This is a genomic window from Cellvibrio sp. OA-2007 (assembly GCF_000953825.1).
Taxonomy (GTDB): domain Bacteria; phylum Pseudomonadota; class Gammaproteobacteria; order Pseudomonadales; family Cellvibrionaceae; genus Cellvibrio.
In genome coordinates, this window is the sequence record NZ_BBUL01000020.1 from 115,344 (window position 1) to 173,014 (window position 57,671).

48 protein-coding genes (2 of these 48 cut by a window edge) are annotated in these 57,671 nt (G+C 44.1%); 20 read left to right on the top strand and 28 right to left on the bottom strand.

The window, feature by feature from the left end; all coding sequences use genetic code 11:
* The 7 genes from AWU77_RS00765 to AWU77_RS00795 form a co-directional block, all read right to left on the bottom strand.
* Positions 1-616, bottom strand: the 5' portion of a protein-coding gene (locus AWU77_RS00765; protein WP_062057741.1) for a hypothetical protein. Its footprint begins 194 nt before the window's first position; only the first 616 of its 810 coding nucleotides appear in the window; it begins with the start codon at positions 614-616; its stop codon lies off the left edge, out of view.
* 15 nt (positions 617-631) lie between these two features.
* The gene (locus AWU77_RS00770) at positions 632-1,192 is read right to left on the bottom strand and encodes a DUF4255 domain-containing protein (RefSeq protein ID WP_238582280.1); all 561 of its coding nucleotides are present in this window, start codon (positions 1,190-1,192) and stop codon (positions 632-634) included.
* A 288-nt stretch (positions 1,193-1,480) separates the two neighbouring features.
* Entirely contained in the window at positions 1,481-4,057 is a 2,577-nt protein-coding gene (locus AWU77_RS20870; protein ID WP_062057746.1) for an EAL domain-containing protein, read from the bottom strand.
* A 241-nt stretch (positions 4,058-4,298) separates the two neighbouring features.
* Positions 4,299-4,520, bottom strand: a complete 222-nt coding sequence (locus AWU77_RS00780; RefSeq protein WP_062057749.1) for an RES family NAD+ phosphorylase — start codon at positions 4,518-4,520, stop codon at positions 4,299-4,301.
* Positions 4,521-4,783: 263 nt separating this feature from the next.
* Positions 4,784-7,159: a S8 family peptidase gene (locus AWU77_RS00785; protein WP_062057752.1), complete on the bottom strand. Its 2,376-nt coding sequence runs from the start codon at positions 7,157-7,159 to the stop codon at positions 4,784-4,786.
* A 23-nt stretch (positions 7,160-7,182) separates the two neighbouring features.
* Complete coding sequence (locus AWU77_RS00790; RefSeq protein ID WP_062057755.1) at positions 7,183-8,154, bottom strand: AAA family ATPase; 972 nt, start codon at positions 8,152-8,154, stop codon at positions 7,183-7,185.
* Positions 8,155-8,227: 73 nt separating this feature from the next.
* On the bottom strand, positions 8,228-8,659 hold the full coding sequence (locus AWU77_RS00795) for a type II toxin-antitoxin system HigA family antitoxin (protein ID WP_202966597.1): 432 nt from the start codon (positions 8,657-8,659) through the stop codon (positions 8,228-8,230).
* Between the two features lie 872 nt (positions 8,660-9,531).
* On the opposite strand from AWU77_RS00795, the gene AWU77_RS00800 reads away from it, so the two are divergent.
* The 4 genes from AWU77_RS00800 (at position 9,532) to AWU77_RS00815 (ending at position 11,804) form a co-directional block, all read left to right on the top strand.
* Positions 9,532-9,750, top strand: a complete 219-nt coding sequence (locus AWU77_RS00800) for a hypothetical protein (RefSeq protein ID WP_062057759.1) — start codon at positions 9,532-9,534, stop codon at positions 9,748-9,750.
* Positions 9,737-9,991 carry a hypothetical protein gene (locus tag AWU77_RS00805; protein ID WP_062057762.1) on the top strand — a complete coding sequence of 85 codons (255 nt, stop codon included), beginning with the start codon at positions 9,737-9,739 and terminating at the stop codon, positions 9,989-9,991. Before AWU77_RS00800 ends, AWU77_RS00805 begins: the two co-directional genes overlap by 14 nt.
* Positions 9,992-10,279: 288 nt before the next feature.
* The gene (locus AWU77_RS00810; RefSeq protein WP_202966598.1) at positions 10,280-10,666 is read left to right on the top strand and encodes an MbcA/ParS/Xre antitoxin family protein; all 387 of its coding nucleotides are present in this window, start codon (positions 10,280-10,282) and stop codon (positions 10,664-10,666) included.
* A gap of 796 nt (positions 10,667-11,462) precedes the next feature.
* Positions 11,463-11,804, top strand: a complete 342-nt coding sequence (locus AWU77_RS00815; RefSeq protein ID WP_062057767.1) for a hypothetical protein — start codon at positions 11,463-11,465, stop codon at positions 11,802-11,804.
* Positions 11,805-11,914: 110 nt separating this feature from the next.
* On the opposite strand, the gene AWU77_RS00820 is transcribed toward AWU77_RS00815, so the two are convergent.
* The gene (locus AWU77_RS00820) at positions 11,915-13,294 is read right to left on the bottom strand and encodes a hypothetical protein (RefSeq protein WP_062057770.1); all 1,380 of its coding nucleotides are present in this window, start codon (positions 13,292-13,294) and stop codon (positions 11,915-11,917) included.
* Between the two features lie 614 nt (positions 13,295-13,908).
* On the opposite strand from AWU77_RS00820, the gene AWU77_RS00825 reads away from it, so the two are divergent.
* Both AWU77_RS00825 and AWU77_RS00830 read left to right on the top strand, forming a co-directional pair.
* Positions 13,909-14,481 carry a hypothetical protein gene (locus AWU77_RS00825; protein WP_062057773.1) on the top strand — a complete coding sequence of 191 codons (573 nt, stop codon included), beginning with the start codon at positions 13,909-13,911 and terminating at the stop codon, positions 14,479-14,481.
* Between the two features lie 142 nt (positions 14,482-14,623).
* A complete protein-coding gene (locus tag AWU77_RS00830) occupies positions 14,624-15,400 on the top strand; it encodes a hypothetical protein (RefSeq protein WP_062057776.1) in 777 nt (258 codons plus the stop codon).
* Between the two features lie 154 nt (positions 15,401-15,554).
* Here the strand turns inward: AWU77_RS00830 and AWU77_RS00835 are convergent, their stop codons facing one another.
* From AWU77_RS00835 to AWU77_RS00855, 5 genes are read right to left on the bottom strand one after another with little or no spacing between them, the layout of a single operon-like run.
* A complete protein-coding gene (locus tag AWU77_RS00835) occupies positions 15,555-16,451 on the bottom strand; it encodes a hypothetical protein (RefSeq protein WP_062057779.1) in 897 nt (298 codons plus the stop codon).
* Positions 16,451-18,247, bottom strand: coding sequence for a hypothetical protein (locus tag AWU77_RS00840; RefSeq protein ID WP_062057782.1), 1,797 nt, complete (start codon positions 18,245-18,247; stop codon positions 16,451-16,453). The genes AWU77_RS00835 and AWU77_RS00840 overlap by 1 nt, the downstream gene beginning before the upstream one ends.
* Positions 18,237-19,493: a metallophosphoesterase gene (locus AWU77_RS00845; RefSeq protein WP_062057785.1), complete on the bottom strand. Its 1,257-nt coding sequence runs from the start codon at positions 19,491-19,493 to the stop codon at positions 18,237-18,239. Before AWU77_RS00845 ends, AWU77_RS00840 begins: the two co-directional genes overlap by 11 nt.
* Positions 19,494-19,508: 15 nt before the next feature.
* On the bottom strand, positions 19,509-20,390 hold the full coding sequence (locus tag AWU77_RS00850; protein ID WP_062057788.1) for a Dam family site-specific DNA-(adenine-N6)-methyltransferase: 882 nt from the start codon (positions 20,388-20,390) through the stop codon (positions 19,509-19,511).
* The gene (locus AWU77_RS00855) at positions 20,391-20,708 is read right to left on the bottom strand and encodes a helix-turn-helix domain-containing protein (protein ID WP_062057790.1); all 318 of its coding nucleotides are present in this window, start codon (positions 20,706-20,708) and stop codon (positions 20,391-20,393) included. It abuts the gene before it with no gap.
* Positions 20,709-21,843: 1,135 nt separating this feature from the next.
* Here AWU77_RS00855 and AWU77_RS00860 point away from each other — a divergent pair.
* Positions 21,844-22,041 (top strand): hypothetical protein, encoded by a 198-nt coding sequence (locus AWU77_RS00860; protein WP_062057794.1) that lies wholly within the window; start codon positions 21,844-21,846, stop codon positions 22,039-22,041.
* A gap of 174 nt (positions 22,042-22,215) precedes the next feature.
* Positions 22,216-22,743: a hypothetical protein gene (locus AWU77_RS00865; RefSeq protein ID WP_152625213.1), complete on the top strand. Its 528-nt coding sequence runs from the start codon at positions 22,216-22,218 to the stop codon at positions 22,741-22,743.
* Positions 22,744-22,865: 122 nt separating this feature from the next.
* On the opposite strand, the gene AWU77_RS00870 is transcribed toward AWU77_RS00865, so the two are convergent.
* Genes AWU77_RS00870 through AWU77_RS00885 form a run of 4 tightly spaced genes read right to left on the bottom strand, consistent with a single transcriptional unit; the run spans position 22,866 to position 28,422 of the window.
* Positions 22,866-23,999, bottom strand: a complete 1,134-nt coding sequence (locus tag AWU77_RS00870; RefSeq protein ID WP_062057799.1) for a cysteine desulfurase family protein — start codon at positions 23,997-23,999, stop codon at positions 22,866-22,868.
* Positions 24,000-24,020: 21 nt separating this feature from the next.
* Positions 24,021-25,265: a hypothetical protein gene (locus AWU77_RS00875; protein WP_062057802.1), complete on the bottom strand. Its 1,245-nt coding sequence runs from the start codon at positions 25,263-25,265 to the stop codon at positions 24,021-24,023.
* On the bottom strand, positions 25,262-26,065 hold the full coding sequence (locus tag AWU77_RS00880; protein WP_062057805.1) for an outer membrane lipoprotein-sorting protein: 804 nt from the start codon (positions 26,063-26,065) through the stop codon (positions 25,262-25,264). The genes AWU77_RS00875 and AWU77_RS00880 overlap by 4 nt, the downstream gene beginning before the upstream one ends.
* Complete coding sequence (locus AWU77_RS00885; protein ID WP_062057808.1) at positions 26,062-28,422, bottom strand: RND family transporter; 2,361 nt, start codon at positions 28,420-28,422, stop codon at positions 26,062-26,064. Before AWU77_RS00885 ends, AWU77_RS00880 begins: the two co-directional genes overlap by 4 nt.
* A 289-nt stretch (positions 28,423-28,711) precedes the next feature.
* Here AWU77_RS00885 and AWU77_RS00890 point away from each other — a divergent pair, with 289 nt between their 5' ends.
* The 12 genes from AWU77_RS00890 (at position 28,712) to AWU77_RS00945 (ending at position 41,960) form a co-directional block, all read left to right on the top strand.
* A complete protein-coding gene (locus AWU77_RS00890; RefSeq protein WP_062057811.1) occupies positions 28,712-29,386 on the top strand; it encodes a metalloregulator ArsR/SmtB family transcription factor in 675 nt (224 codons plus the stop codon).
* Positions 29,387-29,466: 80 nt separating this feature from the next.
* Positions 29,467-29,820 carry a DsrE/DsrF/TusD sulfur relay family protein gene (locus AWU77_RS00895; RefSeq protein ID WP_062057814.1) on the top strand — a complete coding sequence of 118 codons (354 nt, stop codon included), beginning with the start codon at positions 29,467-29,469 and terminating at the stop codon, positions 29,818-29,820.
* Between the two features lie 216 nt (positions 29,821-30,036).
* Positions 30,037-30,855, top strand: a complete 819-nt coding sequence (locus AWU77_RS00900; protein ID WP_062057818.1) for a phosphonate ABC transporter ATP-binding protein — start codon at positions 30,037-30,039, stop codon at positions 30,853-30,855.
* Positions 30,842-32,956 (top strand): ABC transporter permease, encoded by a 2,115-nt coding sequence (locus AWU77_RS00905; RefSeq protein ID WP_062057821.1) that lies wholly within the window; start codon positions 30,842-30,844, stop codon positions 32,954-32,956. Before AWU77_RS00900 ends, AWU77_RS00905 begins: the two co-directional genes overlap by 14 nt.
* 49 nt (positions 32,957-33,005) lie before the next feature.
* Positions 33,006-33,893, top strand: coding sequence for a putative selenate ABC transporter substrate-binding protein (locus tag AWU77_RS00910; RefSeq protein WP_202966599.1), 888 nt, complete (start codon positions 33,006-33,008; stop codon positions 33,891-33,893).
* A gap of 80 nt (positions 33,894-33,973) precedes the next feature.
* Positions 33,974-34,894, top strand: a complete 921-nt coding sequence (locus tag AWU77_RS00915) for a transglutaminase-like domain-containing protein (RefSeq protein ID WP_062057824.1) — start codon at positions 33,974-33,976, stop codon at positions 34,892-34,894.
* Positions 34,895-34,927: 33 nt separating this feature from the next.
* Complete coding sequence (locus AWU77_RS00920) at positions 34,928-36,082, top strand: NAD(P)/FAD-dependent oxidoreductase (protein WP_062057827.1); 1,155 nt, start codon at positions 34,928-34,930, stop codon at positions 36,080-36,082.
* Between the two features lie 49 nt (positions 36,083-36,131).
* Positions 36,132-36,497 (top strand): rhodanese-like domain-containing protein, encoded by a 366-nt coding sequence (locus tag AWU77_RS19980; RefSeq protein ID WP_084617887.1) that lies wholly within the window; start codon positions 36,132-36,134, stop codon positions 36,495-36,497.
* Between the two features lie 545 nt (positions 36,498-37,042).
* Entirely contained in the window at positions 37,043-37,669 is a 627-nt protein-coding gene (locus tag AWU77_RS00930; RefSeq protein WP_062057833.1) for an HAD family hydrolase, read from the top strand.
* A 400-nt stretch (positions 37,670-38,069) separates the two neighbouring features.
* Positions 38,070-38,552 carry a hypothetical protein gene (locus AWU77_RS00935; protein WP_062057836.1) on the top strand — a complete coding sequence of 161 codons (483 nt, stop codon included), beginning with the start codon at positions 38,070-38,072 and terminating at the stop codon, positions 38,550-38,552.
* The gene (locus AWU77_RS00940; RefSeq protein ID WP_062057840.1) at positions 38,536-41,301 is read left to right on the top strand and encodes a class I SAM-dependent DNA methyltransferase; all 2,766 of its coding nucleotides are present in this window, start codon (positions 38,536-38,538) and stop codon (positions 41,299-41,301) included. The genes AWU77_RS00935 and AWU77_RS00940 overlap by 17 nt, the downstream gene beginning before the upstream one ends.
* A 2-nt stretch (positions 41,302-41,303) precedes the next feature.
* Entirely contained in the window at positions 41,304-41,960 is a 657-nt protein-coding gene (locus AWU77_RS00945) for a hypothetical protein (RefSeq protein ID WP_062057843.1), read from the top strand.
* Between the two features lie 132 nt (positions 41,961-42,092).
* On the opposite strand, the gene AWU77_RS00950 is transcribed toward AWU77_RS00945, so the two are convergent.
* The 11 genes from AWU77_RS00950 to atpD form a co-directional block, all read right to left on the bottom strand.
* Positions 42,093-43,682 (bottom strand): Tn7-like element transposition protein TnsE, encoded by a 1,590-nt coding sequence (locus tag AWU77_RS00950; protein WP_062057846.1) that lies wholly within the window; start codon positions 43,680-43,682, stop codon positions 42,093-42,095.
* Positions 43,645-45,213, bottom strand: coding sequence for a TnsD family Tn7-like transposition protein (locus AWU77_RS00955; RefSeq protein WP_062057849.1), 1,569 nt, complete (start codon positions 45,211-45,213; stop codon positions 43,645-43,647). Before AWU77_RS00955 ends, AWU77_RS00950 begins: the two co-directional genes overlap by 38 nt.
* A 2-nt stretch (positions 45,214-45,215) precedes the next feature.
* Entirely contained in the window at positions 45,216-46,838 is a 1,623-nt protein-coding gene (locus AWU77_RS00960) for an AAA family ATPase (protein ID WP_062057852.1), read from the bottom strand.
* Positions 46,839-46,841: 3 nt separating this feature from the next.
* Complete coding sequence (locus AWU77_RS00965; RefSeq protein WP_062057855.1) at positions 46,842-48,941, bottom strand: Mu transposase C-terminal domain-containing protein; 2,100 nt, start codon at positions 48,939-48,941, stop codon at positions 46,842-46,844.
* Complete coding sequence (locus tag AWU77_RS00970; RefSeq protein WP_062057858.1) at positions 48,925-49,776, bottom strand: heteromeric transposase endonuclease subunit TnsA; 852 nt, start codon at positions 49,774-49,776, stop codon at positions 48,925-48,927. Before AWU77_RS00970 ends, AWU77_RS00965 begins: the two co-directional genes overlap by 17 nt.
* 142 nt (positions 49,777-49,918) lie before the next feature.
* Entirely contained in the window at positions 49,919-51,751 is a 1,833-nt protein-coding gene (glmS, locus tag AWU77_RS00975; protein WP_062057860.1) for a glutamine--fructose-6-phosphate transaminase (isomerizing), read from the bottom strand.
* A 112-nt stretch (positions 51,752-51,863) separates the two neighbouring features.
* Positions 51,864-52,625 carry a DeoR/GlpR family DNA-binding transcription regulator gene (locus tag AWU77_RS00980; RefSeq protein ID WP_062057863.1) on the bottom strand — a complete coding sequence of 254 codons (762 nt, stop codon included), beginning with the start codon at positions 52,623-52,625 and terminating at the stop codon, positions 51,864-51,866.
* Positions 52,626-52,760: 135 nt separating this feature from the next.
* Entirely contained in the window at positions 52,761-54,815 is a 2,055-nt protein-coding gene (locus AWU77_RS00985) for a glycoside hydrolase family 9 protein (RefSeq protein WP_062057866.1), read from the bottom strand.
* Between the two features lie 170 nt (positions 54,816-54,985).
* Positions 54,986-56,344, bottom strand: a complete 1,359-nt coding sequence (gene glmU / locus AWU77_RS00990) for a bifunctional UDP-N-acetylglucosamine diphosphorylase/glucosamine-1-phosphate N-acetyltransferase GlmU (protein WP_062057869.1) — start codon at positions 56,342-56,344, stop codon at positions 54,986-54,988.
* A gap of 171 nt (positions 56,345-56,515) precedes the next feature.
* Complete coding sequence (locus AWU77_RS00995) at positions 56,516-56,941, bottom strand: F0F1 ATP synthase subunit epsilon (protein ID WP_062057872.1); 426 nt, start codon at positions 56,939-56,941, stop codon at positions 56,516-56,518.
* 81 nt (positions 56,942-57,022) lie between these two features.
* On the bottom strand, positions 57,023-57,671 hold the final stretch of the coding sequence (atpD, locus tag AWU77_RS01000) for a F0F1 ATP synthase subunit beta (RefSeq protein WP_062057875.1). Its footprint extends 731 nt past the window's final position; only the last 649 of its 1,380 coding nucleotides appear in the window; its start codon lies beyond the right edge, outside the window; its stop codon occupies positions 57,023-57,025.

The following is a 57,671-nucleotide window of genomic DNA, read 5'->3' on the forward strand; positions in this document are numbered from 1 at the left end:
CATTTTTGACGACAACTTCATCACTAGGATCAAATGCCACCGCCAATTGCGAACTTAAATCATGGATCTCCAATTCCAATTTCGCAAGTTCACCAAAAAAATAGTACTTCCAATAGATATCGCGTGTGTTGAATTTAATATTGCGCAAAACCGGTGCGATCGATTCGCGTACTTGCGCAAATTCAGTGCTACTTAAATCTATATCCACAATTAACAGCGGTGTTTTATCGCCAGGTTTTGCGCGTACAGGTCGCGTGTCTTGCGATTCTGCCGGTTGCGTATCAAGTAATACAAGGCTGGTGTTATCTGCTGTAATATTTTTACTGTGGTAATACAAAGGCAATTTTCTATTTTGTGTTTCCAGTGTATAGAAACCAAAATAAGGATCTTGCGCAAACACTTCAAACCGCAGTACTGCTTCTTCATCAAATGCAAGCAAACATTCTTGATCCGCGATCAATGAAAATCCTGTCGCTTCAATGCGCATTAATAATTGATATTGCTGCATTACTCGCCGCGTTGCGGGCGTGGGTGAAAAAATTAAATTAGTGCAACGACCATCGGCAAAAAAAAGGTGCTCAACCGTCAGAGTCAATATGGGTTTGAAATGTGCCATGAAGATTGACCCGCATTAACCACGCAAATCGCCTTGCGGTTTGCTAACCAGAGGCAACTGAGCAATTACGTTATCAGGATTGATGGTTACCATGCGCACACGGTAATACACGGAGGGAAGGTATTTCCCGCCCAACAAACCCCAAAGATTACTTAAATCCTGAATGTTCAGGTTCTCGATATCCAATACGAGTTTATCGATGCGAGAGTCCAGATCCGGTGTTGAATGTTTATCAAATACCGGCTGCATCTGAAAAAATGCGATAGCTTTGGAAATAAATTTCAGCGCTTCGGCATAGTTGCTACCACTGAAATTCGCCGCCAACATCACATACAAATTTAAATAGACCGAGCGACTGCCAACTAGAGCGCGACCATCAAAACCGGCAGTGCGCGCTGCGCCAGATTGCGGCACAGTATCTTTTTCAATATTGGTCAGCAGTAAAATTAATTTATTGTTGGTGTGTGGTGCCGCGCTGCCATCGCTCTCCACCAAACTGGATACCACGACGATATCTTCAGTGAGATTATTGGTGCGCTTGAGATAAGCATTCAGCTGCGTCGCTAAATGATTCATGGCAGCCTGGATCAATCCACACCCCTAATGACGATTTCTAAATTTATGATTTTGGGGATGGTAGCACAAAATATTTTTGCGTCTTGTTCTTTTTTAAATACCGACCAGTTCACAAATCAAATTTGATGATTGATGCGCCAATAAATATTGGCCTCCCTGTTTAAGTATAAAAATCAAACAAAATGGCACGCAAATCACTTTATTCTTTTCGCGGATGTATTTGAATACTTCATTCTTATCGTTATGTTTTTAAAATAACCTGCGTTAAGGTTGATAATAGTTAGGCATTCAAGCCGACATATTAAATTTATCTACCGGCACCGGGCGGCCAAAATAATAGCCTTGGTATTTTAAACAGCCTTCTTTTTCTAACCAATCGCGCTGCTCTTTAGTCTCTACACCTTCGGCAATTACCGTGAGTTCCATGCTCTGCGCGAGGCGAATAATCATGCGCGCGATGGCGGCGTCATTGGGGTCGATGAGGATATCCTTAACAAAAGATTTATCGATTTTTAATTCGCTGATTGGCAGGCGTTTTAAATAGGAGAGTGATGAATAACCTGTGCCGAAATCGTCGAGGGAAAATTTAATCCCGTGGCTTTTTAGGGCATCCATTTTAGTGATAATTTCCTGCTGGTTAGCAACCAACATACTCTCAGTGAGTTCGAGTTTTAATTTATAGGGCGCCGCACCGCTCTGTTCAATGATGCCCAGCAATTGCGCAACAAAATCCGGGTGCTGGAATTGGCGTGCGCTGACATTGATCGAAAGAATAATATCGGCTGTTTGTGCTGATTTACTCCATTCCACTAATTGCGCGCAAGCGGTGGCAAAAATCCAATTGCCCATGGGCAGGATCAAACCGGATTCTTCGGCGATGGGAATAAAATCCAACGGCGGGATCATTCCGCGCTGTGGGTGTATCCAACGAATCAACGCTTCTGCACCCACTAGTGTGCCGGTGTGATTAATTTGCGGTTGATAATAGAGTTGGAATTGATGCTGTTGCAATGCATCACGAATTTCATTTTGCAACGCAAATCGCTGTGCCGTTAAAGTTTGCATTTCCGGATCAAAAAAGCGCAAGGTATTACGCCCTGCCGCTTTGGCGTGATACATGGCTTGATCAGCTTGTTTTAATAATTCTTCTATCTGTACCGGTTTATCACCAAACAAACAAATACCAATACTAGGTGAATTAAAATATTCCTGTCCCTCTAATTGATAAGCACAATTTAGACTGGCCAGAATTTTTTCTGCAATTTGTTGTACATGCAATGCCGCTTTATCGTGATCTTCATCAAGCCCTTCAAATACCACTAGAAACTCGTCGCCGCCCAGACGCGCGACGGTATCCTGCGTGCGCACCGCAAGCCGCAACCGTTCAGCAACGGCAATTAGTAAAAGATCGCCTATATGATGGCCACGATTATCATTGAGCGTTTTAAAATCATCGAGGTCGATAAACAAGAGTGCACCGAGTTTTCCTTGCCGCAAGCTTGTCGCAATCGCATGTTCCAGCCGGTCTTGCAGCAGGCGACGATTCGGTAGTTGTGTGAGGGGATCAAAAAATGCCAGTTTATTGATCCGCTCTTCACTTTCTTTGCGCTGGGTGATATCGCGGCTCAGCACTACAAAACGTGCAATTCCATCTTGCTCATCAGCTTTGCGCGAAACCGATAATTCAAAGGTGGCAAAACCGCGCGGTAACATCAGCGAATAACATTTACCAGAAGACATGCCTTTTTCAGCAGCTTCATCGAGCGCGGCATGAACGATAGTGCAGGCGTCTTCTGGTAAAAATAAATGAAAACTTTTGCCCAAAAATTTTATCGGCGCTACGGTGAGTAGTTCAGGTTGATTAGTGTGGTAATTGTGAATAATGCCGTTGATATCAATTTCAAATAACAAGTCGGGAATCGCATCTAGTGTTGCCTGCAAATGCGCGCGCGCATGCAGCAGTTCGCGAGTCTGTTCGGCAACTGCTTCTTGTAGATGTAATCGCCGCCGCTGCAACATCACCATCAACCAGCTCTGATAAGCCAACAAAAAACTCAATACCAAGGCAATAAGTATTTCGCCAATTAATTGCCAGCGTTTAGTCCAACCTGCGATGGGTGTAACACTGAGCGTCCAACTGCCGTTGGGCACTTCGAAGGATTTATCAACCGGGTCGATCAAATACTCAGGCGAGTTCACTGCAATAATATCTTGCTCACCAGTTTCTGGATTTATTCGCCAGAGCTTATAAGCCATACCCTGCGTATCCAACTGAGAGAGATTAGCCGCCTTCAATAATCGATCTATGCGAATGGTGACATTGCTGAAGCCCCAGAACTTCGTTTCACTTTGATCAACCAAATAAATCGGCAAGCGCGCAATGGCACCTACACCACCTTGCACCAATTGCACCGGCCCAGCGAGAGTTAACTTGCCGGAGTCGCGGGCACGAATCGCTTCTTTATTTTGTATGGTATCCGCAAGCTGATTAAAACCGAGGGATTTTTCGTTACCGGCTAGAGGATAAACCTGAGTGATGATGCCATTTGGCGACAAGCTGATATGAGAGACGCTATCGAAGTAGGGTAGTAGCTCGCGCGCTGCGTCATCAAAACGGCTTGTTGAACCATGCCCCAAGCGGATCATGGCGGCAAAAGAATAATTGAGTGTAAGCGCCTGATTGAGGCTATCGCGCACCAAAAAAGCATGATTCTGCGCAATATTTTCCACATCCGCACGGGTTGCATGGCGCTGATTTTGCTCAAACTGCCAAATTATAAGCGCCGAAAGACTGAGGCAGACTAAGAATACTGCCAACGCCATGGCTTTAGGTCTGCGCAGTAAAAAAGGAATGACCTCAGGCATAACAGCGAAAACACCCACAATTGCTAGATAAATTTAGTGCTCACTATAGCATCGTCGATGAGAAGTGCGTCCTGTGATTATTACCACTGGCATCTATCACTTCCAACGCCACCTCAGATATCCAACCCATCTCGGTTTCCGCTTCGCACAATTGCCATGGATTAGAGCGGCCGCTACTGGGGATTAACAACAATGGTTTTTTAATGCCGCCGAGATTGATGGGGGTAAGACTGAAAAAGGTCTACAGCAAAAACCGCGTATCAAACGGATACTGCCTGACACTAATAATTTCTGCATTGGCAGCAGCGACATGACGTGGGTTAAACAAATAGTTGAAGCTGTGCGGCACTACCGCACTGGGTACACGCATGAAGAGTGAGCTGCCGCTGATTAACCATTCATCACCTATGGCGCGGGTGAATTCGAGATCGTTTTGCCGCACGTAACCAGCGCTCTGTTTCATCGGTAGTCTGTTTTTGGCCTTTTTCACGGCAATGGGTGAGCCTACGCAGCGGAATGATCCAATCCAGATCGCGCCGGTTAAACCCCTGATCCACCAACAAGTCCACCGCCGAGGTAACAATGCCTTCGCGGCTGACTCGCACTACATCACCGTGATGCTCTAGCAGTTCTATTAGCCGCGCATTTTCAATACTAAGCCTTTCAAGATCTGTAACCACAGGAGTTTATTCGCCATTTAAAAGATGATTTTGAACCGACCAGTTGTCATTGCACTCTAGCCCGAGCTCTAATTTGCTGCTCTATACGTTGTGATATTTGGGTATACAACTGTGCATTTTCATTTTCACGATCAGTTACCGTAACAACAAGGGCATAATCTTCTTGCTCGAAGCTCATCGACTGTCCCCACTCTTTGTCTTGGCGAGTAACTACCACAAACCATTTTTCTGTAGGATTTGGCTGTCGAATACGCCAAGTTGAAGATTGAACAGTACCTTTACCTCTCAACTCTTCACTGATATCTCTGTTGCTTATTGCGCTTTCTTTTCTGGTCGAAGTTTCAGCTTGAGTATCATGATTGAAATGGCGCTCAACGGCTTCAAGAGAACTATCCTTGATTAATTTGAAGTGAATTTTTGTTGCAATGTAATCAATTCTTGTAGTTCTTACCGCCGGACAATAAGCCAACGTTACCCTGATCTCCCGAGCTGCGCGCTGTGATCTCAAAAATTCTACGGGCAATGGTAGTTCGAAGAAGTGATGTGAATTATTTTCAATTTTTTCTTCAGCCATGAGGACAACGGCATTCTGTGATGACCGAAATAACTCTCCTTCATCAATAACACCGTAACCTGCAACATCTCTACTCGCTTCACGATCAGTCTCAGATTTATATATTTCCTTCATTTCATAAGGAAAGCTATTTTCAATTTCAGGAAGCATATTTGCATGATTGACTAACAATGCTCGAAGTAAATTAGCCGATGCTTTAGGGTAATTATTAAGAACGCGACCAGCAAGATGGGTAATATAAGGTGCGGCAAAGCTAGTGCCGCTGATTTCACTGAATAATGTATTGCCAATAAATTTATTATTGCAGGTAAGCACACCCAACCCACGCATCACAGCACGATGCCCATCACCCGTTCTCATTGCAACAGCGAGATTACCGCCGACAGCAACCAACTCAGGTTTGATTGCACCTTTGATGGAAGGACCATGGCGACTAAATGGAGATGGTTGATTTTCGGTAGCTGGCGCTAACTGCCCGATTTCAGGATATCTTTGTGCATCAAAGGTAGCATTGTGACGAGCCAAGCTACCTACTGTCAGTACATTGAGTGCGGGAGCAGGGTCTATTATAACGCTTGCATCGGCCAACAAATATTCCGGGTATTCATCTCTCCAACTATTCGTTGGCACATTAGGGTCTGTAGAGCCAGAAAAATTTCCTGCCGATACAACAAATAAAATATTTAAATCTCTCGCCAATTTATCCAATACATAAGCGATACCTCGAATATGACGGTTGTCATAAGGAGCATTTGCATTACCTATAGATAAATTGAAAATTCGACATTGGTGCTCTTCAACAAAATAAGTTACCGCGTCCACCAATGTTTTTTCGATGGATGCTTCATCAAACTCGGCATTATCGTCCATAATTTTGCCATTGAAGATTAAAAGCTCTGGCCTCCAAAAATTGGTTGTATTACAAGCTTCAAGATCACCGTAAAGTACAATTCCTGCAACGGCAGTTCCATGGCCGTTTAAATCACCGCCATCTTCACCTCCTATGAAATTAACACTTTCAGCGATCGCTGGCGCTAACAATGGGTGGTTAGTTGCAACTCCACTATCAAGAACACAAACCCTAGCCGCTTCCGGCGAAGGAGATGAAATACCTTCCGGTAAATTTTCAATATCGCAATTTAATTGGCTATAGCGGATACCACTTTCAGGCGGTATATCTACCAGTCTTACGTCTGTGTGATTTAAAAGTGCGTCAGCCTGTGCAGAGTTAACCGACACTCGATACATAATTAAACTATCAAGATTTACTTTATCCTTGCGGCTGATATTGTTCTGAGTTAACCAACGCTCGAAGGCCTCGCAAACACTCAATCGTTTTGGGTGATGAGTAACTTCAACAGGCCAGAGCTCAACATCTAATAAATATTGCTCACTCTCCGGCAAGCCCTTTTTCTTGATGGCCCAGCTTTTACGATCTTCACTTGTCCAGTTATCGATGCCATCTATCGCTTCAAGAATTTGCCTGTATGTCAGTTCAGCATTGTCTAGTCCCAAACGTTGCAAATGATCTGCGAACATGGCAAGTCCGGTTTCGTCCGCAAATACTACGCAAATTTGATTGTCCTCTTGGCTTACAAACTCAATACCATGTCTGTGCAAATGGCTAATATCGAGATGCCCGACGTAACGTAACTTCAGTACAAAATTACCAGGGCGAGAGGTTTGCTGCTGCCGAGCAAACCGGAAGGCTTTGGTTAAATCAGTTGTTAGCTTCTGACCATGTCCACTAAGGTCACCCCTTGGGTGGCGAGGCATATTTATTTTTCTTGTGCGGCGATCATTTTCGAGTGGCTCTCTCTCGATCCTGAGATGTTCAAAATCAGCCATAGTCTGTCCTTATTAAATCTTAATTAATCTTCCCGTGATGCAGCCTGTTTCAAATCTTTAACAGTTAAAAATTCCTGACTCCGCAAAATTATTCGCTTAACCGCTCTGCGCACTATTCTTTCAATATCTGCGCCGCTGCGTTTGCTGAATAGATCAAGCAATGGTTTTTCATCAAGTTCAAATTGTCTGCGAACACCGCGCAGCTTGAGTGAAAGAATTTGTTGAATCTGTTCGCTATTAGGCAATGGAAAATCAATTGTTTCGTCAAAGCGACGCCAAATGGCGCTATCCAAAATTTGCTCATGATTGGTAGCTGCGAGAATAAGGCTCTTACCTTGATAGGCATCCATCATTTGGAGTACTGCGTTCACTACTCTGCGTAATTCGCCGTGCTCACCGGAGTCTGAACGCTCTTTACCAATTGCATCAAACTCATCAAACAGCGCAACCATTGGGAATTCAGCGATGAAGTCAAACACCTTCCGAAGATTAGCGGCTGTCTCACCCAGAAACGACGAAACCAGTGCATCAAGGCGAACGATAGCCAGTGGTAAATCAAGCTCAAACGCTATTACTTCAGCCGCCAAAGTTTTACCGCAACCTGGCGGTCCATGAAAAATAACTTTTCCAGAAGGCTTCATACCAAAACTGCGCAATACATCTGCCCTACGATGCTCTTCTAGCAATTCTTCAATCGCTAATTGGCTGGACTCTGGCAAAACCATTTCTTCCAGTGGTCTTTGGGCCTGACATATATCCAGCAGGGGAAGCCCCCGTTCTTTATCAACAGGCGGAACAGGCAGTACACCTCGACCATTCGGTTTCACTGGCTTCAAATATTCGCCATACAACATTTGCTCCAGGTCATTAGCTAACAGGTGATGCTGTTTCTGCCGCTCATCTTGAATAATAGCTTCGGATGCACGACGAAAAGCATCGGAGTCACCGCTAGCGCCTGCCTTAATGAGTTGTCTCAGTATTTTTCCGTTCGCCATTTTAGCCCCCTTGGCTAAAAAACTTTAATTTTCTTCGATTTCGATTATTGATTTCTATATAAATTCAGCTTTTTTAAGCAGCCTTTGACCGCTTGTGTTCAGACGCTTTTTGTAAAGCGGCACTCTTGGCAACTTTAGATTTTGACATGCAGATCAAAATTTCTACCGAGATATCTAATCCATCACTCAATTTGCGAATCATATTCAAACTAAGCTGACGTGTACCATTGAGAACTTCAGTAACTTTAGATGCTGAACCAATAAAAGGGATTAAATCTTTTTTCAATAACCCAAGCTGCTCCATTCGAAACTTGATAGCGTCTATAGGATCAGGTTTCTCTATCGGAAAATTCGTTTGCTCGTAGTGCTCAATTAATAAAGACAACACTTCTAACTCGTCGGCTTCTTTACTATTGGGCACTAAATTTTTGTTCATTAGTGTTTTGATTCGCGCCAGAGCTTTAGCGTGATCATATTTATTTTTTATTAGTTTTATATGATTCATGCTTCCCCCCTAAGAAATAACTTTTCGACAACGCTATTGCTGATAGCTCCTTTTTGGGAAGTATAGAGGGATATGTCGGTTTAAAATAAACCTTCATACTCCCCGAAGCTGCTAACTCATTGATTTTGCTAGGCTTGCAAAAATCACATTTTAAAATAAACAATCATACTGTTTTGTCGAAATGACAAAAACACTCTTATTTACCTAAAATAAAGAAGTTACCTTTCCTTTAAAATCAAAGACTTATAAAAAAACAGGCTTTAGCTGAGTGCTTAATGCAACTGGCGTCATCATATATGTAAATTGGACTGTATTTCAGCATTAAATTATCTCACAACAATGCGGTAAAACTTATATAACCTTTTATTAATACTGATTGAATATTCTGCACGATAACAGGGTGCGGTCTATCTCAATAGCGCTTCTGATAAATAGATAACCCCAGCCAAATAGTCTTTCTGAATGCAGTAGAGCCGCAGAAAAAATAGCGTACTCAAATGAATATAGCTAATCGTATGAGCGCAACATATTAAAAATATGTCTTCTTCATTTATTTTTGTTACTTCCCGGAGTAGCTACCTATTTATTTCTAATAGATCGGTTAAATTAGATCTAACAGGTTGAAGATGACTTGCTCGAAGTCGATTAGTTTCTTCGTAGCCTACTAGAAAGATGGTCGCCCGCTTGGTTTGGAGCTTAGTCCCGCAGGCGGTTCCGGCCAACCAACTGTGATTAATGCAGTTTATTTTATAATTTCATCTCTCGGCTTCAATGCGACAAAATGAACGGGCATATTTTTCATGTAGAGAAAGCAAAGTTTATTTTTCCTATTGATAATTAAATAACTTCTGATTTTAACTAAGGAATTTACGATGACTGCGAATGAGATTGATTTTGAGGAGCTGTTTCGCAGAATCAGCTCTCCCCAAACAAGTGAGCGTTTTAAAGCATTGCGCCTAGCTACAACTGAGGGCTTAGCCAGCACATTTAAACCTAGCGCCGCTGATTCAGAAAAAACCGAAGTTGCAGCCAAATTTCCCATCGGCATCAATTGTTCTTTTGAAAGGAGGAAAAAGAGTGACTTGGAATAACCGCATTTATAAGCATCTCATCAAAGGCAAGGAGTGCTTCGCCCTTCACGAAACATTTTATAACAACGAGACCGGTTTGATAGAAAACTGGACAGAAGAGCCACTTACCGAATTCAGCGATTCGATTGACGAACTTATACAGGATCTGGAACAGAAATTGGTTGATGCCAAGCGATTCAGAAATGCAGTTCTACTCCCTAATGCAAGCGTGGAAGAGAACAATAGAATTGCATGCAAGTAAACTAATAATTATCAAACATGCTGAGTTGCACTACTCATAATCAACACCCTAAAGAACATATTCAGGAAGGCTATAAAGCGTCTCACATACAAATAGCCAAGCATTAATCAGCATGCTATTTTTTATAGCAATCGGTTTGGTAATTTTACGACATTCTATAAATTGAGATTTTTCTCAATATCCGCAATTACTAGTAGGGTGTTTTATTGACGACTGGGGTCTCCTGCGAGACAACAATCCAAGCTGACTGGTGACTGTGCCATGGTAGCTATCTAAATGGTGATGCTTATGGATTCCGTTAAAACCATCTCTAAGCACAATCGAAGCCGCATTAGCAAAATGTTAATAATGCTCTTCGAGCATTGGAACCTGTCAGCAAAGGATCAGCTCGGCCTACTCGGAGTATCGAAGAATAATAGATCACCGCTGCAGCGCTATCGGCGGGGAGGTCCCTTAACCAATGACCGAGATAAGTTAGACCGCGTAGCGATATTGCTGAGCATCCATAAATCCCTGCGTCTGCTATTTCCCCATAATCGTAATTTGGTATATTCCTGGATGACGACTCCCAATCGTGCCTTCAATGAACGTACCCCTACAAAGCTAATTGATGAGCAAGGGATGATGGGACTTTATATCGTGCAAAACTATCTTAATCGCCAGATAGGGCGATAGTAGTATCCCGCCAGCCGCTTTATGTTTGTGGTGATCTGCATTCAAAGTGGATTTACGCTTTAGTCTAGTCATGGGGGCGAGAAAATCTCACAAGAGGATTACTAGCCCGACGCCGCTTTGTATATATGTTGAATTTCGCCTAAATTTGACCCGCATTTGCATCTAATAATGATCCGGAATAATAGATATGAGGCACAGTCCTAAATGGATTTTAGATGTTTTACATGAGTCAATATTCGACACAAAAGTGGGTCAGTTTTGAGCGCAAATCAACAGTGTCCATTTAAAGGGAGCGTTTCACCCGTTGGGGCTTCTTTGTCATATGGAAATTTGGAAAATTTCCGTTTAATTTCCGAAAAATGAAAGGTCATTCTAGCCCCTAAGTCTCTGGATGGCCGAATATTTTCTATTCCATCTACGCGCCACAATTCTGGATGCCGCGCTAGTCTCCCACAGATAAATCCAGCCACATTGAATAACTCGTTGCCAATTTGCGCTATTGATCACCACATAAATTTGTTCATTTGCAATTATTTATAGAATTCACAGCTGAGGATAATTGAAAAGCTTGGTGTCGTCGTTACCAGTTCCTGATTTCGCAGACAGAAACCTTTCTTATCGAAATTATCCTGTTTCAGCTGATTTGATACATGCTCACATGATCACCATAAAAATTATGGAGTTTTCCACGAATACGGGTTAAATACTTCCCGCGATGATAGGACAACTGACCACTAGCCTGTCAAAAAAGTGTAGGATCAAAATATATGGTTCTGATCCGTTTAGGAGACTCAGTATGCAAGTTGAAGGTAAATTATTCGGCTGGTTTGAAACTGGTCTTGAGGGAGTAGTCTGGGCTCTTGAGCAAGACGGGGTTGCTGGCTACGACGGTCTATTCATTCTAGAGGAAGGAGATCACCTTGTGATTAGCTCACCATCGGGACAAGTATTATTCGATGATTATATTGTGACGGATACCGAAATTGGAAAAGAGCCGAGACCCTTCAGTCAAATAGTTCAGCCGCAAGCTAAAGGGTTATGGATTCATTGGACGCAAAAAGGCTTTTCACCTGATAAATGGGCTGAACTATTTATAAGCGAAGTAAACCGCGGTCTTCTTACAAAGAAGCAGGGTTAGGTCAGGCCTTAAACTACGTTCCGCTTTTGATCAGAAGTGATAGTTGAAAATAATTTTCTTTTAGTCCTCGAATGTTAAAAGCACCCTCGATAGAGGGTGCGATCAAATCTCTATAAAATAAATTTTCCTTCAGCTAGATATCCAATGGGTTCGGGGTTCGGAAGATCTTTTAAAATCTCTAATTCTCCCTTACGGGCATACTTATTGGTTATATGCTCGGTGCCCTTACCTTGGAGATATTGTCCTCGTTCACGCTCTAACCACACTGAAGCTACAACTCCAACAAAGTCTTGATAACGAGACCTGTGTGCTAAAGGGGTCTGTGAACGGCTTTTTTCGCTGGCTCTGGGATCTCGTGATTCATCATAATTCCACCATACCGTTATTAAAATTTCACCTGACCCATGATCTCGCCAGGTAATCACTGTAATTTTTTCGGCAATTGTTGTTTCAAGGAATCCATCGTTATCCCTTGATGACCCATCCCAATTGATTGTTAGGAGCTTTTTCTTTAATAGCTCATTTAGCGCAAGTACAAATAATTTTCGGTGCGGGTTCATCCCAGTTTTAATTTTACTAGCGCTTGGCTTTTTATCTTTTGGCGGTAAAGTTGGCTGAGTTTGTAACATGGCCATTCGCTCCATTTTTCCTGGACTGTTGAAATGAACATTAGAACCCAGTGACTCACCTTGCCAATCCTCAAGCACATATGGACTGGGAAGTGTACTAAGGGCGCTCATGATTTCATTAATCAGGTCAGTTTTAGATTTGGGGGCAGCCAAATACAGCTCTGAATTTCCAGCAGGGTTATACATTCCCTGCCAACGAGATTTAATCAAGACGAACTCATGTTTCGTAGCCCAGGCCGTTCGGGCTTCTACATTGGATTGAGATTGAACAGCTGGACCATATGGTTCGTCCGCCAATATGTACGTCTTTGTTTCCGGGTGATACCAAGAGCTATAGTGATCTTGTCCTGGTATTCGATTTTTTGAGCTACTGCCCGGATAAACACGCGAGTGGCTTTTAGATGGTCGCAAATTTGTTGCCGCAATGAATTGAATAACCCGCGCAGCTTTACAAATGTATTCTCGTGCGGCGGTTTGTTCTGTTGCTTCCTTTGTGCTGTCTAAATGGTCAATCTCAGTCTGACGAAAATGATACAAGTCTTTATGTAAGCCAAGATGCGACTGAGAAAGCAAAGAAGGGAAAGGTTGGCTAACAGGTACTTTTAATAATTCAAAACCGCTAGTGTTTGATTGCTTGTCCCACCAGCTCATTGAAATAAACACAAAATACAAAGGTTGCGCAGACGCTTTTTGCGCTATTGGCTTAATTGCATTCTGAGCATGTTTGAAATTTGAGAACCCGGCTTGTTGCGCCGCTAAATTAAGCGCTGTGGAATGATTGCAGTTTTGGTCACGTTTAATCGTTTTTGCTAAACGCTTAATCCCATCTAATGTAGACGGACGAACAGTAGTACTCAACATGGTAGTCTCCTGGGTCACGCAGATTCGTCGCCCGTCTACCGATCAATAACCCATAACCAGACATGTGATTAATACATGTGATTAGAAAGGGCTTGTAGTGCTGCTAACAGCTTTGCAAAGACGGACGTCAGGCTTCTACCAAAACCTTGTCTTGATACTAAATGAAAAAAATTATTTGTGAAAGAGGTGATGTAAATCAAATACGAACTTCATGTTGGAACCATCGAGTAATACATTCGGCCACTGATGCGTACTAAAAAGGCACAATTAGCTCCTCCCCCAGCCCCCTTTATAACCCCAGGATCACGCGAGCACATGGAGCAGCGGATCACAGGATCACGGCGAGCACCGATTTTCTTCTTTAACTCATTGAATTGGCACAACTTTCTCAAAATTTTTGTGCGATTTTGCACGTTACAGTTAGTTACTCCTCGCGAAATTGAATCGGGTCGATGAATCTAAACTTCATTTTAGAGATATGAATCGCGCTATATGATGCGCGTGGTTAAACGTTGATTATTACTTGTGATCGGTTACGCTGGCTTCATCGGATGGAGAAACATTGGAGTTCAAAAGTGGCAACGGTCAAGCAGAGTAAGACACGGCGGCTAAAAATGGCTGAGCGTGCAGAGCAATTAAAGAATCTTCATTTTCCTGATTTTCCGGCTCCTCTAGTATGGGATCGTAAGCAACATGATGGGTTTAGCACCATTCCCCGAACTTTGCCTATTGTAATGCAGGTCATTGATCATCAAACCAAAGGGCACGCCGCTGGCCACACATTATTTTGCTTATGGGCCCGCATGCCTGATCATCCAATGATTACTATCGAGAATCCCACAACTTATGCTGCAGAAGCAGGTTTCTCCGGCATACGCGCTACAGACACCTGGCGCCGAAGAATGAAGCTATTAAAAGAGCTGAGTTTTATTGATTCCAAATCCGGACCATCTGGGGATTTTCACTATGTATTGTTACTCAATCCTAATGTTGGAGTAGAGCAATTGCGAGCCAAAGGGCTTGTTCAAGACGAATTGTACGGACGCTTTATTGATCGCGTCGCAGATGTTGGGGCGATGGGGGAAATTGAAAGTTGGAAAAAATACCAAGCGGAATTGTTGAAGCGGACTGCTAATGAAGGTAAGGCACCTCCAAAAGCAAAAAAGATTTCGGTGAAAAAGACTTAAAGAGGAGCACGAAAAATGAAAAGAAGAGCGACGGTGTTTTCTGCTGTTCACCCGGAGAACGCCGAGATGAAGCCCCAATTGCAATAATGTTGGTAGCAGGACTGCAAAGGGGCGTGGTGCGCAATCAAAGTGGCTTGAATACATGCTGAGCCACTTTGATTATACAACTAATTTACAACATGGTAAAAAATTCACTCAGCCTACAGATAGGTCGATAATGGCACAGCTCCCAAGTTTGTTAGCAAAGAAATTAGGTAGCCATTATCCCGGTATATCTATCAATGTAGAATTCATCGTAATGGAGTCATGGCTGGAAAATATGCTACATGGTGTTAATTTTGCAGCCGAAAGATACATGAAAAGTGAATTAAGTAGGTTCGGTCCAGACGCAGATTATTCAGAGTACAGTCATGCATACGATATAGCTGAACAAGAAATTCCTAGAATTGTGAATGCATCGTTCGTAGTGTCAATAATAGCGTTATTCGAAGCATCGCTCGAAAAAATCCTAACTTTTTGCTGCACTCAGGAAAACGCTACCACATTAAAATCTTATTTGAAAAAGAATAATGTAAAACTTAGGAATTATTCAGTAGCAGATAAATTTATAAGTTATCTTTCCGAAGAACTAAAATTTGATTACAGATTTGATGAACAGAACATGCAGCAAATTCGAAATATGATTCATCTGCGAAATATTATTGCTCACGGTGGCGCGCTAATAGTTGACTATGCATTTTTTTCGCATGAATCGGAGAGTAGGCTGAAACAAATAGTTGATAGTTCAAATGCGACATTATCAATATCTTTTGGCCAATTAGTGGTGACAACTGAATACCTCACTGAAAGATTTCAAATTATTGATAGTTGCTTGGAAGATTTCATGGAATATGTAGAGAATCGATACTTTTCTGATTGAGTTGATATCGCTACTTGCGAGCTTTTAAAGTTAGCGGCCGGATGTCACATGCTTGCATCCATTTCTAACACTGAAGAGTTGGGTGTTGATAAGCGCGATGTGACTTTCGAGAATTGGGCTTCGCATGTCAGCTGAATTTTAATCAGCCATTAAATTATTCGCAATTGGATAGCGTTAGCTTATAACTAATTAAGCTTGCGGTTTTTTGATTTTCGTATTTATTGTCGTAATATTCGCCACTAACATACCAGACCGAAGCCTCTGGATGGATTAATGCAACAATCAGAGAAGTGGAAAAAAATACTTTAGGCCCAAATGGAAATAGTGCAGGTTTACTAACTTTTTTCGTTTCAGCAATAATAGAATTCAACATATATATTGATTCAACGGGGTCATGTACATTGTATTGGATGATATTTTTCTCACTAATTCCTTTTAGTAGTACGGCATTTTGCTCGTAAACACTTTCAATATATTTTTCTTCGGACGAAGATGGAACAAATATGTAACTATTATCTGCTTCTATATATTCGATAGCACCGATAGCCTTATCTTTTTCATATCCCAGGCCAACAATTGCAGTTACCGGAAATTGTGGCTTAGCATACCATCCCGAAAAACGCGGATGTGCAGGCGATACTCTATCATTGGGTGTAAAATTATTTGTGGGTGGATTGTAAACAGCTAAAGCATAGATTATAACAACATCAATACAAAAATCTCCTTCAATTGAATCTGCTATGATGGAAAAAATTGTAGCCATTTCATTCCTTTCTATATAGGTTATATCAACGCAAATAGTGATTTTTTTTGACGATATTTTTCTGTCAATAATATCTCTAAGTTCAGACCCACCAGAGTAGTTTGAGGCATTAATATCCATACGGATAGGATAGGATTTGTTATCCAAAGATTGCAAAATATTAAAAAGATTTTTTGACCTATCATTGCCATTGTCAGCATAGATACAAATGTCACTATTACTAACTAATTCTGTTAGTTCTGTAGTATTTAGATTTTCTAAATTCTCTACGGCTTTAGCAAGGCTCATTAAAATAACTTCCCTTGTTCTGTATTTTTAATAGTTTTGTCTTTACCTAAAATAGTTGACAGCTTTCTGGCTTTAGAAGCCCTTAACGGTAACCCTAGCTTGGGTGCCAAAAGATAAGAAACTCTAAATCTTTTATCCTTTAAATCATCATAGTCTTCAATGTCACCTCCTTGAGTCATGGATATCAAGGCACCATAATTTAAAGCAATTTTAAGAGCATTAATCACATCTGGAAGCTCGTTTTTATCGACCTCAAAAGAAAGATATGGATCTTCATTAAAGGCTTCGTTGACAACATTTTCTTTTAGGCATTCACCGATGGATTGTATTAGCTGACTCGGAGATCGACTCGTTGAAATGCCCAAATTATCTTTAAGTGCGGCGGTTTTTAGCATTGCCCAGTAAGTTTTGCTGGATTCTGTAACTTGTTGTGCCTGAGCGGCCCGGCTTATTGGAAGTTCTTTTGGATTATTCACCAATGTATTTAACGTCAATATCAGCCAGCGTGGATTTCCCTCACTAATAGCCGCAATCGCCTGCCAGCCAGCATATAATGTTTCCAATGATTTTCTGGTACGAGTATTTCCTTGTTCATTGCGAAATTCATTTCTGTAGGCCACGATAGGAGCTACCTTTCGTAACCAATCATCCGGTTTTCTTTTAAGATTTTTTACATCCTTATAGTCCATTCCTTTCTTTTCCATATATTCACGGAATGTCGCATCCTTGTCGCCGAGTTCCTCAAAAACGTCACCCCACTTTTCACCCCATTCGAGTGTCGAATTTTCTAAAAAGGGAGTTTCACCAAAAAGCGCAAGCGGGGTATTTTTATATTTCGCTTTAATAAAATGAGAGAAAAATTCTTGAATCTCATTTTTCGATTTGTGCCAAAGTTCAATGATATTGTAATCATTATTTTTTGAGCTTTTTATATTTCGCTCGCTACCGCTTCGTACATGCTTTAAATATCCTCGGCACGGAATCAGTGCAATTTTATAAATAAATTTTTTACTACTTGATCGCAAGTCGCTAAGTACGTCATTTTGCAGGGCTTCAGGTGCTATCTCAAACTCATCAAGAAGAAGGGCCCACTTGTGGTTAGCGGGCCTATCAAGGGCCGAATCAAAAAGCCCTAACATCATGTCAAATGTATTTTTAAACTTTATGGTGAGATAAGGATATTGATCAAAAATCTCATTTTCTGTCATTTGATATCCATGAGATAGCTTATAGGCAAGAGATCCAATTTCTTGCTGCCTTTTTTCTAATGAAAATTTTAGTGATTCTAGCGATATACCATTCATCTGAATTAGCAAAATATTTGCTATTTCTTTTATACTTTTGATTAAAGATATTTTTAATGATTTTAATGCATCACTTCCTAAAGAACTTGATTTTAATTGATAGGAATTGATAAATGCTTCTGTCGCTGAAACAAATATACATGTATTAAATGCTGATATTGCTAATGTTTCAGCCGCGTTGGTTGAAATATTTAATTTTGATAGAGAGCTAATGATTTCCGCCCAAACTTTATCTCCACCAACGTAAATCCCCTCATAAGGAAAAGACTCTCGAAAGAGTGAAGCATTTTCCCCATTCCAGTATGGAAGTGCATCATTAGCCAACATGCGCAGAATGGTTGTCTTCCCACTTCCTCGTGGCCCAAGAATAACGCTGTGACCATTTACTAGAGATGCCTTAAACGGTTCCGAAGGAACAAATTCCTTAATCAAATCTGCAGTCTTTTGATGTTTTGCGTTGAACTCTTTTAGTATTACTTCTTCATTCATCATAGGCCTCACTTTTAAGTGATAGCATAGTTATTTTTTCATTTTCATCGTATTCCATAGCAACCCCCAAATCACTTAGGTAATCACATAATTCATCGAGATCTTGAGGTGTAATATTACAGACGCGAGGGACTTTAGTTTTTATACTTTCCCAATTGCAAAAATATTCTTCTTTAATTATTTCTGTAATTTCTTGTGCTACTTTATATGTATCTTTTTCACCAAATCCTGTATCACTGAATAGCCCATCCAATCTACTGTCTGCTTTTTTAAAGGAATTCATTTCTGTCCAATTCCAAACATTTATTTTTCCCTTGAGTGAAAATGGTCTTTGATGTAATTCAACATCAAGGATATAAAATTGATTTCTGAAACCTTTCCCAAGTTTTATGTGGGCAGACAATGTTCCGGCAGAAAAGACGATGGGGCATCGGGTCCCGCGATTACTTTGTGCATAAACAATCCGTCCTTCATGTTTATGACCATGAATTATTAACCAGGCTCCATGTTCATTTAATGCAGCCAATAGTTGATCGCCTTTGGCCATGAAGTCAAAATCATTTCCTTGATTTTGAGTGTGTAATATAGGGTGGTGATGGCATAGGAAAATATTTATTTTGGGGTCAGAAGAACAATTTTTTAATTCTTCTTTGAGCCAATTAATTGCTGATTCCGCAGCTCTGCCACGCTGGTAATCATCTGAGTTGGATGTGTGGCGAGCGCAACTATTAAAAACGACTAATCGGAAATGCTCAAATTCATCAATAAATAAATAATCTGCACCAAAATAATGCACTCGTTCGGAGTGAGGAATTTTTTTATTGCGCGGATAGAAAACGGGGTAAGGTGGCGAAAGTTGCTTTAGATTTTCAAAGTAATCAGTGGGATTATTTAACGCCTCCAGAGAGGTTTTATATTTGACCTCTCTGGAGCATACATCATGATTACCCGTAGCGCAGGCCACAACTTGAGCTTCTAATTTCTGGCCAAGCTCCGTAAGACAGTTCCATGCCTTAACTAAACCTGTCTTATCGGCGTATGTAGTGATATCTCCGGGACAAAGAAGGAGATCAGCCGAAATTTGTTCTTTTTCTATTAGCCGTAATAAGTCATCCCATAAGGATGATGAGAAACCTCCACAAGGTTTTAACGTCAACCAAGACGGCTTTGTTGTCCCTGCTTTGGCTTCGTCAATAAAGTGTAAGTCACTACAAACGGCGATTTTTATATGAGTTATTTTTGAGTCCATTTCACAACTTTTAAATTAATAGTTCTTTATCAAAAGTTCACCAACTTTTGTCCTTTGCGTTGTATCGCTTGAAACACTTCTTACAACAGACACATTTTTAACATTCCAGCCGGGCAGCTTACCAATCACATGCTCGTCGCATCGATATGAAAGTAAAATCTTTACTCCACGTCTAGTAGCTCTTTGCATGGACTCCAACAGCCGATCAAGATGAGAGTCATCGAAATTTCCGGATCCGTATTCACCTCTGTCACGCTTATTACGATCTAAATAAGGGGGATCAAGATATATAAAGTCATCTTTTGTGGCTACGTCAATGATCGGTTCAAAATTAGAGCATAGCACCTCTACACCTTTCAACCGATTTGAAAAAGCTTTAATAAGTTCAAACTCTGGAATACCTAAATTTCCAAGTCCTCGTGAAACGTTGAACTGTCCTTCTAAATTTGTACGAAATACCCCATTGAAACAATATCGATTCAGATACCAAAAGCGGGCCGCTTTTTCTAATGAGCTCAATGTATCAGGGTTTAGGGAACGCAACTCATAATAGAAGCTTTCTGCGCTTGGCATTTGACAGACCGCATCCCATAATTTTTTGGGATGATTTTTTATTGCCTTATAAAGATGTATTAGGTCAGTGTTTATATCTGACAGAATTGCTCCTTTAGGCGACAGCGACAAAAAATATGCGGCCGAACCTGCAAACGGCTCAAAGTATGTTTTATAAGTATTCGGTTTCGCTTCCAGCAAGGCCGGTAATAGGCGTCGCTTGCTACCCGCCCAACGTATAACCGACGTCGCCCCTGGGACACCCTTTATATAAGCACTTTTTTCCAAAGACCTGTAAGACGGTAGCTCTGGAATTGTTGTTTGAATAGCCTCTAACCTTCTCATTTAAATCCCTGCCGTTGCCTTAAGTATTTCCTGAATTTTTCTTGCCCTTGACGGGCTTCTTTGAACTGCAAGATTTATCGCCGCTATAAACGACTCATCCTTTAAAGGGTCGTAGCCCGCATCGTCAATTAAATATGGGCTTACTAATACATAATTGCATATTTTTATAAATGCAGGGCTGATTCTCTTGCCGTTAATTACGCGTGAGATTTGACCCTGACTTAGACCGGCGTATGTTTCCATATCTTCTTGTTTTATATGCTTTTTTTTCAATGCTAGCTTAATATCGCTGCGTATATCATCGATTTTACGGTACATTGACCACCTCACAATCAAAATACATAAATACATATATTTTGAATACTAATTAATCGTTCGATAGTTGTAAAGGCGTAAATACGACTCAATGGAGCCCTCTAAAACTGGGAATAAGAGCGTTGCCGATGAGGAAGTGACAAAATTGGTATTTTCTGGGGGAAGCCTTGGATCGTAGTCCGTTGGCGGTCGTGGTTTATTGCATTGGGCGTTATTAGCAAGGCTCAGCGAGATGAGCATTGAGTTGATCGGCTTGATCAGGAAGAGCTAGTGCTTGTTTGGGGCCTGGAGTCAACGTAACGATATTGAGCCCTGCTAATCCTTTTGCTCTTGCTGCCGACCTTGAGCTTCTTCAGGGCGACAATCTTACGTGTTGGTGTTCTCGGTAAAATGAATTGTTTAATCGCCTGTGACGATGACTCTCTGAAGGACAAGCTTTTGAAATGGTGTGTGGGTCAACTGCTGAAAATTGAAATATGGAGATAGGAGCAGACTACGATTCGCCAGCATTTACTATAAGTCAGTTAAATCAAGCCGAAGTTAGCTAAAGTTGCCCTTCATCAATTTCTGGTGTTCAATATTTTCCGTTGTTCATGCGGCATGAAAAGAATCGATTTGCGCACCTAATTTTAGTTTAATAATTAGAGCGGGTAAGCTGGGCAACGTTCTCGCTCCTAAGGCCTTTAAGGCCAATCCATTAAGGCAACTCATGCAACATTTAGCGGTAAGGCTCCGGGCCCTAGTTAGCAAGCTAGCTTCTTTCTTCATAAACGACATTGTTTGTAATGCGACCACTAGCTTCATCACCGCGAATACATTGTCTGCGGGGTTGGGCTGTGTCAAAACAATCAGGATATGGTTGGGGCAATGGTAGTGACAAATTGATGCGAGCTTAATTAATTATATGTAGGTAACCAGAACCGAACCTGTGTTGTACTCGTATCAACCGTTTCAAAAAATACATCGACATCTATGCTTCTACTATGCATTTCGAACTTGCCGCAGTAGCTGCCTATTCATTTCCCCATTTTCCGATAGAGTAATTGTAGCTAGCTCCCCTAAACAGCTACCAAGCTAAGCGGGTGTGTTGCTAGCATGGGGTATATTTTATTTGTTGTTGATCATGAGGTGACTTCTTATGGGTTCTAATATGGATCAAGAAATTGAAGCGCTTTTCGCTCGCATTCAGTCACCTCAGACGGCCAGACGCTTCAAGCTCTTGCGTTCTGCGACGACCGAAGAGTTAGCTCGAACATTTAGACCTGAAAAGACCGAACTTCCCAAACAGGAAGAACTGTTAGGTTTTCTGTCTGACTCAAAACTTCAGACCCCATAGCGAGTTCCGGTAAATACCTCTTCGACTTCGGTCTGGTGTTACATGCATGATCCCAATTGATCACCTCAAAGCAATACCGCCAATTCTGCATCATGATGCGTTAGCACTATCCCTCTCAGTTCATGATCTGCAAAACCTATAGTTACCATATAACTTTAACGTGAGCTGGATGTTATGGATACAAATGGAATGGCGCAAATGATTGTGGATAGCGTGAGCTTTGCCAAGCGTGCCCACATCGACTTACCAAATTCTCCCGATGACGCAATCCGTTTTCATGATCGCACCACTCCCTATATCGTGCATCCTATCTGGTGCGCCATGACTATCATGACTGAAACGATTCTGGATGAGGGATTGCGACTGAAAGGATGCCAAGCGCTGATGTGGCACGATGTGCTGGAAGATACCTGTGCGGAACTGCCAATTGATACGAGCGACGAGGTTCGGCAACTTATTCATGATATGTCCTCTGCAAATTTTGCCGTCGAAGTAAATTTAGTGTGGGAAAAATCAAAAGAGGTTAGGCTGCTGAAGCTTTACGATAAAACTTCCAACTTATTAGATGCTTCGCATTTCTCGAAAGAGAAGTGGAATAACTACGTCAAATTCACACAATTATTAATTAATGATGTTGAAAATAACTTTGGCCAACTAAACATTATAAAGATTGCGCGAGCAATAGCGGTTTCTAGACTTTAGCTTCGGAAAATTAATTGGCAGCGACCAACTAGTAGTTCGCTGCACAGGTCGCACGCATGTGTCCGTACCAATTAAATTCTACTCATTTCTGTAGTGTATGATAGACACCACGTTGCTACGTGTTAGCCAACTATTTCCTTCCAATTGTCCGTTAAAATTCGGCCGACCTGTTTAATTTCGTCCTCCGTTGTTGATATCCCTACTGACAATCTTACTGAACCGCGCGCGCGGTCAGCAGATGCACCTATCGCCGCCAATACTCCGCTGATTGCATCGCCATGTGAATGGCAGGCTGATCCTACTGACGCAGCGATCTGGTCCGCTGCACTTTCAAGAAGTGCCCGGCCACTAACACCGGGAAACGAAATATTTAGTGTGTTAGGAAGTCTATGCTCTGGATGGCCATTCAAAATGATTCCGGGAATACCTGCTTGTAATCGGCTGAGTAATTCGTCGCGTAATTGTTTTAAATAAGGTTCAGCCTCCGGTAGCCGTGCGGCAGCTAAACGCGCAGCTTCGCCCAGTGCTGCAACTGCAATAACATTTTCTGTTCCCGGTCGAAGACTGCGCTCGTGACCTGCGCCATACATGATCGGGTTAATAGGTGTGCCTTCACGCACATACAACGCTCCCACACCTTTTGGGGCATAAAATTTATGGCCTGCAATGGTTAATGCATCAACCCCCAATTCGTTCACATCGACTTTCACTTTGCCAATGGATTGAGCAGCATCTACATGCAGCAGTACGTCCCGCGCCCGCGCGATCCGAGCGATATCGGAAATGGGCTGGATGGTTCCAATTTCATTATTGGAATGCATGATGCTGATCAGCGCGGTATCCGGGCGGATGTGGCTCGCAAGTACTTCAAGATTGATTAATCCATTGGCATCAACTGGCAATACCGTAAGATCCCAACCTTCCCGTTGTAATTGCAAACAGGGCTGCATAACGGCTGGATGTTCAATTGCGCTGGTGATGATATGTTTTTTATTTACGTTGGCGCGCGCCATTCCGAGGATCGCAAGATTATTGGACTCGGTGGCGCAGCCAGTAAAAATAAGTTCTGCTGGATTGGCAGTAATTAGTTGCGCAACCTGCGCACGTGCAAGCTGAACCAATTCATTGGCGCGACGACCGTAGGCGTGACTGGAGGACGGGTTTCCAAATTCAGCCAGGCACTGAGTGATCAGGCTGATCACCTCTGGCGCAATAGGTGTTGTTGCGTTGTAGTCGAGATAAATGGGTGTGGTCATAGAATAAAACCCTATTGGTAATCAGTAGGCAAGGCGCAGTGTTAAATAGAGGTTGTCGTTACGATCAAACGCACCGAACATGCCTTGCGAATTTCCTGAAAAAACATTTGTTCCGATTTCGCCCCAAAGATTATCGTTAAACGCATATCTGAGTGTGGATTGTAAAAATCGGTCAGATTCGCTCAGCCCCCAATAACTAAATACATTAACCGTTAACGTTTGGTGCATGAGGAATTGTGTGAATCGTAGCGTAGCAACCCTGTTCAACTCCGCCGATATTGCCGAAGCCGATGACGCGGCGGCTCGGTATGCGGAATAGTTTTCCATGTGCTCAATATAAAATTGCACACCCAGTGTGGAGTCTTTCCAAAGCTGCCGATTGTAACCGCTCAATAGGCGGATCTGGCTATTTTGAATGAAGGGATTTGAACCAGATACATCATCACGTGAATCGTAGTAACCCGCTTCAAGATTCAATACACCGTTTTTAATTTGCCCTGTAACACTTGCACCGTAGGTGTTCATGCGTGGGTAGAAAACGTTGGTTCCCGGCGCTGCAATGGCCGGTTGATACGCTGCTCTGCGCCAATAACCTCTTGATACATAACCGCTGACATCCCACCCTGAAAAGGAACGAGAAAGTTTTCCGGCGTATTCCAAATCATCATCATTCGATTCACTTGTAATCGGAGGCGCTAATAAGGGGAATTGCATTTCAAAGCGTCGCATCTCCGGCAAATGATCCTCATCGAAGCGCGCGATAACTGTTTCAATCGTTGTATTGCCAGGATAGAAATCAAACTTGATCGCATCGGTTGGACGTTTGAGGAAGTCCATTGGCATTCCACCAAAAAAAGCATTCCAATCTTTGGCGAACACATCGTTGATAAACAGCATATCACCTGTGCCCCAAGTGATCATTTGCCGCCCGGATCTTAAATGGATGGCGCCTTTTGTCCAATCCCAATAGAGTTCACGCGCCCGTGCACTGGTTTCGTCAAAGACGAAATCCTGAACCAGCTCCAGATTTGCAGTAAACGAATGCGCATTCTCATTGGTTGTATAATCTGCTTTTAGTTGTGCACGCAGTTCTGAAAATGGAATCTCACAATCACTGCTGTCACACGATTCAGTGTGCGCCCTGGCGGTGGTGTGAGACTGTAAAATCCCATTCACCTCGGCGCTGACTTCCGGGTTAATAAGTATCAAGAGACTCATTGCCAAAATCGGTAACGATTTACTGTATACAAAATCCATGCGCGTCATTTAACCCATTGCTGCGGTGGGTTGCGCAGATAGCGTTCCGTAAAGATATCGACCTCAAGCCCGGAGTTATAATTGATGTCTTGATAAGTGACATCTGTGCGATATCCGGTTTGTAAGTTTTTCATTGTTCTGGCGGTGATCGTCCATATGTCAGCGATGCTCTCCACTTTAACGGCACTGAACACACGGGATGGACGGTTGCGCAAATCAAAATATTCTTCACTCAAGGGCAACCAGCGCTCTTTGTCGATCAATGAGACCCGGCGACTATAATCAATCGGTTTTACCGGCTTGCTTTCAATGCGATAGACCGGTCTGCCTTCAAATGTTTCTTCACCGAGCAGTGCATGTGTTTCGTCGGCAACCTCTCTGCCAGAAACATCTTCGTAGGTAAAATCTGATCCCACAAACGAAGAGCGTTTATCATCAGACGCAATACGCTTCACTAATTTAATCGCGGGCACAAAGATCCAGCGATCATCTTCTTTTCCGGTGAATTTCTGCACTAGAAATGCAGTCCCTTTCACATCAGTGGGGCGATGGAAATAGGTGTAGTAACGTTGCTCACCTTCAGCTCCATTTAAACGGAGCATAGTCATCTCCCGCTCGCGTATATCACCTTTTGGATTCACTAACTGCATGGTAACTTTGGTACGCATATCAGTACCGGCATAGTAGGTCGCATCCAGTGAACGCTGCACAATCTCAGTCGCGTCCATTGCTAAACTCATTGAGGGCACAACGGCCAGACCCGCCAAAAAAAGTCCGGGATTGATGAGTTTTTTAATCAAGAAAATCATGCGCCTTCTCCAATAGAAGTGACTGCGGATGCTGAAGAGCGGGTATCAGACAGTGCTTTTTTGACGAATAACCAACGTTGAAATAGTAGGATTAACGCCGGGAGATAAATTAATGTGGTTAATGCGCTCACTAACATCATGCTCAGGATGAATGCGCCTACCGTAATGTAAGGGGTCAGCGGTGCAAACATCATTACTGAAAACGCAGCAGCAAATAAAATGGCATTACGCATGATGCCTTTGCCGGGGCGCGCAGCTGTCCAGAGTAAATTATCGGCAAGGGTTTCGCCGGTTGTTGCTGTCTCATCCATTCGCTGGCGCAAACGGCTAATGAAATGAATGGAAAAATCGACCGCCATGCCGAGTGATAGACATGAGAGTACGGAGATGGGCATATCAAAATCTTTGCCAGTAAATCCGATCACGGCATAAATCATCATGATGGTAAACAATAGTGGGATGTACCCAATCAATGCCCACCGGATTGAGCGGAAATTAAAGGCGAGTAATATAAAAACAACGAGCAGTGCCAGAATAAATCCTTTGAGCATGTCCCAGAGAACTTCGTCATTCCACACTACGTTGAAATAGGCTGTGCCCGCTGGCTTGAATTCCAGCTCGATGGGGTTTTGCAGTTGGTAGTCCTCAACAGCGCGAATAACAGTTCGCATCGCCTCCGCATCCCATGTCTTCAATTGCAGCCAAATGTTGGCTTGCTGGAATGGGTAGTCAACCACGTTATCGAGGTCGGACTGTTTAGCAGACATACCGAATAAAAACAGATATTGGGCAATCGTATCGGCATCGGTTGGAATCACATAAAAATCGGCGTCGTCTTCGTGCAATACGCGATTGATGCGTTTGACATAATCGACAATCGAAAAGGTTTTACCGACCTCTGGTAGAGACTCCAAATGGCGCTGCAAACCATCGAGATATTGCATAGCTTCTGGTGTTTTTATCCCTTCGGCTTGTGGTGCAATGGCAACAATATAGCCTGATGCTGTACCACCGAGAGATTGGTTGATTTTTTCATCTGCAATTCGCACTTCACTGCTTTTGGTAAACCATTCGACCAAATTATTATTGATGTTTATTTGGGTAATACCGATAACGGAAACTCCCATCAACACAGCGCCAATTGCGATTATCTTTTTCGGGTGGTTGACGCCGGTACCGGCAAGTCTTGTTAGCCAATGTGTGGAAGCTTGCTCTTTGCTGTTTTCACGAGCGACGGCGGCGAGAATTTTTTTCTCATCCATCATCATCAATAACGCGGGGATTAAGGTAAAGCTCAACAGGCGAAGCAACAAGGTACCGAAAACAATCACACCGCCGAAGACTTGTACGGGAATGATTTCCATAAATAACAGCACTGCAAATCCGGCGGCTGTTGCGAAGGCCGTATAGCGTACCGGACGACTTACCGCATCCAGAGTTTCATGAATGGCCTGTTGTTTGTTGCCGCCAATGCGATAGCGATGATAAAACTCATTGAAAATATGAATACTGTCTGTGGCAATCGCCATCAGGAAGACGGGTGCCATGGAACTCATAATATGCACCGGAAAACCCAATCCGATTAATAATCCCATGCTGCATAAAATACTGACCATAGCGACGGCCATCATGGACATGGCCAGAGGCAAACTGCTGAACATCCAGAGGATAGCGATAAACATGATCATCCCGGCGATGGGTGCAAACAGTCCCATCATGGTGAACATATCCGCACCAAAGGTATCCCTGACAACCGGATCACCGGCAACATAAAAATCATCACTGCCCTCTTGCGCAGCGATAATGGCGCGGATGTTATCGGCTACCTGTTTGCCGTTAGCACCTTCTTCCAAGGGCACATAGAGAGCGGCCATGGTTTCGTCTTCGGAGATAATCCGGTCGGTGAAGAGCGGATTTCCAATTAGTTTGGCGCGCAGGGTTTCAAGTGCGGCAGTAGTCGTTGGTGCTTCCGCCATCAGCGGAGCGACATCCAGTCCCTCGCTGTCCGCACTGATATGGTCAATCGTGTTGAAGCTGACCAAATCGCGCGCGGCGACACCCTCTATCGCTAATATCTGTTCAGTGACCTGATGTATTTTGCCCAACGTCTTGAGGTTGAGGACGCCAGCATCGTTGTGCACAGCCACAACGATGGTGTCTTCATATAGCCTGAAGGTTTGTTCGATCTCATCATTCCATACCCGTACCGCCGATTCAGGCGGCAGCATATTTTTCGGATTGGTATCCAGAGTGATGCGCGGGAACTGGGTGCAGAATAACGCGGTAATGATGAGTGTTATGGCTGCAACCCAGCGGGGATGATGGGTCGCGAATTCCACTAATGTGTGTTTGCGCATAGGGTTAAGGAATCCTTTTAGCTACGGGTGCTTATATCAATACCTGACACCTGAAGCGTCATTATCTTATATTCAATTATTTAATTGAATGCTTGACTAGAATATCTGCTTCAAATAGATTGTCAAGGCAATGAGGATTCAGGGGTTGATCAGTAGCAGCCGCCAATAAGAGTTTTTTTGCAGGCAATACCGTTTTATTCAGTGAATTAGAGTCTGGGGAGCACATAGCTGTTTGATGAATGGCGTTTGGAATCTATAATTCAAGCAATCAATTGAAAATGGAAAATCCATGACCTCCTCAAACAGACAGTTCAAAGATTCACTTTACGAGCAATTGGCGCGTATCGGAAAAGCCTTGGCTAGTCCCATTCGATTAGAACTGCTTGATGTATTGAGCCAAGGGCCGCGCACCGTTGAATCGATTGCCAATGAAGTAAACCAGAGTGTGGCGAACACGTCGCAGCACTTGCAGATTCTCCGATCTGCGCGGGTGATTGAGTCCGAACGCAATGGAGTCAACATCATCTACCGGCTCGCTGATCAGGAAGTACTTGGGTTATGTGGAGTACTTCGTCGCGTGGGTGAAGCGCGATTGTTGGAAGTTCGCCAGGTGACCGAAGCATTCTTACGCGAACGCGGCGCGCTTGAGCGAACCGACAATGAAACGTTGCTTGAGCGGGTAAGGCGCGGAGAAGTCACCGTATTGGATGTACGTCCATCGGATGAATTTTTAGCAGGCCATATTCCGGGCGCAATCTCTGTTCCCCTGTCTGAGCTGGAACAGAAAATGGCTGGTCTGCCCCCGGATCGTGAAATTGTTGCCTACTGTCGTGGGCCATTGTGCGTCATGTCGATTGAGGCCGTGAATCGGTTAAACGAAAAAGGCTACCAGGCAACACGTTGGGAAGAAGGCGTGGCGGATTGGGTAGCGAGAGGATTTGCAATACAAACGGGTGCTGTTTGACGGGAGATTAGTAGGAAGTTACGAACGTCCCTCTTGATCCAGTGCCTACCAACACCACAGGAAATCAAGAGGAAACAGACGTGAGCAATATTTTATTCATATTGAATGATGGACCATACGGAACCGAACGTAGCTACAACGGTGTACGCCTTGCAGGCGCTATCGCCAAGCGCGCGTCTGACGATGTGCGCATATTTTTGATGGGAGACGCCGCTGTCTGCGCCAAGCGCGGCCAGAAAGTTCCTCAAGGTTATTACAACCTTGAACTGATGTTTGGGCCGGTTATTCGCCGTGAAGGCAAGATTGGTGTTTGCGGCACTTGTATGGACGCGCGCGGTATGACCGAAGAAGAGTTAGCAGAGGGTACCCATCGCGGAACGCTGGAAGAACTCACTGATTGGACACTTTGGGCTGACAAAGTCCTGGTTTTCTAAGTAGTACTGAGAATGTGATACGCCTACTGGCGTTTTTTAATAATAAATAGTCAAGCAATCAATTAAATAATTGATTGCTTGGCAAAACCACTGACTCAGATGCATTACTTCAACACTACCCAGCGTCCAGGATGCGGCTGTCGTGAGTGTTGTAGACGTTTATGAGCAGCCAGTAAACCCCGTGAAACCTGACACTCGGGGGAAAGGAGTCAAGTTATGAATCCACATATTTTGCCAAGTTCACAACCTGTGAGTGGCCAAGCTCCCGTCCTCGAACTCAAAGCGGTATCGCGGTATTGGGGTAAACGGGCAGCCATCAACAATCTCAATCTGACCATTAAACCTGGCGAAACGGTCGCCCTTATTGGGCCAAGCGGTGGCGGAAAATCCACGCTTATCCGCCTGTTGGCAGGTGTACTTAAACCCACTCAAGGGCGGGTACTGGTCGCGGGAAAAGACTTGGCCAAAATGTCAGCCACCGAGCTGCGTTATCACCGCGCCCATTCACGCATTATTGAACAAACCCATTTGCTGGTGCCGCAATTGTCGGTTCACCAGAATGTGGTCGCGGGAAAATTGCCTTTGTGGCCATGGCACAAGGTCATGGCCTCAGCGCTTTGGCCCGTAGAAAAGAAACCGGTACATGCCCTATTGGAATCCCTTTCCATTGGTGAGCACCAATGGCGCCCGGCAAGTGACCTTAGTGGTGGTCAAATGCAGCGCGTCGCCATTGCACGGGCACTTATTTCTGCGCCCACCACATTGCTGGCCGATGAGCCAACAGCTTCGCTTGATCCAGCCACCGCCCGCGCGGTAACCGAAATTATCCTCAATCAAGCCAAAGAGCGTGGCGTCACCTTGGTTTTTTGCACCCATTGGCTCGACGCAATTATGCACCGCTGCGACCGCGTCATCGGATTGCGTGAAGGCACATTAGTGCTGGATGCAAAACCCTCAGAAGTTACTCAGGATGCACTCAACTTGCTTTATCAGGGGAGTGAAGAACTGCATGAGGGAAACAATGAGCGAATTTAACCGTAAGCAGGAGCTTAAGCGTTACCTGGTTTGGTTCGTCGTTGGGCTCACCTTTGTTCTGGCGATGGAAGGAACCCATGTTAATCCGGGTGCACTTTTTGATCGCGATGGGATACGCAACGCCGGTGAATTGCTAAGCGGCTTGCTTAGCCCAAATCTATCGCCGGATTTTCTCCACCGTATTTTCCTGCTGTCTTTCGAGAGCTTGTTTGTCGGGATTCTGGGGACAGTGTTTGCCGTTGTTATTGGTATTGGTTTGGCGATGTTTGCCATCCGCATACCTGAATTACCCGATCCTCCAGGGCGCCAGGGGCGTCGTCAATCTTTTGTGGTTGCCACTGCCAGAACAGTGTCCCGTTTTACGCTGGGCTTTTTCCGGTCAATTCCCGAGATTGTGTGGGCTTACCTATTTGTGCAGATCCTCGGTCTCGGGCCGGGCGCGGCGGTACTGGCTATTGGCTTAACCGTGGGTGGTTCTATCGGCAAGCTCTACGCTGAGCTGGCTGAAGCAGTAGATCGACAAATTATCGGTGGCCTGCGAGCTGCTGGCGTGGGGCGCTGGGGCATTTTAATGCACGGTATTTTGCCGCAGGTAAAGCGCCAATGGGTCGCTTATGCGCTCTTCCGGATGGAGTGCAACATCCGCACGGGCACGATTCTGGGTGTGGTCGGTGCTGGTGGTTTGGGTAGTGAAATTGCCCTGAGTATTCGCTATCTCGAATTCGATAAATTAGCTACCACACTCATCGCGGTGCTCATGTTTGTAATTGCACTCGAATGGGTCAGCGCTTATCTGCGGCGTCACCCGGTTAAATGGTCATTGCTGTTCGCCGCTGTTGGCGGGATAGCCAGTTTTGCGTATCTCGATATTCCCTGGATGGATTTGCTAACAGGAAACTGGAGCAATTTGCCCGGCACTACCGAGTTCGATCTCAGCGCTGAATTTCTCGGTAAAACCGCCACGTTGGTATGGCAAACCTTATTGATGGCATGGATCGCCACGCTGCTTGCCGCCGTCTTCGCATTCTTCCTTGCTCCGCTATCCACTAGATCGTTAGTAACGGGTAGCTACCTGAGTCAAACCTACGGTAAACGTGGGCTTTCGCTGTGGATGTCGCGTTTGCTGCAAAGCGGTTCGCAATTTTTCTTGCAAGTTACGCGCGCAATGCCGGAGCTGACACTGGCGCTGGTTTTTGTTGTCTGGGTTGGGCCGGGTGCCTTGGCCGGGATTCTTGCGATTGCGGTACACAATATTGGCGTATTGGGTCGCCTCTACACCGATGTTTATGAGGAGGTAGAACCCGGCCCCGCCAAGGCGATGCAAGCGAGCGGTGCCAGTGGTTTATCGACCTGGTTGTACGCCGTACTACCTCAGGTCAGTCCGCGTGTACTGGCGTTTACGCTCTACCGGTTTGAGGTCAATGTAAGGGCAACAGCGACGGTCGGGTTCGTGGGCGCGGGTGGTATTGGTGACTCGCTCTATACCTCTATCAGCTTGTTCCATATCAGTGATCTGGTAGTGCTACTTGTGGTAATGGTGGCGGTTGTCACGCTAGTGGATCAGGTAGGCGACCGCATGCGCAAACGCATTCTCAATGGCCCTTCATGCGAGCCGCCTTTAGCGCAGCGGTTGGCGAACTTGTTTTCACGCACGAGCGGCGCGCCGCTGACATCACCAATGACAAGCGATATTCCAAAACTGGAAGTAGCCCAGCTTTGTTGTCGTTGTGGTGCTGCGCCTGCTTTCAGTGTTATTCGCCCGGTCTCACTCTCATCCCAAGGATTAACATTTATTTCCGACAAGTTTCTACCCACTGGATTGATGGTGCAGCTTGTCGTGGTGTATCCCGATGGAAAATTATCGTCTGTGATAAGTGCCCGAGCATGCCCTGCTGTTTCACCTGCACACAGCATTGACAGTAAAACTATAAAAAATTATCTCAGCTTTATTGAACCAGCACCGGATTTTCTCTCGGCGATGATTGTTATTGCGCAGCGAGATGCCGCGTATTTTATTGACGATAGCGAGTGCTCTACTCACGAAAAAAATGCACGCGGTAATGCATCTATCTCTAGCCAACTGGATAGCACTATCGCATGAAAGGATTAACCCCAACCCTCAACACTAACCCTTAACAAAAGGAATCTTTATGAAAACTTTTTCTTCAATGTGTAAACCCTGGCAGCGTTTGATCGCGGCTTTGGTTGTCGGCGGTAGCTTGCTGACATCTGCTGTTTCCTATGCGGCTGACGACGTTATCCGCGTGACAGGTATACCTGATGAAAACCCGACTGAACTCGCACGCAAGAATCAACCATTGGTGGATTATCTTGAAAAGAAACTCGGTAAAAAAGTGACTTATGTTGCCGTCACTGACTATGGCGCAGCTGTTTCCGCCCTTTCAGCTGGCAAAATTGATTTTGCCTGGCTAGGTGGATTTACATTTGTTCAAGCACGTCATCTGGCAGGAGCCGAACCACTGGCCATGCGCGACATTGATCGTAAATTCAAAAGTGTGTTCATCGCTAATACAACTTCCGGTATTGAAAAGCCTGAAGATTTTAAAGGCAAAACCTTTGCGTTTGGCTCAAAAAGCTCAACCTCAGGCCATCTAATGCCACGTCATTATTTGCTCAGCCTCTTGGCGATAAATCCTGAAAAAGATTTTGCAAGTTTGCCTGTTTACAGCGGCGCTCACGATGCAACCGTAAAGTTAGTTGAATCCGGCAAGATCCAAGGTGGTGCGCTCAATATTGAAGTGTGGGACAGAATGTTGGCGGAGAAAAAATTCGACGCTAAAAAAGTCAAACTGGTATGGACTTCACCCGAGTACGTAGATTATGTATGGGCTGCCCGTAAAGGTTTATCGCCAGAATTGGTTGCCAAATTTAAAGATGCATTTTTGAATCTTGACCCAAGTGTTCCCGAGCAAAAAGCAGTGCTTGAATTACAAGGTGCAAAAGTATTCGTTGCCGCGAATCAAAGCGATTTTGACTCGATTGAAAAAGTCGCACGCGATACAGGTCTGTTGAAATAAATAGCAGCAGCGTTTAGCAGAATACAACCTGAGGCGAATGTTTCACTGTTCGCTTCAGGTTGATTTAACGGAGAAAGTCCATGAACAGAAGTCGCCGGTTTCAAACCAACTATGATGTAAAAGTGCCCGATTTTCCAAAGTCGGCGAAAGAAATTAATGTGTGGATCCCCTTTCCCCGTTCAACTATCGATCAGGAAATACATGCAATCGATATCCAATCTAATATCGATTATAAAATCGAGTACGAATCAACTTATGGTAATGCCGTGTTGTGCGCAACACTGGATACCAGCAAAACCAGTTTGATCGATCTGGTTATTACCACTACGGCAACTCGCCATGAACACACTACGGATTTCCAGCGCTTTGCTGAAGTTCCCAATTCCAGTTGGCAATTGCACCATCAACCGCAATTGTTACCCAATCGCCTGATTCAATTCACCGCCGATATTTTGGGTATCGCCAGAAGCATCAAAGAGCAACATGTAACCGCAATAGATATCGCCAAAGCAGCTTATGATCATGTGCTCGAACACATGCAATATGATAAATCTGGAGATGGTTGGGGCAGTGGTGATGCGGACTTTGCCTGTTCCATCGGCAAAGGGAACTGCACCGATTTTCACTCATTATTTCTCGCCATTATTCGCGCGTGTGGAGTACCCGGCCAGTTTGAAATTGGCATGGCATTTCCAACGGGTATGTCCGAAGGTGATATCACGGCATTTAAATGCGGCTACCACTGTTGGACAAGCTTTTACGCCCATGGCATTGGCTGGGTGCCAGTGGATTGTTCTGAAGCGGCACAAAAAACAGATCTTCGTGACTACTACTTTGGAGCCATCGATGAAAACCGCTTTTTATTAAGTTATGGCCGCGATTTGTTGTTGCCAGGAAGAAAAATTGATGATCCCGTCAATTTCTTCACTGACCCGATTATAGAAACAGAATCAGGCCGGGCGGTGTACTACGAAAAGAAATTAAGTTTTACCGACGTTTAACCCCATCACCAACTCAGCGTAAAAGGTAAGTATATGACTTCAGGAAAAACCATTCTGATACTCGGTGGTGGAATCGGCGGCATTGTCGCCGCTACTGAATTACGAAAAAAATTATCCAGCCAACATCGCATCGTGGTAATCGAACGACTCGCCGACCATGTATTTCCACCATCGTTATTGTGGGTTGCATCTGGGGCTAGAGACGCAAAACAAATATCAAAACCCCTTAGTAGTCTTGCACGGAAAGGTATCGAGGTTATCCAGGGCACAATTGAACAAATTGATGCTGAAAAGAAAGCGGTGATTGTTAACGGTCAGCACCTCAATGGTGACTATCTCATTATTGCTACAGGCGCAGAGCTTGCCCCCGAAACCGTACCTGGATTAATGGCAGCAGGACATAATCTTTATTCACTAGAGGGTGCACAAGCGATCAGGAATGCCAGTTTGCAACTCAACAAAGGCAAGGTTGTGGTTCTCGTGTGCTCGATGCCCTTTAAATGTCCCGCTGCGCCCTACGAAGCGGCCATGTTGCTTGAATCGGATTTCCGCAAAAGGGGCTTGGCTAAAAATGTGAGCGTTGAGATCTATTCACCCGAACCTGGCCCAATGCCGGTTACCGGGCCGGAGGTGTCACAACAAGTTCGCACTATGGTTGAAAGCAAGGGCGTGACTTATTTTCCGCAACATGCGGTAAAAGAAATCGACCCTGTAATGCGTGAAATATATTTTGCCAATGGTGACAAAACACCATTCGATTTATTGGTTTACATTCCTCCCCATCGCGCGCCCACCGTTGTTCGTGAGGCAGGTCTGCTAGGTGAGAATGGTTGGGTTCCTGTTGATCGCTTTAATCTGGCAACAAAGTATCAAGATGTTTACGCCATTGGTGACGTGGCAGGTATTCCGCTCAAAAATGGAAAGCCTTTGCCTAAGGCGGGCGTATTAGCCCACGGTCAAGCCGAAGTAGTTGCCAATAATATTGCAGTCGCTATAAACGGCTCAGGTGATACAGAATCTTTCAACGGCCACGGTGAATGCTTTCTGGAAATCGGTGATGGTATGGCAGGCATGGGTAAAGGTAATTTCTATGCCGAACCTAATCCCGATATCAAGATGAAACCGCCTGGTCGATTGTTACATTTTGGCAAGATATTATTTGAGAAATACTGGTTGTATAGGATTTGAATGAAAGGGTTTTAAAAAGTATCAAAGATTCCTAATTGAGTTACAGTTTATGGCTACCACGCACCAAACACTTTGTATTCAGCCCCTAGAGCTTGAACGTTTAATTGCACAAGATAAAAGATTAATGATCATTGACCTGCGCTCGATTGGGGAATATATGCACAACCATATTTCTAATGCTACTAACATGCCCTCGACTAAGCGCCTCGTAACGCATCTTGAAGATGTGGATCGTAGTCTGAATGTCGTAATAGTTTGTAGGTTTGGGGATCAATCGGCTCTCTTGGTAAGCCAATTTAAAGCTTTGGGCTTTGAAAATGTATTTTTTCTTTTTGGTGGAATGTCTGCCTGGGAAGAATCGCACGTGACCTCTCGCATCGTTCCTAGTGCTTCTAATACTCACCATTTGCATTAATGGTCATCGGCTCTCCACTTTCCGACAATTTTCTTTAATGGGCGTGGCAATTTTAGCAGCCGTTATAAATTATGATAGTCGTCTGTTTTGGATTATTTGCATTTTTGGTGCGCAAGGTTGAAATTGAGTTGACGTGATGGAAAATGGGTAGGTTCCAATACAAATCATCTCGTTAAGAGCATCATAAGACTTATCCAAAAAAATACCACCAAACAAAATTCCCGGTGTTTTGCATCGGGCATTCAGAATTATCTAATAACGTAAATAATCAGGACAGCAAAGCGAGAGGCGTTCAACTTCAGTACTGATAAGCATCTCTTTGCGATGGCACGATTGAGCATGGATTGGAGCCCGCTCCGGTTGAAAACTTGCGTCTCAATTGGAGGAATGTATAGCAAAGTATAAGCATGTATAGCCATGTATAGGGGAAATTGGCTATACATGCTTATACTTGGCTATACATTTCTATGAAAGGGTAGGATTTAAATATATTCGCTTTAAATATCAGTAAGTTAACGGAAAGAAACGATGCGAGGGCCAAAGCAGTGAGTAACACTGAAAAACCCAAAGTGGTAATTTTCGACCTGTATGGCACCTTGGTTAAATTCGGAGTCATGCATCATCCGTTTCGCGTACTCCTTAAGTGGGCTCGCGAGCAAGGGCGGGCTGCTCGTGGCGATGATGCGCGACAATTGATGACCGTCGATGCGGATCTATTTCAACTTGCAAAGCATCTTGGCATTAACGCCCCTAAGCAAATTTTGGCTCAACTACAATCACAAATTGATGAGGAGTTAGCAAGCCTTACATTATTTGAAGATGTAGTTCCCACCTTGGAAACACTGCAATCACTGCGTATTCCCATCGCCATTTGTTCAAATCTGGCTCAACCCTACGGAGCCGTTATTGATCAACTACTTTCCCGAATGGAGTTACATCGATTTTTGAGTTATGAGGTTGGCTTTATTAAACCGGAACCGCCGATGTATAACCAAATTGTGACGGAATTACGCGTGAAAAGCGCCCATTGTCTTTTCATAGGGGACACATTTATCGCTGATTACGAAGGTCCAATCAAAAATGGAATGCAGGCGCGCCATCTTGCCCGAGATCACCCACCGACAAATCACACATTGAGTAGCCTTGATGCAGCGATTGAATTATTGATTTGACGACTAATTGTCGTAAAAAACGAAATAGGCCCTTCGCTGATTCGCCAACTATATGCTCGCCACCTGTTTGACTTAGTAATTGCGCTAGACCGAAAGGCTGTACGGGTTGGGAGGCTTGTTCGAAAACAGCCTAATTTACAGGCGTTTTTTCGCTTTTGCTCTATGGTAATTTGCTAATAATCGTACCAATTCATAGCCTCAAATGAGTCGCTTAAAATTTCAATCCGGTGTTCATTTATACAGAAAGCTTCTTGTCCAGTCGTTGTATCAACTAATCCTCCATATCTACCTAGTTAAGAAATAAAGAGTTAATTATCAATTTTAGGTTGTTAACAACCTAAAATTGATAATGCTTTACATAAACAGTATACTTAATCAGCTAAATTAGGGAGTGCACTGCATGAAAACGTTGCGAACAAGCCAAGTTAATGAATTGCTTGAGATCAATTCTCAGACGTTAAGGGTTTGGACAAATACTTTGCCCCCATTTTCATTACGTAATGTTGGATCTAGAAAAGCAAGAACATACAGTGCACAAGATGCGTTATTTTTTTTAATTGTGAAGTTTCTTAGCCGCGACTTGGGTATTCAAGTTAGCTCTATAGCTGCCTACTCGTCTGGGCTATTAAGTATCTGTATGCATAAACCCCTTGGTGAGCTTTGTAATGACACTCTCGTTATATTTCCATTGACACAGAGCACCCAATTAGTTGCATCGACAAATCAAACCATTAACACATATGAGGATGCTGTTGTGATTGTGCCACTGAAGGCAATGGTTGATCGAATTTTCTGCTTCTTGACAGGAGATGTGGTTCGACCAGTTAATTTAGAAATTCCTTTTCCTCTTCAAGCGGTGAGAAGCAATGAAAAAAGAGCATAATGGAATTAGTTCATTGCTTCATGAGCACGGTTTTTTAGCGAGTGACTTACAGCACCTGAAAGAAATTCCAGCTGCGGTCAAAGTAAATCCCGTAGGTTCCATGGCGCCTATTTATTGCGTTCCTGATGGAAGCGACACATGTGAAACACGAATAAAAATTTGGAATGAAAATGAAGCCGAGGTCGTGTTTATTATTGGAGATGGACACAACATTCAAGTCTACGATGCAAAACAACCACCCTTTAGTGCAAAGCAATTTGATAAGCCGATAATTTTTCCGACGCGTGACGCGTTGGTAAGTGGGCGTTTTTATGCTGATAATGCCTCACTATTTAATAGGCAAAAACGCAAAACAGTAGACGTTCATCTTGTCGAAGCTCTGGAAGGTCTATTAAGATTGCTATCGGAGCTCGGATTAAATAATGACTTGGCGCATGGGCTTATTGATCGATGTCTATTTGCATCATTTCTAGATCATAGGGGACTTTGGGATCGTCAGTTATCGCTAGCCGAAGCCCTTGATAGCCGAAATGTTTCAGCAGTCAATACTATTTTTAATGATCTTGCTACTCAATTTAATGGGGAGCTATCGCGAGCGCCAAGACAATCACTTAGCCGAAATATTTTAACTGCACTTACAAATGTGTTTGGCTCCACACCATTTAATGAAGGGCAGCAACGCCTTTTTCCTTATAGATTTGATTTAATAAATACCGATTTAATAAGTTCTATTTTCGAGCGCTTTATTGAAGCAACCGCACGTTGGTCAAATAATGATTCTGGTACGCACTACACACCACCGCAGATTGCCCTACGGGTTGTAGAGAAAACATTAACTCCCCTGCTAATTAACAAAAATGAACGTGAGTTGCGAAAGCTTACTATTCTTGACCCTTGCTGCGGTTCGGGTATCTTTTTAGTGCAAGCTTTTTTAACCATTAAAAAATCAATTAACAATCTTCGTATAAATTCAAATAAGCCTATACTTTCTGCTCAAGAAAGCGCAGATCTTGTGAGTTGCACAATAACAGGTTGGGATATAGAACCGACTGCAATTCGAATTGCAGCATTTAGTTTAACCTTGGCTATTTTGGATGGCGTAAAGCGCATTCCTTCCACCTTCAAATTTCCATACCTGATTAATTCGGTACTTTTTGTTCGTGACGGTTTATTGAACGGAATCGTTAAAAACAAAGACGAAGATGCTTATAGCCCTTCGTTACTATTTCCTCCGTTGTCTCCGTATGTTGAACCAAAACAATTTGATGTCGTAGTTGGAAATCCTCCTTGGGGATTTAAGTCTTTTTCGACTAATTATAAAGAAATTCTTAAATTAAAATATCCACAACCTAATAAAGGCAGCAGTTCAGAGGCATTTGCATTCAAATTTTTAGAATTAGCTAAACAGGACGGACGAGTAGGTATTCTTTTAAATAGTACCGTCTGGACAAATAGAACCTCAAAATTCCGAATAGAGCTTGAAAAAACTCAGCGATTGGATTCTGTAATTGATTTTAGTGGGGTGCATGAAATTTTGGGTTATTCTACATCAAGTGAGCATACCTCTGCATTATTTTTTGGTGCCCCGGGGAAAAATAGTAAGATTGATTTACTAACGCCAACCCATACGCCATTTTCAAAAATGATGAATTTCATCATGATTCATGATGCTCATTACAAATCTTTTAATTTAACTGAACTGAATAGCTTTGAAAGCCAATATGGTTTGAATCCACTCTCATTGATGAGCGCGTCAATAGCTGAAGCAAAACTAATTGAGCGAATATTCTCGACGAGTCGACAAGGTCTAATTGAAGCACAGAAGGGCGGTCAAATCTTAAGAGGTGCTACCATTAAAATGCCATTTAAGGCAAAAAATATTGGCTTGATGTCTCACAGTAGCGGTACTTTTTCCGTAATTAAAAAGACTGACATGAGGCGAACTGCTGAAAAAGCTCAGTCATTACCATTATTATTGCGTCGTCATGAAGTAAAAAGTAGATTACATATTGCTGTTAAGTCAGAAAATTTTACCATCCTAGATGATGTAATCGCATTAGGTAGTAAGCATTTTGATAAGTATGCACTTGCTAGTGTTTTTTCATCGAAATTTTCTTCCTTCGTTATTAGATTTATTGCACGTCAATTTGGACAGCGATCACATAGTTATTTGGATGACACATCTATTCAACTGTTCCCGCTCCCAAAAAATAATATGGGTAAACAAGATAAATTAATAGAAGCATTATCCGTTTTAGGACGTGAAGTAGAACAGCTACGGCGCAATACATCCAACTTTCTAGCCGTTGATCTAGACTCTGAGTCATTGTTGATTGAGATTGACCAATTAGTTTATAAGCTTTATGACTTATCGTATTGGGATATAGAAATTGTCGAAAGCTTTTTTGACCGTACAGTTATCAAGCCTAATATTGAAGAACAAAAAATTCCCTACCAAAAACTTTTATCGGAAATAACGGAAACCGATTTTTCAGCCTGGAAGTGGGGTTTATTATTCGGAGGAATGGTAACGAGGCTAGTTCATGGCGACAATCTCCAGCCTCTACCTGACTATGCTGTAGCATCCGTCTTGGCAGGAGAGCCATATTTCGCTTGGGATCCACAATTTCGTAACGTGACAGTTTATAAAGCAAATATAAGCCACTTGTGGAGCTCAGCTTATGCGCTAGCTGACGGCGAACAAATAAATCTTAAATGGCTTGCTATCAACATAAAACAGAGTGCGTAAATATGAAATTTGTTGACATTGGATCGTCTAATACTTTAACGCCCATCAATGAAAACTTTACTACCGAAGAGCATATGGAATATGTTCTTGCAGCAATTCATAAGGCTTGGAAGCTCATTCTCAGATATGAAAACCCACAGAAAATTTCTCATAAAATTAAGCAACCGCCTTTATCGGAATTATCTGAAGATGACCTTAAGCGAAAAATAGTTTTGAATATTTGCCAGAAATTTGAAGATTCACTTGAGGGTCGAAGCTATTCTGTATCAGCTGAAGAGCAGCTTACAGGAGCTGAGCCCGATATAGTTTTGGGTGTTCGAACGTCGAAGGTATCCGTAAAACTGGACATCGAGTGTAAAAAGTCTAAAAACGACCTGCACTCTGCTAAGCAGTATCGTTCAGAGGGCGTTGAGCGATTCACGAGCAATAAATATGACCGTAGCGGCCATAACGTGGGGGGAATGATTGCATTTGCGCTCAACGATGAAAATAATAGACTAGACGATATCATTAGAAATTTGCGAGACGCTACAGATATAAATCGCATAGCAATTTTTTCTACATCTTTCGATGGATCGCAAATGTTTATTTCCGAGCATCAGAGAACGGCAACACACCACACGATTCGAATTCGTCATTTAGTGTTGAATTGCCGTTGAACATAATAACCATTAATACTCTATGAATTTCGGATTAAGTTGCGTTAACGTTGACCCATCTAGTGGCAAATTTTTATTTCTAAATACTCCAGACCTAATCTGTCACTTTAGATTTGAGCTAATGAATCTTAATTACCACAGCTCTCGCAGTAATCGATGTGCCCAACTGTCATAATCGATCTTTTCAGTTCCTTCCACCAGATTTTTAGGATGAGCAATGTAAGTCGCTATATCGCTGAGTTGATCTATTTGTTCTTTGTTCCAACGGCCCGCGTGCTCCACTAAACTATCTAAGATAACCTCTATCAGATCGTAATTCTCCGGTGGCAGCCGAATAAGCAATGTTGCCAGGCCGTGTTTATCAGACAGATCTATTTCAATCAATGTAATAACGTTATCGCCTTTTGCTCGTATTTCGCCACAAAAATAACGCCGTCGAATGCCTAGTACCTTACTAAAAAAGCGATCATTCTCATCAGTTAACTCTCCAACGCTTTCACGAATTTGCCATTGTTCTTTATCTTGAATTTTCTTTAATGCCTTCCGAATATGTTTAAAAAAATCTGTCGGTATCGCGTCAGGGTCTTTCAGTGTTTGGAAGTCAACTTTACGGTTTTTGCTTTTTGTATCGCCTTCAGTAACGCCGGTATTAACATTCTCTTTATCCTTATTGTTCGAACCTTTCTTTCCACCCTTTTTCTTTTCTTCGACTTCGACCTCCGTATAATGACGCTTTGGCTCCATGAGGACTGAGAAAAATAATCTACCCCTTGGTATTGCAAGAATCCTCTGCTTAGAGTCTGCGGAGGGATCGCTGGAATCGTCAACATTCGGATCTATAGTAATATCGGCCTTAGGTGACCTTGGTTTTTTGTCTGGCTCCCCATCAGCGGCTTTCCATTTATATTTGATATCTTCCGGATGCTCAATGATCACTTTCTTGTATCGGGGATTGGTAGGCACTCGACCCACGGATATGATCTCGTTGACGAAAAAATGCGAATCAATTTCTTTACCATAGACAGTGACAACGGCACCTTCCAACTCAGGCGGTGCGAAATCGAAGGTCCACTGTGTTTGATTCGCTAGATTAACCGATTGTGCATTTCGCATTTCGAACATGGAGCAAAAGCTTTCTGTAACGTCACGATTGAGTAGCAACCAGGCTAAATATTGCTGGTGCAGTTTGGTGTCAAGCAATCGACGAGGATATTGTTTCGATAGACGGATTATCGATTGATCACTTTCAAAATCCAGACTTGCCATGCCTAACAAATTTGTCTCGTAAAACGCATAGCGTGCATTCTCAGCGGTTTTTAAAAACAATATGCGGGCCAGCTCCAGCACGGGAATCCAGACAACTTTGGATCCGACCTCGATCTGGTATACCCACTGAAGTTTGCACTCATCAACGTAGTAGGCCTTGTATATGTCTGGTGGGACGTTCGCAACTCGCAGTTTCTTCCATGTTGAAACTGATGGAAGTTGGAAATAACCTAAATCTTCTTTGTTAACTGTTATTTTCCCGACTGAATATACTCGTCGCAATGCAAGTGCGGGTAGTATCTCCACAGCAGGTGTAACCGTTGCATAAATGTCATTGGGCGATCTGAAAATGCAGGTGATTCTCCATATTTTCTTGTCGTCCAAAAAGCAATCACCAAAAGCGATTAATGTAGAATTTTTACGAATGGGGAGGAAGGTTGGGTGAAGATGATCCATTCCCTAGGATTCCTTGGCTTTTATCGATAAATTTTAGTAAGGTTTCAGAAAGAAATTCCTTTCGTATGCCCGCGCGTCTTATAATTTTCCATGTTTGTAACTCTTCATTCTCGGCTCGAAGATTACAAATGGCGCTTTCAATCCGGCGCCGCTGGAATTCTTCAACGCTTTCAGCATGACTGTCAATAAACTTTTTGCATAAAGGTAGCTTATCGCGATGCTTTTCAAGTATTGACGGGGTGCTTGAGTTTTTTATGTACCACGCTTTAGATTTTCGAAAATTTACGCTCTCGACGTGTGCTCTTGCTTCCAATATCAAAAGATTTTTTAATAATGATTTATCCCTCTGTTCCCAATTTACTCTATTGCAGAAAAATGTCGCTTTAATTCTCTCAGGGGAGTTGCTTTGTAACCACTCCCGGTCATTTCGGTAAAGCCAGGCATAGATCCCTGCGGCATTTCCTTCATGACGTAACCACTTTATCCCCTTGGTTGGATTTTTCTTACATATTGAAGCCCACTCCTTTCGATGCTTTTTTACTTGGTGTGAGGGTGGTAAGTAGGTTTGTACTATTTGCGTTTTCTTTGGAGCAGGCAAGCTCTTGATAGAATGTAGTGTTGATAACGAGTCTGGCATATTGAATGCCTGCCAGACTAAGAGATGACATAACGGATGGAACGATTTTCGGTGTTTTCTAAAGAGAGATTTTAGCCATTCGGGCTTAAACTTAAACAGGTTGGGCAAGATCTGATCGCAGGGTTCTTTCCAGTATGCATGAAATTTGTTGGCTACACCGATGTGATCCACACGTGTACCCTTTCTGAGGTCGTGTCGCTGCGCCAGTTCGGAATAGAATTGACTCAGCTTTTTGAAACTCATTTTATTGTCGCAAGAAGCATGCATTAACAAATGCATGTTCTGTGCAAGCAATATAAATAATTTTTGATTTTCCCGCGTAGCAGCGCAATTCAGTGGCGCAACTATTTGCGTATGTTCTGCGGCCTCGAAATCAAATTTTCCAATCGGATGATAACGCGTGTTGCTTACATGCAACGGCAATTCGTGATGCGGGCAAAATATTACGCCTGGCATTTGCAAACTGCGTTGCCAATAAACCTCACCGAAACGGTCGCGCTGTTCCAGCTGACATTGCTTGCATACTCTCAAATATTCTGGTGGTTTAATAAAAGAGGCGCAAACCCCTAAGCGCGTGTGAATATTTCCAGCATTCCTACCATACGCAGACTTAAGAATTTGTTTTTGCCGATCTGCTGGAGCGAATGCAAGGAACGCGGGGTATAACGTGTGGTGCTGGATCCACTCTTCGATAGATAACGAGCAAGCATTCCCCACACATGCACAAAATGTTTTCAAGTGCCCAGGAAAGTCAACTACGGCCGTGATATCAGTTTGATGGAATAGGTCGCGTAATAATTCTTTGGAGGAGGTTATTCCACAATGCACGCCGTAACGCGCAATCACGCTATAAAGAAGCTCATCCTGATAGGGGTTTGGAAAATAGGGAAGCAATATCAGCCAGCTTTAAGATAATCGGCAATGCTGCAGATAATGCCTTTCTCAAGTAATGTTTCATGCATCGTTGTTTCTCCTTTGCTGAAATACATTTTTCGCATGTCAGTATCGGCATGCTGTTGCCAATCATTTATCTTGGGCTTTTTAGAGGCGCCTTTTTTCTTTTCCGGCACGGTGGTGCCGATCATGAGTGTGGAGATACGGCTCATCAAGTGCACAACATTTAAGTCAGGATTTTTTGCGACCTCTCCCTCTATCAGCGGTACAGCAATGTCATGCTCCAGTCCAAGCTCCATCGCGACTTTCAATAATTTTTTAACTTTTTCACGTTGTTCATCAACCGCTTCTAATTCTTGCGCTTCGTTTTGTTCTATAGGAATTTCACCCTCGAAAGCCTGGATCATTTTGTTATCAATATCCGGCATTTTTAGATCACCAAATCTCTCAAGTGCATCCGGGTTGTTTGACCGTAGCGCCGCTAACATGGGGTGCACAGCCTTGAATTCATCTTGGTAGGTTTTCTGTATCAAACCCGCTGAGAGCTCCTCCGTCTTGATTAACATCGCTCGCCACTGCGAAAGCACAAATAATTTAACGAGAATATCAATAATTCCCTGAGAGCAGTCATAAAGTACATTGCGTATTTCGTCGCTGAGTTCAGCTTTGCGATGCAGCCACTGATACGTCCACATCAGGTCTGTCAGTTTTTCCCAATGCGTATCTTGATTGAGCCTTTGCCACATGACACTGCCCAATCCCGAGCCGCGACGCGCTTGGCTGAAATCTTTGGCTAGTAACCGGCGTGCCTTTGGAGTTCCGACTAAAATAACGGGGACACCGATATCATTCACCAGTGTCACAAAGAAATTCATCATCGGAGCTTCACCACCAGATCGATGTACACTTAAGTTTTGTATTTCGTCGATGATAAGAACGCCGATAGCATGCAGATTTGCCAAATGCGCCATCTCGGCGATCATCTCATCGACACCAGCACGGGCTTTGCCGTACTTACTTTTATATTTAGAACCTAAGCGTTTATCCAGTGCAACGAAGAAGCTTTTGCATAATTGTTTTAACGAGCCATTGCTCGGGCATTCTAGTTTTAACCAGGGAATTTGAGTAAGTTTGAGACCCGGATGATAAATTACCTTGTCATAACACTTTAAAATTTTTTCGAGTGCTTTTGTCTTACCGCAGCCTGACGGCCCAATGACACTGAAGGAGTTTGCAGTGATGTTGACATCGGTTCTGGTTGTCAAAGAAATATCTTTGTTAACGATGCGGTCATAACCGTTATTTAGGTGTTTAATGAAATCTGACGTTGCAGGATTTCTTCCGATATATCCTTGCCGTATCAAAATGCTAATTCTAGTTTCAAGATTGATATGTTGTGCTTGTGGTTGAAAAAAATCGGTGATCAGCCGTTGCATCGCGTGTACGCGGATATCAGGACCATAGTCTAACTCTTCTTCTGAGAAATCAGGAGTGGAAACCAACGATGCAATTGCCGTTTTGCGATCATTGATTAATGGCAATGCCGCGATAAAGGGGTTGCTATCGTATTCAGGTAAGCCCTGCTTTTTATAAACAGCCTCTGGTATTCGAATTAAATTATCCATAACCTAATCGTCCTCGCCAAAAAGGTCATCAACCATATCAGGTATGTCATAGTTCGTTGGTTTCTTTGAGTTTATGTAAACCACATTATCCTCATTCGACTTTTTCGATTTGCCTGAAATTAAGTCGGGAGCACTCTTGCGGTGTCGCGCAACTTCTTCTGTGCGATTTTCACGAATGCCTTTAAGGCGTGAGGCTTTACTCACATCTGACATATCAGGATTTTTTTCCCTGGCTTTACTGGTAATTTCTTCAATCGTTTCATCAAGGCTCTGACGACCTTTTTGTTTATTTAATTTTGCCTTGCTTGCGGTTTTGGCTTTGATATTTTTGATACGCCAGACATCCCAAAATGTTAAATCACGGAATTCCCGGCTTCGCTCCGTTAATTCGCAAACAATATAGCTATCGAATTTTCCGTCAGGCCGCAGATAAATTTTGTTCGCAGAATAAGGGTGATAAGCCACCACTACTTTTTTGGGTTTGTCGGTATCGATACGATGAAACCAACCTTCCTTGATCGCCGTTGCGGTACTATACCTGCACTTGAAAAGACCTATCCCTTCTTCGGTTACAGTAGCTTCTGTATGTGGGAGAAGGTTTACCATCGCCAAGTCTTGTTTCACCCCACGTAATTTTCCCGTGCGATGACTAATACCCCAATTCCATAGCGCCAGTGGATTGTGAGGTAACTCAGGTGGCATATCTTTGTCGGCATCATAGTTTTTCATAGCGTGTGTTGTGTTGTATTCAACGACGCAAGCAATTATTAATCTGGTGAATTCGCTTAATGTTAGTTCAGCATCCAATCGATAATCATGGCCGCCGCGTTTTTTGCCGATTTCACCAGTCACATACCCTTCAACATAGGGTTGAAATTTTGCTTGGAGTGTTCCGAAGTGCCGCTCAACGATACCTTTCCAATCAGCGCGATAAGATGGTGTATTTTGAATATCAATATGGAGAGCGTGACTAAGCACCTCCACCGTGCGTCCCAACATTTCACCTTTGTCACCAAGAATTGCTTCAGGCTTTCCTTTCACCGGCCAATCATCATGGGAAATTTCGATTCCATGAGAAGCACAATATTCCACTTTATCTATCATTGCGTTTGCCAGTGCGCTCATAGCAGTAACCCAAGATGGATTTTCGAAACCAACATAAATACCAGTGACAAGCCGACTAAAAACATCGATAACAATATAAAGTGTAGGGCGACCAACGATTTTGGTTCGGTCATTCTCGGCCAATAGGTAGATGTCAGCTATGGTGGCGTCTATCTGGTAGAGACTGCCGGGACCCATTACTTCAGCAGCTGATGTTCCCAGAACTGGGCGCATGTCTTTGTTATATTGGATTTCTCCGGCGCGTTTTCTTGCTCTCTCGACTGCGCCAGTTTGCTTTCTCATAAAATAGTAAAACTGTTCGTACGTGGGAAATTCTGCCAGTTCTTCGATAGTCATCTCTTTAGGTTTAACACCAAGCGCTTTTAGTGCTTTGTCGTAAGCAAATTGCAACGTATTATTTTTTGTAGTGGAATAAAACGTTGTGATCATTGTACGAAAAACGGCAGCTATTTCTTCCGTGATATTTACACCTACACCCATCATGATAGTTCTCGGCCGTCCGCGTTTTTTATCACCTGCTGTTTTCGTCTTTCCGGCTCCTCCAATTTTTCGAGTGTCTGGATACAAACATGAAGGGCTTTTTCCTTTCTGCCAGTAATAACGTAATTTGGTATAAATAGTTTGTTTGGTTGTATCGTGAGACTGAAGTATCAATTGAACCATCTTCCCACGCGCGACAGGTTCATAGATATCAGGTTCTTGATCAACATAAGAAGAAACTAAGGCCCAACCCGTCGCCTGGATTTTGTCACCCCATTTGGTCTTTTTTGACGGTGGGGAAATTACAAACTCTTCATCAGGGTCAGGAATAGTTTGGATTGATTGGGCTTTGATTAAAGAATTGAGTTCATCAATTTTTACCAGTTCAGGCAATGCGCGTTTGGACTCTATGTCGATCCAATAAGCTATCTCGGAGTTCAACCATAAGATCCGAAAACTCCGTCTGCCATAACGGTAAACCTCATTCACCAACAACATATTGATATCGCTCCGTTAGCCAGAATTCAGAGGGCACTAAGTCTTGGAATTTGAGGTTTTTTACAGAAACGTTTTCCATATCAAAAGTAAATGCACGCTGCGCGAGCAAATGCCTGAGTACTGACAAATGTGTACCGGACTCGATGTTGTAATCAGAATCTAACCGGTTGGTTAAAGCAGCGACTTTCTGATTTCCGTAATGGCTGGATGTATCAAGGAAAATGGCAAAGTATTCTTTCTGCTCCTGTTCAGTCAGCTCATGATGATTCAGGTAAGGCCGAAACCATTTAATATTTTCCGTTAATACCTGAGGGATCTCTTTTTCGGTGATGATGGCAAAGGGAATATCCTTCTCTAACCAATAACTACGTTCGAGTTCAAGCTTTTCCAAGATCCTGGGGTCTTCCAAATCGCTTGCGTACTTGGCACAAATGGCTTTCCGGTGGGTTCGCCCGTTCCAATTCACATCCACAATAAAATCAGTTGTCATGACCTGATCAACGCCACTATGACTTGGATGAGCAATGCCGAGAGTTTCAGCTAATCGACGGGAGTCTTCACGGGGAATAGGGAACTGTTCACGAATGTCTTCGACATCATCATGCCAGTCGAGGAGACAGAAGATTTGGTGTTCCAAATCAGATAAGAGATGATGGACGCGACCTACTGTAATACTGGGAAGACGGTGGATCCGTCCTTTGGAAGGGACGTCTCTGACAGTAAGGAACGGCTGGTAATTCTGGCCTGAACCGGAACCACGCCCCTCCTTAAAGCGTCTGGCGATGGCCGCTTCGGCCAATTCGACATACTTATTTCCACCCGTGGGTGTGTTCATACCGGCTGCCTTGCTTACCTAGATTAGATAAGCGTAGACCTAGGCAGCTCCAGTATGAAACTATTTTTTCGAGTATGATACTTTATTCTGAGTATGCTACTTTATTTTAAACCGACAGGATACTTCCCAAAAAGGGAAGTTTTTATTCCACCGTCACACTCTTCGCCAAATTACGTGGTTGATCCACATCTGTGCCCTTAATAATCGCTACGTAATAACTCAATAATTGCAGTGGCAATGTGTAGAGAATGGGTGCGAGCCAAGGGTGAATATGCGGCACATTGATTACACGCATGGTTGCATCGGATTCAAATTTTGCATCTTCGTCGGCGAAGACATACAAGATGCCACCGCGCGCGCGCACTTCTTCGACGTTGGATTTTAATTTTTCCAACAAATCATTATTCGGTGCGACAACGATGATCGGCATGTGTGCATCGATCAGTGCGAGCGGGCCGTGTTTCAATTCACCGGCGGCATAGGCCTCTGCGTGAATGTAAGAAATTTCTTTTAATTTCAGTGCACCTTCCATCGCGATGGGGTACTGATCGCCGCGACCTAAAAAGAGTGCGTGGTGTTTATCGGCAAATTCTTCCGCAAGCGCTTCAATTTTTGGTGCAAGAGCTAAGGACTCTTCCAATTTGGCTGGCAGATTTTTTAACGCGGCAACCATTTCTTGTTGTTGTGCAGCAGAGAGGCCGTTGTATTTGCCGATGGCTAATACCAACATCGCCAAACCAACCAGTTGCGTGGTAAAGGCTTTAGTAGAAGCCACACCAATTTCTGCTCCGGCGCGGGTCATAAACGCAAGATCAGATTCGCGCACCAGCGATGAACCAGCGACGTTGCAAATACTCAAGCTGCCTAAATAGCCGAGCTCTTTGGCCAAACGCAATGCGGCGAGTGTATCTGCAGTTTCACCGGATTGACTGATGGTGACGACCATACTGTTAGGCTGCACAAACGATTTGCGGTAGCGAAATTCGCTGGCGATTTCGACGTTGCAGGAAATACCGGAAAAGGTTTCCAACCAATAGCGCGCCACCATGGCCGAGTGATAGCTTGTGCCGCAGGCGACGATTTGAATATGTTTTACTTGTTTAAATAATTCGGCGGCGCCGTTGCCGAAAGTTTCATCCATAACGGATTCATTACTCAAGCGGCCTTCAAGTGTATTCATCACCGCATTAGGTTGTTCGTAAATTTCCTTGAGCATAAAGTGGCGATATTGGCCCTTATCGCCGGCATCGTAACTGGCGGTAGATTCGTGAATTTGACGCTCAACGGCGACGCCATCTTTATCAAAAATATGAATGCTAGTGCGAGTAATTTCAGCAACGTCGCCTTCTTCTAAAAAGATAAAGCGGCGCGTAACAGGCAAAAGTGCAAGCTGATCGGAAGCGATAAAATTTTCGCCAATGCCCAAACCGATTACTAAGGGGCTGCCGGAACGTGCAACCACTAAACGCGATGCGTCGTTTTTATCCATCAACACTGTGCCGTAAGCGCCGTGCAATTGTTTAACGGTTTTTTGTACTGCCGTTAATAAACTGTCGCTATTTTTTAATTCTTTTTGTACCAAGTGGGCGATGACTTCGGTATCGGTATCGGACGTAAATACATAACCTTCTTCTTGTAACAGGCGACGTAAATTTGCATGGTTTTCGATAATACCGTTGTGTACCACCGCGATATGTTCTTGCGATACATGTGGATGCGCATTGCGCTCGCTCGGCTCACCGTGTGTCGCCCAGCGAGTGTGCGCAATGCCGGTGCCGCCGGGTGTTGGGCTGCTGTGTACTGCATCGGACAACTCTTTCACTTTGCCCAAACGGCGCAAGCGTTGTAACTCACCATTGCTATTGACCACTGCAACACCGGCAGAGTCATAACCGCGATATTCAAGGCGACGCAATCCTTCCACCAGAATATCCACCACATCACGTTGCGCTACAGCGCCGACAATTCCACACATAATTTTTCTCCTTAAGCTGTTTAGTAGTAGTAAAAATATTGTTTGTTTAAGAACGAGAGCAATCCCTCCTAACCTCCCTTTGAAAAAGAGGGGTTAGGGGAAGATTAGGGGTTTAACCGATTATCACTTGCACACCCTGTTGTTCAATTTTCTGTTTGTCTTTTGCAGCAATACCATCATCAGTGACGAGTACTTTAATCGCCGACCAGGGCAGTTCGAGGTTGTGAATTTTGCGCCCGATTTTTTCTGACTCGGCCATCACAATCACTTCGCGGGCGACTTCAGCCATCACCCGGCTGAGGCTGTAGAGTTCATTAAATGTGGTAGTGCCGCGCTCCAAGTCCAGCCCATCGGCGCCGATAAAAAACTGATCGAAGTTGTAGGAACGCAGAATCTGCTCGGCGAGCTGGCCTTGAAAGCCTTCGGATTTTGGGTCCCAGGTACCGCCGGTCATCAAAATAGTGGGTTCGTTTTCCAGCTCGCGTAGGGCGTTGGCGATGCTGAGGGAATTGGTCATCACCACTAGCCCCTGCTTATGGGACAGTTCCGGTAAAAGGGCAGAGGTGGTGGAGCTACCGCTGTCGAGAATAATTCGGTTGTGGTCGCGGATCAGTTCGGCGGCGGCTTTAGCAATGGCTTGCTTACGAAGTGAAACTTTTTCCACTGGATCAGTCATCAATTCCTTGGGCACAGGGATTGCGCCACCATAGCGGCGCAGCAGTAAACCGTTAGACTCCAGCGCGGCCAAATCCTTGCGAATAGTGACTTCTGAGGTAGAAAACTGCTCTGCGAGCGATTCAACACTCACTTCGCCGCTGGCATTGAGCAAATCAATAATCGCCCGCCGGCGCTGTTGGGTGTTGCGTTTGGTCATTTTAACTTGCCAATAAGTTTCGACTTGAAAGATATTTTAGTCTTTCGAAACTTATTAGCAAGTTTTTGTTTTATTTCAACCAAAATAAAAGGCGATAACTTTCGTTATCGCCCCTTTTTTATCACCGGTACTTGGTTAGTTGGCAAACTTGGACAACAACCGTATATAGGCGACTTGATAGTCGTTGTGGTTTTCCGTGATCTGCCATGAATTGAGCGGCCAACTGGTATTGAAGTCCAGATAGGCTTTCATCGCCGGTTGACCCTTAGGCGGATTGGGCGCGGCAGCACCACAACCAGCATTTGGACTTCCCGATGTGCAGTTGCCATCCCAGTCGTAAGACGGATTGGGGCCACCGACCAAAAAACCAGGGGCAGGGCCATAAGTTGAAGTGCCCACCCTGTCCCACAGAGCGCTGCCGTTGGTAAACCAGGAGTGGTAGAACTCGTTGACTGAACTGTGCACACCGAGGCTGTACATATTGGATAGATACACCATGCCCTGTGGGTTAACCCCATGGAGATAGTTCAGATAGCCGATTGCTGTATTGCGCACTTCGCTGTTATCGGTACCGCTGATGCTGTAATCGATCAGGTTGTAAAAGGTTTGACCTTTACGCGCCATGGTGCGGTTGCTGCCCCAGGTAAAATTGCTGGTGCCTATGTAAGCCCGGTAGGGGTCGTCGCCATTGCGCACCGCTGGCCAATTATTGTTGCCGGTATCCAGCGCGGATTTGTATTGGCTTTTGAGCGTGCTGGCGCTGGGCGCATCCGGCAGACTGGCGTAGTAGAGCCACGCGGAGACTTCCGGCTCGTTCCAGACATCCACCCAGCTGGTGGCATTTGCAGCTTTGGATTCTACAAAGTCACGGTAAGTGGTTGAGCCAGTGGCGGCAAACAGGTAGATAGCCGCGGTGAGTTTTTTAGTGGCGCGACCCGCGTCATCTACCTCTTGCTGACCGGCACCCAAGCCCGCCGATGCACCTTCGTTATTGCGGAAGCTGACATTGGGGTTAGCCATCGCCCAAGTCCAGGCATTTTCCGCGCGGGTTTTTAGATCAGCGGCGTAGCTGTTCAACTCCGCATTACCTAATCCCGCCAGAATTTTACTGCCCAGTGCAAAAGCACCGGCGCTGGTCAGGGTTGCCGAGGTATTAGCGGGGCCGTAGTAACTGGCGCCTGCCGCTGTCGATGGCGGGCTGGCGTGTTGATTACTGGCATTGGAGTGCGACAGACCGACAATCGACAGCACTGAGCCATCGCTGTTTTGCATTTTCTTCAGCCAATCAAAACCCCATTTGATCTCATCGATTATGTCGGGAACGCCATTGCCGGATTCGGGAATATTGTAGTCATCGCCCCAAACACCGGGGTTTTCGGCGTAGGCGTGGAGCAAGGCGACCAGATAATAGGCATGCCAGTTGGTGTATTTGTTGTAATCGCCGGCATCGTACCAACCACCGGACAAATCTTTTTCAGTCGCGGCATTGTTTTTGTCGTTATAGAGACGCGCGTTTTTATCTTGCCCGGCACCTATATGGCTGGCGCTGTCGGTCCAACCGGCCTCCGCAAAAGGCAGTTGTTTTGCAAAACCGGCGCGCTGGTAGAAGAAGGTGCGCATTGCATGTTTAAGAACAGGTTTGTAAATGTCTGCACCTATCTTAAAACCGGGTGAGCGGACGTTTTTGTCTTTATCCAACACGGCATAATTGCCCGGTGTAGTGACGCTGGAAAAATCGAACTGCCAGGCTTTATCGCCCGCCGCCGCAAAGGTCGCGCCGGATTTCCAACTCACCGCCGCACCACTTAGTACCACGGCGTTGGTATCCAGATTAATCAGTTGGTAAGTCGCGCCGGGGGTAAAACTCAATGCGGCATCGTAGCCAGTTTGTGGATCACGGATTACTGCGATTTTTTTGGTATCTGGTAGATAGCCAAATTGATCCACCACGATAAAGGCACTGATCGCCGCTGCTTGGATCGATGAAGTGGAGGACGAAACATTCGATACTGGAATAGACGACGGAACTGTGGATGAAGCTGCCACCGAAGAGGGTGCAACACTGCTGGTAGGTATTATAGATGAGGCAGGCTTGGGGGCAGATGTTGATCCGCCACCGCCACCGCCACCACCGCACGCTGTTATTAATCCACTAAGGGTGAATGTCAGGAGTAATTTGGATCGGTTCATAAATCGCTCTTATTAATTATCTGATTTAATCACCCAATGATAACGGTTTCATTTGACGAGTTACATTATTTCATCTGTCCTTATTAGATCTTTACTCTTGCGATAGGGAATTTTCAGCAAATTTCACTCATAAAAAACGAGGCGCCAGGCCTCGTTACTTGTAAACCACTTTATTTTTTAACCGGCCGCTCCCAACCCTGAATATTGCGCTGCTTGCTGCGTGCTATTGCCAATTCTGCTGCTTCAACGTCTTTGGTGATAATCGAACCGGCACCCACAGTGCTACCGGCGCCAATTTTGACTGGCGCAACCAGTGCGGAATTGGAACCTATAAACGCGTTATCGCCAATTTCAGTTTTGAATTTATTCACACCGTCATAGTTACAGGTAATAGTGCCTGCACCAACATTTACTTTGCTACCGATGGTTGCATCGCCGATATAACTCAAGTGATTTACCTTGCTGCCTTTAGCGATCACCGCTTTTTTCGTTTCAACGAAGTTGCCGATTTTCACCTCGTCCGCGAGGTTGGTGCCAGGGCGCAAGCGCGCGTAGGGGCCAATATCACAATGCTCGGCGAGCACTGAATCTTCAATATGGCTAAAGGCTTTGATGTGCGTATTGTTGCCAATTTTGCTGTTGATAATCACGCAGTTAGGTTCAATGACAACCCCATCGCCCAATACAACATCACCTTCAATCACACAGTTGATATCAATCACTACATCGCGACCAGCAGTTAAGTTGCCGCGAATATCAAGGCGTGTTGGATCGAGTAAAGTAACACCCGCTACCATCAACTCATTGGCTTTTTGTTTTTGATAAAAGCGTTCCAGTGCCGCTTGTTGTTGGCGATTGTTAATCCCTTCAACTTCTTCAACAGCATCGGGTTGTTCTACATGAATGGCGATACCATCGGCCTTGGCCATGGCGATAATATCAGTGAGATAATATTCACCTTGCGCATTCTGGTTACTTAAATGTGGCAACCATTTTTGTAAGTGCACTGCTTTAACCGCCATGATGCCGGTATTAATTTCAGTGATTTTTTTCTGCTCATCACTCGCATCTTTGTGTTCAACAATGGCGACGACCGCGCCAGAATCATCGCGCACTATGCGACCGTAGCCGGTGGGATCTTGCATATTAACGGTGAGTAAACCCATTTGCTGATCGTTCACCCCGCCGATTAATTTTTGCAGGGTTTCCGCGCGAGTCAGGGGAACATCGCCGTAAAGAATTAATACCGTGGCGTCATTTCGCAATTGCGGTAGGGCTTGTTGCACTGCGTGGCCAGTACCAAGTTGCTGCGCTTGCAACACAAACTTCACGTCGGGCGCCGCCATACGCTGCTCAACTTTTTCAGCACCATGGCCAACGATAATTAGAATCTGCTCACCACCCACATTGCGTGCGGTATCGACTACATGTTGTACCAGCGCTTTACCACCAATTGGATGTAACACTTTAGGTAGATCGGAACGCATACGTGTGCCTTTACCGGCAGCGAGAACGAGGATGTCGAGCATGATTAAGTCCTTTGGAGTTTCGATGAGTAGTGTACAACTTGTTATTTTTACGCTTGGCGTATTTTAACCCGTTGTTTTACGATTGAAATGACAAGGAGCCAAGATCCGAAAAATTGACCAATAAAAAAGGCGACTCGAAAGTCGCCTTTTTTAGAGTTCAACAATAAACGCTTACTTGCCCGCTTTTTTCTTGATTGCTTGCAAGGTACGCAATTGGGCAGCAGCTTCAGCCAATTGCGCCGCAGCGCGCTGGAAATCAATCTCATTGGATTGTTCAGCCAATTGTTGTTGTGCCAATTGCTGTGCTTCTAATGCCGCAGCTTCATCCATATCATCCGCACGTAAAGCAGTGTCTGCCAATACAGTGATGTGATAAGGCTGAACCTCAAGGTAGCCACCGGAAACAAAAAAGATTTCCTCGCTTCCACCTTGTTTGATAAGACGCACAGGGCCTGGTTTGATACCCGTCAGTAAAGGTGCGTGACCATAGGCAATACCTACTTCACCCAGACTACCGGTGGTAATTACCATCTCCACCAAGCCGGAGAAAATTTCACGCTCAGCACTGACGATATCGCATTGAATAGTCATGGCCATACTTGTGTCTCTTCACTGAAATAACGCTGTTCCCGAACAGAACAACAGACAACCCCTGCGGTTTAACACAGGGGTTGGCGATTACTTGAGTTTGGCAGCTTTTTCGACTGCTTCGTCGATAGTACCTACCATGTAGAAAGCTTGTTCTGGCAAGTGATCGTAATCACCGGCTAACAAACCTTTGAAACCACGAATGGTTTCTTTCAGAGGAACGTACTTACCTGGCGAACCAGTAAATACTTCTGCAACGTGGAAAGGCTGTGACAAGAAGCGTTCGATTTTACGTGCGCGTGATACAGTTTGTTTGTCTTCTTCAGACAGTTCATCCATACCCAAAATCGCGATGATATCTTTCAACTCTTTGTAGCGTTGCAATACGGTTTGCACACCGCGCGCTACTTCGTAGTGATCGTTACCAATGATTATTGGGTCCAACTGACGTGAAGTTGAATCCAGTGGATCAATCGCCGGGTAAATACCTTTTGCAGCAATATCACGGCTCAGTACTACAGTTGAGTCCAAGTGCGCAAAGGTGGTTGCTGGCGATGGGTCGGTCAAGTCATCCGCTGGTACGTATACCGCTTGAACAGAAGTGATCGAACCAATTTTGGTAGAGGTAATACGCTCCTGCAGAACGCCCATCTCTTCCGCCAAGGTTGGCTGATAACCTACCGCTGAAGGCATACGGCCCAACAAAGCTGATACTTCAGTACCGGCCAAGGTGTAACGG

Bases quoted from the DNA above. Each gene is read 5' to 3' on its own strand.
- AWU77_RS00770 (WP_238582280.1), bottom strand. From the start codon at position 1,192: ATGAATCATTTAGCGACGCAGCTGAATGCTTATCTCAAGCGCACCAAT.
- AWU77_RS20870 (WP_062057746.1), bottom strand. From the start codon at position 4,057: ATGCCTGAGGTCATTCCTTTTTTACTGCGCAGACCTAAAGCCATGGCG.
- AWU77_RS00780 (WP_062057749.1), bottom strand. From the start codon at position 4,520: ATGAAACAGAGCGCTGGTTACGTGCGGCAAAACGATCTCGAATTCACC.
- AWU77_RS00785 (WP_062057752.1), bottom strand. From the start codon at position 7,159: ATGGCTGATTTTGAACATCTCAGGATCGAGAGAGAGCCACTCGAAAAT.
- AWU77_RS00790 (WP_062057755.1), bottom strand. From the start codon at position 8,154: ATGGCGAACGGAAAAATACTGAGACAACTCATTAAGGCAGGCGCTAGC.
- AWU77_RS00795 (WP_202966597.1), bottom strand. From the start codon at position 8,659: ATGAATCATATAAAACTAATAAAAAATAAATATGATCACGCTAAAGCT.
- AWU77_RS00800 (WP_062057759.1), top strand. From the start codon at position 9,532: ATGACTGCGAATGAGATTGATTTTGAGGAGCTGTTTCGCAGAATCAGC.
- AWU77_RS00810 (WP_202966598.1), top strand. From the start codon at position 10,280: ATGGATTCCGTTAAAACCATCTCTAAGCACAATCGAAGCCGCATTAGC.
- AWU77_RS00815 (WP_062057767.1), top strand. From the start codon at position 11,463: ATGCAAGTTGAAGGTAAATTATTCGGCTGGTTTGAAACTGGTCTTGAG.
- AWU77_RS00820 (WP_062057770.1), bottom strand. From the start codon at position 13,294: ATGTTGAGTACTACTGTTCGTCCGTCTACATTAGATGGGATTAAGCGT.
- AWU77_RS00825 (WP_062057773.1), top strand. From the start codon at position 13,909: ATGGCTGAGCGTGCAGAGCAATTAAAGAATCTTCATTTTCCTGATTTT.
- AWU77_RS00830 (WP_062057776.1), top strand. From the start codon at position 14,624: ATGCTGAGCCACTTTGATTATACAACTAATTTACAACATGGTAAAAAA.
- AWU77_RS00835 (WP_062057779.1), bottom strand. From the start codon at position 16,451: ATGAGCCTTGCTAAAGCCGTAGAGAATTTAGAAAATCTAAATACTACA.
- AWU77_RS00840 (WP_062057782.1), bottom strand. From the start codon at position 18,247: ATGATGAATGAAGAAGTAATACTAAAAGAGTTCAACGCAAAACATCAA.
- AWU77_RS00845 (WP_062057785.1), bottom strand. From the start codon at position 19,493: ATGGACTCAAAAATAACTCATATAAAAATCGCCGTTTGTAGTGACTTA.
- AWU77_RS00850 (WP_062057788.1), bottom strand. From the start codon at position 20,390: ATGAGAAGGTTAGAGGCTATTCAAACAACAATTCCAGAGCTACCGTCT.
- AWU77_RS00855 (WP_062057790.1), bottom strand. From the start codon at position 20,708: ATGTACCGTAAAATCGATGATATACGCAGCGATATTAAGCTAGCATTG.
- AWU77_RS00860 (WP_062057794.1), top strand. From the start codon at position 21,844: ATGGGTTCTAATATGGATCAAGAAATTGAAGCGCTTTTCGCTCGCATT.
- AWU77_RS00865 (WP_152625213.1), top strand. From the start codon at position 22,216: ATGGATACAAATGGAATGGCGCAAATGATTGTGGATAGCGTGAGCTTT.
- AWU77_RS00870 (WP_062057799.1), bottom strand. From the start codon at position 23,999: ATGACCACACCCATTTATCTCGACTACAACGCAACAACACCTATTGCG.
- AWU77_RS00875 (WP_062057802.1), bottom strand. From the start codon at position 25,265: ATGACGCGCATGGATTTTGTATACAGTAAATCGTTACCGATTTTGGCA.
- AWU77_RS00880 (WP_062057805.1), bottom strand. From the start codon at position 26,065: ATGATTTTCTTGATTAAAAAACTCATCAATCCCGGACTTTTTTTGGCG.
- AWU77_RS00885 (WP_062057808.1), bottom strand. From the start codon at position 28,422: ATGCGCAAACACACATTAGTGGAATTCGCGACCCATCATCCCCGCTGG.
- AWU77_RS00890 (WP_062057811.1), top strand. From the start codon at position 28,712: ATGACCTCCTCAAACAGACAGTTCAAAGATTCACTTTACGAGCAATTG.
- AWU77_RS00900 (WP_062057818.1), top strand. From the start codon at position 30,037: ATGAATCCACATATTTTGCCAAGTTCACAACCTGTGAGTGGCCAAGCT.
- AWU77_RS00905 (WP_062057821.1), top strand. From the start codon at position 30,842: ATGAGCGAATTTAACCGTAAGCAGGAGCTTAAGCGTTACCTGGTTTGG.
- AWU77_RS00910 (WP_202966599.1), top strand. From the start codon at position 33,006: ATGAAAACTTTTTCTTCAATGTGTAAACCCTGGCAGCGTTTGATCGCG.
- AWU77_RS00915 (WP_062057824.1), top strand. From the start codon at position 33,974: ATGAACAGAAGTCGCCGGTTTCAAACCAACTATGATGTAAAAGTGCCC.
- AWU77_RS00920 (WP_062057827.1), top strand. From the start codon at position 34,928: ATGACTTCAGGAAAAACCATTCTGATACTCGGTGGTGGAATCGGCGGC.
- AWU77_RS19980 (WP_084617887.1), top strand. From the start codon at position 36,132: ATGGCTACCACGCACCAAACACTTTGTATTCAGCCCCTAGAGCTTGAA.
- AWU77_RS00935 (WP_062057836.1), top strand. From the start codon at position 38,070: ATGAAAACGTTGCGAACAAGCCAAGTTAATGAATTGCTTGAGATCAAT.
- AWU77_RS00940 (WP_062057840.1), top strand. From the start codon at position 38,536: ATGAAAAAAGAGCATAATGGAATTAGTTCATTGCTTCATGAGCACGGT.
- AWU77_RS00945 (WP_062057843.1), top strand. From the start codon at position 41,304: ATGAAATTTGTTGACATTGGATCGTCTAATACTTTAACGCCCATCAAT.
- AWU77_RS00950 (WP_062057846.1), bottom strand. From the start codon at position 43,682: ATGGATCATCTTCACCCAACCTTCCTCCCCATTCGTAAAAATTCTACA.
- AWU77_RS00960 (WP_062057852.1), bottom strand. From the start codon at position 46,838: ATGGATAATTTAATTCGAATACCAGAGGCTGTTTATAAAAAGCAGGGC.
- AWU77_RS00965 (WP_062057855.1), bottom strand. From the start codon at position 48,941: ATGTTGTTGGTGAATGAGGTTTACCGTTATGGCAGACGGAGTTTTCGG.
- AWU77_RS00970 (WP_062057858.1), bottom strand. From the start codon at position 49,776: ATGAACACACCCACGGGTGGAAATAAGTATGTCGAATTGGCCGAAGCG.
- glmS (WP_062057860.1), bottom strand. From the start codon at position 51,751: ATGTGTGGAATTGTCGGCGCTGTAGCGCAACGTGATGTGGTGGATATT.
- AWU77_RS00980 (WP_062057863.1), bottom strand. From the start codon at position 52,625: ATGACCAAACGCAACACCCAACAGCGCCGGCGGGCGATTATTGATTTG.
- AWU77_RS00985 (WP_062057866.1), bottom strand. From the start codon at position 54,815: ATGAACCGATCCAAATTACTCCTGACATTCACCCTTAGTGGATTAATA.
- glmU (WP_062057869.1), bottom strand. From the start codon at position 56,344: ATGCTCGACATCCTCGTTCTCGCTGCCGGTAAAGGCACACGTATGCGT.
- AWU77_RS00995 (WP_062057872.1), bottom strand. From the start codon at position 56,941: ATGGCCATGACTATTCAATGCGATATCGTCAGTGCTGAGCGTGAAATT.